The 57,671-nt window shown below is 35.3% G+C and carries 43 protein-coding genes and 1 tRNA gene (2 of these 44 running past the window's edge); 21 read left to right on the forward strand and 23 right to left on the reverse strand.

Features of this window, described 5'->3' with window-relative positions:
- From DF185_RS17715 to gltX, 3 genes are all read left to right on the forward strand, one after another.
- Window positions 1–484 carry the final stretch of an adenosylcobalamin-dependent ribonucleoside-diphosphate reductase gene (locus DF185_RS17715; protein WP_110362101.1) on the forward strand. Its footprint begins 2,069 nt before the window's first position, so 484 of the gene's 2,553 nt are visible here — the last part of the coding sequence; the start codon falls outside the window, past its left edge; its stop codon occupies window positions 482–484.
- A gap of 411 nt (window positions 485–895) precedes the next feature.
- Entirely contained in the window at window positions 896–1,282 is a 387-nt protein-coding gene (locus DF185_RS17720) for a response regulator (RefSeq protein ID WP_110362102.1), read from the forward strand.
- A gap of 81 nt (window positions 1,283–1,363) precedes the next feature.
- Complete coding sequence (gene gltX, locus DF185_RS17725; protein ID WP_110362103.1) at window positions 1,364–2,896, forward strand: glutamate--tRNA ligase; 1,533 nt, start codon at window positions 1,364–1,366, stop codon at window positions 2,894–2,896.
- Window positions 2,897–2,968: 72 nt separating this feature from the next.
- On the opposite strand, the gene DF185_RS17730 is transcribed toward gltX, so the two are convergent.
- Window positions 2,969–3,565: an LURP-one-related/scramblase family protein gene (locus DF185_RS17730; protein WP_110362104.1), complete on the reverse strand. Its 597-nt coding sequence runs from the start codon at window positions 3,563–3,565 to the stop codon at window positions 2,969–2,971.
- Window positions 3,566–3,832: 267 nt separating this feature from the next.
- A complete protein-coding gene (locus tag DF185_RS17735; RefSeq protein ID WP_110362305.1) occupies window positions 3,833–5,545 on the reverse strand; it encodes a glutamine--tRNA ligase/YqeY domain fusion protein in 1,713 nt (570 codons plus the stop codon).
- Between the two features lie 293 nt (window positions 5,546–5,838).
- Between DF185_RS17735 and folB the strand changes: the two genes are divergently transcribed.
- From folB to DF185_RS17750, 3 genes are all read left to right on the forward strand, one after another.
- A complete protein-coding gene (gene folB, locus DF185_RS17740) occupies window positions 5,839–6,189 on the forward strand; it encodes a dihydroneopterin aldolase (protein ID WP_110362105.1) in 351 nt (116 codons plus the stop codon).
- A 118-nt stretch (window positions 6,190–6,307) separates the two neighbouring features.
- A tRNA-Cys gene (locus DF185_RS17745) sits at window positions 6,308–6,378 on the forward strand.
- A 190-nt stretch (window positions 6,379–6,568) separates the two neighbouring features.
- A complete protein-coding gene (locus tag DF185_RS17750; protein WP_110362106.1) occupies window positions 6,569–7,063 on the forward strand; it encodes a PH domain-containing protein in 495 nt (164 codons plus the stop codon).
- Window positions 7,064–7,217: 154 nt separating this feature from the next.
- On the opposite strand, the gene DF185_RS17755 is transcribed toward DF185_RS17750, so the two are convergent.
- On the reverse strand, window positions 7,218–7,982 hold the full coding sequence (locus tag DF185_RS17755; RefSeq protein ID WP_110362107.1) for a DUF6261 family protein: 765 nt from the start codon (window positions 7,980–7,982) through the stop codon (window positions 7,218–7,220).
- A 513-nt stretch (window positions 7,983–8,495) separates the two neighbouring features.
- Here DF185_RS17755 and DF185_RS17765 point away from each other — a divergent pair.
- Entirely contained in the window at window positions 8,496–9,620 is a 1,125-nt protein-coding gene (locus tag DF185_RS17765; RefSeq protein WP_165836064.1) for a serine hydrolase domain-containing protein, read from the forward strand.
- Between the two features lie 394 nt (window positions 9,621–10,014).
- Window positions 10,015–10,368 (forward strand): rhodanese-like domain-containing protein, encoded by a 354-nt coding sequence (locus DF185_RS17775; protein WP_110362111.1) that lies wholly within the window; start codon window positions 10,015–10,017, stop codon window positions 10,366–10,368.
- Window positions 10,369–10,785: 417 nt separating this feature from the next.
- On the opposite strand, the gene DF185_RS17780 is transcribed toward DF185_RS17775, so the two are convergent.
- From DF185_RS17780 to DF185_RS17820, 9 genes are all read right to left on the reverse strand, one after another.
- Window positions 10,786–12,477 (reverse strand): M56 family metallopeptidase, encoded by a 1,692-nt coding sequence (locus DF185_RS17780; protein WP_165836065.1) that lies wholly within the window; start codon window positions 12,475–12,477, stop codon window positions 10,786–10,788.
- 23 nt (window positions 12,478–12,500) lie between these two features.
- On the reverse strand, window positions 12,501–12,866 hold the full coding sequence (locus tag DF185_RS17785; RefSeq protein ID WP_110362113.1) for a BlaI/MecI/CopY family transcriptional regulator: 366 nt from the start codon (window positions 12,864–12,866) through the stop codon (window positions 12,501–12,503).
- Window positions 12,867–13,206: 340 nt separating this feature from the next.
- On the reverse strand, window positions 13,207–13,914 hold the full coding sequence (locus DF185_RS17790; RefSeq protein WP_133250078.1) for a hypothetical protein: 708 nt from the start codon (window positions 13,912–13,914) through the stop codon (window positions 13,207–13,209).
- A gap of 312 nt (window positions 13,915–14,226) precedes the next feature.
- Window positions 14,227–18,969: an efflux RND transporter permease subunit gene (locus DF185_RS17795; protein ID WP_110362115.1), complete on the reverse strand. Its 4,743-nt coding sequence runs from the start codon at window positions 18,967–18,969 to the stop codon at window positions 14,227–14,229.
- Window positions 18,970–18,994: 25 nt separating this feature from the next.
- Window positions 18,995–22,135: an efflux RND transporter permease subunit gene (locus tag DF185_RS17800; protein ID WP_110362116.1), complete on the reverse strand. Its 3,141-nt coding sequence runs from the start codon at window positions 22,133–22,135 to the stop codon at window positions 18,995–18,997.
- A 6-nt stretch (window positions 22,136–22,141) separates the two neighbouring features.
- The gene (locus DF185_RS17805) at window positions 22,142–23,191 is read right to left on the reverse strand and encodes an efflux RND transporter periplasmic adaptor subunit (RefSeq protein ID WP_165836066.1); all 1,050 of its coding nucleotides are present in this window, start codon (window positions 23,189–23,191) and stop codon (window positions 22,142–22,144) included.
- A gap of 40 nt (window positions 23,192–23,231) precedes the next feature.
- Entirely contained in the window at window positions 23,232–24,725 is a 1,494-nt protein-coding gene (locus DF185_RS17810; protein ID WP_110362118.1) for a TolC family protein, read from the reverse strand.
- Between the two features lie 12 nt (window positions 24,726–24,737).
- A complete protein-coding gene (locus DF185_RS17815) occupies window positions 24,738–28,085 on the reverse strand; it encodes a golvesin C-terminal-like domain-containing protein (RefSeq protein ID WP_110362119.1) in 3,348 nt (1,115 codons plus the stop codon).
- Between the two features lie 7 nt (window positions 28,086–28,092).
- A complete protein-coding gene (locus DF185_RS17820; protein ID WP_243421793.1) occupies window positions 28,093–28,956 on the reverse strand; it encodes an ABC transporter ATP-binding protein in 864 nt (287 codons plus the stop codon).
- A gap of 222 nt (window positions 28,957–29,178) precedes the next feature.
- Here DF185_RS17820 and DF185_RS17825 point away from each other — a divergent pair, with 222 nt between their 5' ends.
- Window positions 29,179–29,574, forward strand: a complete 396-nt coding sequence (locus DF185_RS17825) for a rhodanese-like domain-containing protein (RefSeq protein ID WP_110362121.1) — start codon at window positions 29,179–29,181, stop codon at window positions 29,572–29,574.
- A gap of 20 nt (window positions 29,575–29,594) precedes the next feature.
- On the opposite strand, the gene DF185_RS17830 is transcribed toward DF185_RS17825, so the two are convergent.
- The 6 genes from DF185_RS17830 to DF185_RS17855 all read right to left on the reverse strand — a co-directional run bounded on the left by DF185_RS17830 (window position 29,595) and on the right by DF185_RS17855 (window position 38,547).
- Window positions 29,595–31,688, reverse strand: coding sequence for a hypothetical protein (locus DF185_RS17830; RefSeq protein ID WP_110362122.1), 2,094 nt, complete (start codon window positions 31,686–31,688; stop codon window positions 29,595–29,597).
- Window positions 31,689–31,692: 4 nt separating this feature from the next.
- The gene (locus DF185_RS17835) at window positions 31,693–34,413 is read right to left on the reverse strand and encodes a TonB-dependent receptor (protein WP_110362123.1); all 2,721 of its coding nucleotides are present in this window, start codon (window positions 34,411–34,413) and stop codon (window positions 31,693–31,695) included.
- An 11-nt stretch (window positions 34,414–34,424) separates the two neighbouring features.
- Entirely contained in the window at window positions 34,425–35,105 is a 681-nt protein-coding gene (locus DF185_RS17840) for a hypothetical protein (protein WP_110362124.1), read from the reverse strand.
- A 35-nt stretch (window positions 35,106–35,140) separates the two neighbouring features.
- A complete protein-coding gene (locus DF185_RS17845) occupies window positions 35,141–36,268 on the reverse strand; it encodes a DUF4249 domain-containing protein (protein WP_110362125.1) in 1,128 nt (375 codons plus the stop codon).
- 357 nt (window positions 36,269–36,625) lie between these two features.
- The gene (locus tag DF185_RS17850; protein ID WP_110362126.1) at window positions 36,626–37,756 is read right to left on the reverse strand and encodes a DUF4249 domain-containing protein; all 1,131 of its coding nucleotides are present in this window, start codon (window positions 37,754–37,756) and stop codon (window positions 36,626–36,628) included.
- Between the two features lie 350 nt (window positions 37,757–38,106).
- Entirely contained in the window at window positions 38,107–38,547 is a 441-nt protein-coding gene (locus tag DF185_RS17855) for an NfeD family protein (protein WP_110362127.1), read from the reverse strand.
- A gap of 295 nt (window positions 38,548–38,842) precedes the next feature.
- Here DF185_RS17855 and DF185_RS17860 point away from each other — a divergent pair, with 295 nt between their 5' ends.
- The 5 genes from DF185_RS17860 to DF185_RS17880 all read left to right on the forward strand — a co-directional run bounded on the left by DF185_RS17860 (window position 38,843) and on the right by DF185_RS17880 (window position 44,201).
- The gene (locus tag DF185_RS17860; RefSeq protein WP_110362128.1) at window positions 38,843–39,835 is read left to right on the forward strand and encodes a beta/alpha barrel domain-containing protein; all 993 of its coding nucleotides are present in this window, start codon (window positions 38,843–38,845) and stop codon (window positions 39,833–39,835) included.
- A 123-nt stretch (window positions 39,836–39,958) separates the two neighbouring features.
- Window positions 39,959–41,281 carry a hydroxymethylglutaryl-CoA reductase, degradative gene (locus tag DF185_RS17865; protein ID WP_110362129.1) on the forward strand — a complete coding sequence of 441 codons (1,323 nt, stop codon included), beginning with the start codon at window positions 39,959–39,961 and terminating at the stop codon, window positions 41,279–41,281.
- A gap of 1 nt (window position 41,282) precedes the next feature.
- The gene (locus tag DF185_RS17870) at window positions 41,283–42,203 is read left to right on the forward strand and encodes a GYDIA family GHMP kinase (protein WP_110362130.1); all 921 of its coding nucleotides are present in this window, start codon (window positions 41,283–41,285) and stop codon (window positions 42,201–42,203) included.
- A 14-nt stretch (window positions 42,204–42,217) separates the two neighbouring features.
- Window positions 42,218–43,267: a diphosphomevalonate decarboxylase gene (locus tag DF185_RS17875; RefSeq protein ID WP_110362131.1), complete on the forward strand. Its 1,050-nt coding sequence runs from the start codon at window positions 42,218–42,220 to the stop codon at window positions 43,265–43,267.
- On the forward strand, window positions 43,257–44,201 hold the full coding sequence (locus DF185_RS17880) for a mevalonate kinase family protein (protein WP_133250079.1): 945 nt from the start codon (window positions 43,257–43,259) through the stop codon (window positions 44,199–44,201). Before DF185_RS17875 ends, DF185_RS17880 begins: the two co-directional genes overlap by 11 nt.
- Here DF185_RS17880 and DF185_RS17885 read toward each other — a convergent pair.
- The 3 genes from DF185_RS17885 to DF185_RS17895 all read right to left on the reverse strand — a co-directional run bounded on the left by DF185_RS17885 (window position 44,179) and on the right by DF185_RS17895 (window position 49,433).
- Window positions 44,179–46,104, reverse strand: a complete 1,926-nt coding sequence (locus DF185_RS17885; protein ID WP_110362133.1) for a tetratricopeptide repeat-containing sensor histidine kinase — start codon at window positions 46,102–46,104, stop codon at window positions 44,179–44,181. The two genes, DF185_RS17880 and DF185_RS17885, sit on opposite strands and share 23 nt — an antisense overlap.
- 12 nt (window positions 46,105–46,116) lie before the next feature.
- On the reverse strand, window positions 46,117–48,015 hold the full coding sequence (locus tag DF185_RS17890; protein WP_110362134.1) for a tetratricopeptide repeat-containing sensor histidine kinase: 1,899 nt from the start codon (window positions 48,013–48,015) through the stop codon (window positions 46,117–46,119).
- A 140-nt stretch (window positions 48,016–48,155) separates the two neighbouring features.
- Window positions 48,156–49,433, reverse strand: coding sequence for an OmpP1/FadL family transporter (locus DF185_RS17895; protein WP_110362135.1), 1,278 nt, complete (start codon window positions 49,431–49,433; stop codon window positions 48,156–48,158).
- A gap of 192 nt (window positions 49,434–49,625) precedes the next feature.
- Between DF185_RS17895 and DF185_RS17900 the strand changes: the two genes are divergently transcribed.
- On the forward strand, window positions 49,626–50,807 hold the full coding sequence (locus tag DF185_RS17900; protein ID WP_133250080.1) for a Fic family protein: 1,182 nt from the start codon (window positions 49,626–49,628) through the stop codon (window positions 50,805–50,807).
- A gap of 48 nt (window positions 50,808–50,855) precedes the next feature.
- Here DF185_RS17900 and sucD read toward each other — a convergent pair whose 3' ends face one another.
- Together sucD and sucC are read right to left on the reverse strand one after the other, a co-directional pair.
- A complete protein-coding gene (gene sucD, locus DF185_RS17905) occupies window positions 50,856–51,731 on the reverse strand; it encodes a succinate--CoA ligase subunit alpha (RefSeq protein ID WP_110362137.1) in 876 nt (291 codons plus the stop codon).
- Complete coding sequence (gene sucC / locus DF185_RS17910; RefSeq protein ID WP_110362138.1) at window positions 51,731–52,900, reverse strand: ADP-forming succinate--CoA ligase subunit beta; 1,170 nt, start codon at window positions 52,898–52,900, stop codon at window positions 51,731–51,733. The genes sucD and sucC overlap by 1 nt, the downstream gene beginning before the upstream one ends.
- Window positions 52,901–53,461: 561 nt before the next feature.
- Here sucC and DF185_RS17915 point away from each other — a divergent pair.
- The 6 genes from DF185_RS17915 to DF185_RS17940 form a co-directional block, all read left to right on the forward strand.
- On the forward strand, window positions 53,462–53,857 hold the full coding sequence (locus DF185_RS17915) for a CesT family type III secretion system chaperone (RefSeq protein ID WP_110362139.1): 396 nt from the start codon (window positions 53,462–53,464) through the stop codon (window positions 53,855–53,857).
- A 21-nt stretch (window positions 53,858–53,878) separates the two neighbouring features.
- Window positions 53,879–54,583 (forward strand): PspA/IM30 family protein, encoded by a 705-nt coding sequence (locus DF185_RS17920; RefSeq protein WP_110362140.1) that lies wholly within the window; start codon window positions 53,879–53,881, stop codon window positions 54,581–54,583.
- A gap of 28 nt (window positions 54,584–54,611) precedes the next feature.
- Window positions 54,612–55,163 (forward strand): DUF4178 domain-containing protein, encoded by a 552-nt coding sequence (locus tag DF185_RS17925; protein WP_110362141.1) that lies wholly within the window; start codon window positions 54,612–54,614, stop codon window positions 55,161–55,163.
- Between the two features lie 74 nt (window positions 55,164–55,237).
- Window positions 55,238–56,080 carry a hypothetical protein gene (locus tag DF185_RS17930; RefSeq protein ID WP_110362142.1) on the forward strand — a complete coding sequence of 281 codons (843 nt, stop codon included), beginning with the start codon at window positions 55,238–55,240 and terminating at the stop codon, window positions 56,078–56,080.
- Window positions 56,081–56,110: 30 nt separating this feature from the next.
- Window positions 56,111–56,983 carry a DUF350 domain-containing protein gene (locus DF185_RS17935; protein WP_110362143.1) on the forward strand — a complete coding sequence of 291 codons (873 nt, stop codon included), beginning with the start codon at window positions 56,111–56,113 and terminating at the stop codon, window positions 56,981–56,983.
- A gap of 107 nt (window positions 56,984–57,090) precedes the next feature.
- Window positions 57,091–57,671, forward strand: partial view of a polyamine aminopropyltransferase gene (locus DF185_RS17940; protein ID WP_110362195.1) — the 5' end (the start) only. It continues 958 nt past the right edge of the window; 581 of the gene's 1,539 nt are visible here — the first part of the coding sequence; it begins with the start codon at window positions 57,091–57,093; its stop codon lies off the right edge, out of view.

Here is a 57,671-nt window from a genome sequence, read left to right on the forward strand (position 1 = left end):
ATGGATTGCCTTTATCGGTTTATATAAAGGACAGCCTTACGAAATTTTTACCGGTATTGCTGATGATGAAGAAGGTATCTTGTTGCCAAAATCAGTGAATAAAGGTATTATCATTAAGAGAAAGGATGATGAAGGGAATACTCGTTACGACTTCCAATTCTGTAACAAACGAGGATTCAAAACCACATTCGAAGGTTTATCATACAAATTTGACAAGGAATACTGGAACTATGCAAAACTGATTTCAGGTGTATTGCGTCATGGTATGCCAATTGAGCAAGTGGTAAATCTTGTTTCAGGTCTTCAGTTAGATAGTGAAAATATTAATACCTGGAAAAACGGTGTTGAGCGTGCACTTAAAAAGTACATTCCGAATGGAACCAAAGCCAAAGGTATGAAATGTACTGATTGTGGTTCAGATCATATCATTTATCAGGAAGGTTGTTTAATTTGCCAGTCTTGTGGAACATCAAAATGTGGATAACCACTTTATAAATAACAAACCACTTTTAAATAAAGGAGTCTTTTAAGGCTCCTTTTTTTTATTTCAAGTTTTCAAAATGGTTACTCTGTCTGTTTTGAACTGTAAGTAAAATTGTTTTAAAACACTTGTTTTGTAAGTAAAAAATCTTATTTTTGTTTCAATCAGTTTAGATTTCAGTTTTAAAACTTATAAATATAAAGTTGACTTCAATGTCAACAATACTGAGTTCAAGAAATTGACATACGACTGTTTAAATTTATTTCTGTTGTTAGGGCTTTTCATTGAGAAGCCCTTTTTTACTTTGTGTGTAAAAAAGTTCATATTAGATTCGGATTTTTTTTGTCTTATCATAAAATATTCTAACTTTGGTATAAGACAATGAATTAACAAATAAAAAAGACGAAATAGCATATGAATTTCTCCTCTGAATACAACTGGGAAGGTAAAGTGTTACTTGTGGCAGAAGATGAAGATTTTAATTATATCTTTCTGGAAGAAGTACTCACGGATACCAATGCTCGTTTAATTCGAGCTAAAGATGGAGAAGAAGCCATTCGTCTTTTTGAGTCCAATCCTGAAATTGATTTGGTGTTAATGGATATGCAAATGCCTGTAATGAATGGTTATGATGCTACCCGAAACATCAAGAAATTAAATCAGCAAATTCCTATTATTGCACAAACGGCTTATCATTATGGTGAAGCATACGAAGAGATTATGGCTGCAGGCTGTGATGATTTTGTAACAAAACCTATTGATATTAACGGCCTAAAGGATGTGATTGCCCGATTTATTTAATTTTAAGCAGTTTCTTAATTTTCTACATTAAATTTCTTTTTCCATTTTCTTATCTTTGCTGCGAAATTAACGGATATAAAAATGAGCGAAAAGAAAGTCAGAGTTCGATTTGCACCAAGTCCGACCGGACCGTTGCATATGGGTGGTGTAAGAACAGCCTTATTTAACTATTTATTTGCGAGAAAGCACAATGGTGAATTTTTGTTGCGTATCGAGGATACCGATCAAACAAGATATGTTCCAGGAGCTGAGGATTATATTGTAGAAGCATTAAAATGGTGTGGAATTACAATTGATGAGGGAGCTACCGTGGGAGGTGAATATGGTCCTTATCGTCAGTCGGAACGTAAGCCAATGTATCGTGAGTATGCCGATAAGCTGATTGCTTCGGGAGATGCTTATTATGCATTTGATACTCCAGAGGAATTGGATGCTATCCGTAAGAAGTGCGAAGAAGAAAAGAAGACTTTTATATACAATCACGAAACTCGTGAAAATTTGAATAACTCATTGGCGTTGCCTGCCGAAGAGGTTCAAAGAAAGATTGAAGCGGGTGAAGCATATGTAGTTCGTTTTAAAATGCCAGTTGGCGAGGAATTACACATGGATGATGAAATTCGTGGTCATGTAGTATTCAATACATCTACTTTGGATGATAAAGTATTGTTCAAATCAGATGGAATGCCAACTTACCATTTGGCAAATGTGGTAGATGACTATTTGATGAAGATTTCTCACGTAATTCGTGGTGAGGAATGGTTGCCATCAATGCCATTACACGTGTTGCTTTACAGACAATTAGGATGGGGTGAAGATATGCCTAAATTCGCACACTTGCCGTTAATTTTAAAGCCAGTTGGTAAAGGAAAATTAAGCAAGCGTGATGGCGATAAGTTAGGTTTCCCAGTGTTCCCATTGTTGTGGACTGATCCGAAAAGCAATGATATTTCTTCAGGATACCGTGAAGATGGATATTTCCCGGAAGCTTTCGTGAACATGTTGGCTTTCTTGGGTTGGAACCCGGGAACTGAGCAGGAAATCTTCTCAATGGAAGAGCTTTCACAAGCATTCTCATTGGAGAGAGTTAATAAATCAGGTGCGAAGTTCGATCCTGAGAAAACCAAATGGTACAATCGTCAATACCTGGTGAATAAATCAGATGAAGAGATTGGTAACCTATTTACTGAAGAGGTACTAAAAGCAAAAGAGATTGAAGCTGATCAAGCTGTTGTGAACCGTGTATGCGGAATGGTGAAAGATCGTGTAGATTTTATTGCTGAACTTTGGGATCAGGTGAATTTCTTCTTCGAAGCTCCAAAAGAGTACGATGCGAAGACCATGAAAAAAGGATGGAAAGCTGATACACCTGAATTAATGACCGAATTAAAAGGCATTTTGGAAGGCATTGAAGACTTCTCATCAGCAAATACAGAGGAAGTAGTTAAAGAATGGATCACTTCAAAGGAAATTGGCTTTGGAAAAGTGATGAACCCATTCCGTTTGGCTATGGTAGGTGCAGGTAAAGGCCCTCACATGTTCGATATCATCGAAATTCTTGGAAAAGAAGAAACCATTGCTCGTTTGGATTTTACAATGGAGAATATCAAAAAATAGATCATTATTTAAAGATATAAGAAGGGCTGTCAATTCATGATTGACAGCCCTTTTCTTTTAGTATAATGTGATTTAGCCTCTGCGTCTTTCCAAAAGAATCATCATCATAAGACTCAACATGATTCTGTCATCATCTTCCTCGTTCATTTCTCCCAATTTTGTCAATTCGAATCTACGACCAAAGAAGGAAGGCATCTTTTTCAAGCGAATAATTTCTTGTTCATCCTGATCTTTCACAATGTAAGATGGATTGAAAAGGTAACCAGTAAGAATTCCCAATACAGGAACTTGCGATAGAATTGAATCCAATACCTTGATCCAGCCATTCTCTTCGCGAATATTGTATTTCTCTTGTTCGCTACCGTTAAATATTTTGTATTCCGCTTTCCAAATGGATTTCCATCCCTTTCGAACCACCTTACCAAATTCTTTTTGATCTTCATCCAAGAACTTATAGGCAGTAGAAAAATCTAACCACTTATCGGCTTTAATGCTATAGTTTTGTTTTGTACGGCTTTCGTCACTATAAATTTGGATATCCTCTTTTAGCTTGAACATTTTCTGGCGAACGTAAGCTAATGTTTTACCATCGGCATCGGTAGCCGTAAAATCGTTGGCAATGGTAGAAACTTTGAATTCAAAGTTTACCGGGAATTGTATTTTTTGCATTTGATGTGATTATAATTAATGAGGACGGCAAAATTAGATAAAGAGTTTTACTGAACAAAACAAAAATATTATAAATACACAATAAGAATGAACTGTTTTAGCCATGGCAATTGAATAGGGTTTTATAAAATTGTCAATTCAAATTTCTACAAATATCAATTGCCCCATGAATTACTCCGGGTTTTAACCCAGGACAATGGATATAAAAAAACCTGTCAGGATTCTAAATCCTGACAGGTTTGTATTTTATCTAGCTACAGCTAAAAATTATTTCTTCTTCTGAGCTTTTGCCCAAGAATCTTTTAGCGATACAGTACGGTTAAAGATCAATTGATCAGCATTGGTATCCTTATCAACCGAGAAGTATCCCAAACGTGTAAACTGGAAGTGATCTTCAGCCTTAGCATCTTTCAAGCATGGTTCAACGTAGCAGTCTTTCAAAATCTCCAATGAATCAGGATTAATGAAATCCTTGAAATCTTTGTCCTTGTGTCCATCAGGAGCTTCGTCGTTAAACAAACGATCGTAAACGCGAACTTCAGCTTTAGCTGCATGTTTTGCAGATACCCAGTGAAGTGTACCTTTAACTTTACGCTTGCTCTCTTCGGTTCCGCTACCACTCTTCGATTTAGGATCGTAAGTACAGTGAATTTCGGTGATGTTTCCATCAGCATCATACACCGCTTTCTCGCACATTACAATGTAACCTGCCTTTAAACGAACCTCGCGACCCGGAGTCATTCTAAAGAATTTGCGTGGTGCATCTTCCATAAAGTCGTTGCGCTCGATATACAATTCACGCGAGAATGGAATTTCGCGAGTTCCTGCATTCTCATCTTCCGGATTGTTATCAATGGTCAACCACTCTTCTTCTCCTTCGGCATAGTTGGTGATTACCAATTTTACCGGATCCAATACACCCATTACACGAGTTGCAGTTTTGTTCAAGTCTTCGCGAACACAGAACTCCAGTAAAGAAACATCAATAACATTGTTACGTTTTGCTACACCAATGGTATCGGCAAAGTTGCGAATAGCTGCAGGAGTATAACCTCTACGACGCAAACCAGAAACGGTTGGCATTCGTGGATCGTCCCATCCATTTACATGACCATCGGTAACCAATTCCAATAACTTACGCTTACTCATTACTGTATAGCTTAAGTTTAAGCGAGCAAATTCGCGCTGCTTAGGTCTGTATTCAGTATCAGTAATGTTATCGATAAACCATTCGTAAAGCGGACGGTGAACTTCGAATTCCAATGTACAAATTGAGTGAGTAATTCCCTCGATATAATCCGACTCGCCATGAGCATAGTCGTACATTGGGTAAATACACCATTTGTCGCCAGTACGGTGATGATGCGCATGCATAATACGATACATCAACGGATCGCGCATGTGCATGTTTGGTGAAGCCATATCGATTTTAGCACGCAATACTTTTTCACCATCCTTGTATTCACCATTCTTCATTCTTGCGAACAAATCAAGGTTTTCCTCAACGCTGCGGTTACGGAAAGGACTTTCGGTTCCCGGAACTGTTGGACTTCCTTTTTGCTCTGCAATTTGCTCAGCAGTCTGATCATCAACATAGGCTTTGCCATCTTTGATTAACTGAACTGCCCAATCGTATAACTGATCGAAATAATCAGAAGTATAATGTGGTTCACCTTCCCATTCGAAACCCAACCATTTGATGTCTTCCATAATAGAATCAACATACTCTGTATCTTCCTTAACTGGGTTGGTATCGTCGAATCGTAAATTACATTTTCCCTGGTATTGTTGGGCAAGGCTAAAGTTTAGGCAAATTGCCTTTGCATGACCGATGTGAAGATACCCATTTGGTTCTGGTGGGAATCGGGTGTGTACTCTTCCATCATTTACATTGTTTTGCAGATCTTCCTCGATGATCTGTTGGATAAAATTCAGAGATTTTTCGTTAGCACTCTCTTCCTTTACAGTTTTGTTATCCATGTTTTTCAATTTAAAATGATACAATGATTTGCCTCGGATTCGATTGAATCCTGCCTTGCTTTTCGTTTCGAAATGCACAAACATAAATTTACAATAAATCTTTACATCTGTACCTGTTTGAAAACGAAAAAACAAAAGTAGATAAAATACGCTAAAATCAATTACGATTTAGTAATTACGAATGACGAATTTATTTAAAATTTGAGCTTGCTAAATTTTAATACTCGTAATTCCTCTTTCGTAATTCGTAATTTAATTTCTATTTTCGCCACAAAATATATAAGAACAGACAGATGGGAATTATCGAATTGGAAGGCATGGAGTTTTATGCCTATCACGGATGTTTTAAAGAGGAGCAGATTGTAGGGAACAAGTTCACCGTGTATGTACGCATGGAGTATGATGAAACAAAAGCTGCCAAAAGCGATTACATTGGCGATGCGTTGAACTACCAGCGTGCCTACGAAAAAATTAAGGAGCAACTGCAAATTAAGTCGCATTTGTTGGAGCATGTTTGCCAGCGAATTTTGGATATGTTGTACGAAAACTTCCCAGAATTGCAGCATGCAACGGTAAAAGTATCGAAAATGAACCCGCCAATGGGTGGACAAATAGAAAAAGTTAGCCTTACACTAAGTCGTTAAGCTATTGATAATGCTAAGCTTGCATTGTGGACGTAAAATTTTTGTTACAAAAGCTAGCAAAAAGTTTGCATAGGTAAAACAGAAATTTATATCTTTGCAACGCCTTTAAGGGAGATAGGGTCTCTTGGCCGAGTGGCTAGGCAGCGGTCTGCAAAACCGTCTACGGCGGTTCGAATCCGCCAGAGACCTCTGGAAAATTCGAATAAAACCTCATTTGCTTATGCAGATGAGGTTTTTTGTTTTTATATCATCTAGGCTTGTTAATTTCTTACCATTTATCACACGAAAGAGATAGTAAGAGCGACATTCTGTAACTAGTTTGAACCCATTGGATCAATAGAATGATGGATGATTCATCAAACAAGAGATTTTAAACACTATGGATAGAATAATTAAGATTTCATGGAGAAGTCATCTGAAACACCTAAAAGGCTTATTCTTTTTTTTAGCATTCTTCACACTATTTGCATTCTATCAGTATTCGAAAGGGATACAGCATAATATAGATGCTTTGGTTGTAGTCTTTGCCTTCATGATTGGTTATTCGATTTTAGTTCTATATCTGCATTTGGAGTACTACTTCACCAATAAAGGAGTTAGCTTAACTATTGAAAGGGATAAAATTATTTATTCCAAAAAAGGTGTAGATGAGGAAATAAATTTTCAGGACATTAAGAAAATTAAACGATTCATGACACGCAGGCTATACAATGGCAAACATATGATACTGCCTACAGATTTCTATCACTATACTAAAATCACATTAAGGAATGATGAAAGTTATGTAATAACAAGTTTGCTATTTCCTGATGCGAAGCAGAAGTGGCCTGGAAATGTGGAGCGTAAATTAAAAATTATAACTTTTGTCGACTAAGGCATCTTGTTTTTGTACCATCCAGGCTTGTGAATTTCTTACCATTTATCACAGGAAAGGATTGGTGCGATAGCGGGGTTGGTTTGGCAATATCCGACTCATAATGCTATAATAAAAAAGAGCCCCGAAGGGCTCAATTACTAAAATGTCTGAACTACTCAGCAGCCTCTTCGGCTGGAGTCTCTTGATTTTCCGTTTCCGGACTTGTTTCTTTTTTGCTTTTAATGCGAGGAGCAAGCATCTTGTTGTACTCGTCAACCAGTTGGTTTATCAACTTGGTAATTTTGTCGTATTCGCCGCCACTACTCAAAGTAGCGTAGGCTTGCAAATGGTCCATAAGCTTGCGGTAACTCACTATAATACCCGCTCGCATTTCATTCGATGATGCTTCTGGATGTTCAGCATTTTCTTCTACTCTGGCCAGATAGCGTTGGTTAAAGCTGGTATTAGTGTTCTTTAATTCCGTTGTCCAATCGCTTAGTTTCAAAGCAGCAATTGCATCGATATACTTTTGTTCGCCTTCCCACTTTTCTACCATGCTGCTAATGGTAGAGGTTTCGGCCTGATAATTTAATCGGTCTATATCCCAACCGTAATTATCGAAAAAATTTGCCATTAGAATGGCTGCAGCTCGAATCAAATCATCGTAATGATGGATGTAAGATTTCACTTGTAATTCGATTCCTTGAATGGCACTATCGCGCTTGGCATCCAATTCTTGCAGTTCAGTTGTAATTTCTGAACCCAACTCTTGCTTGTAAAAACTTGCCAGGGTAGCTACCAGTGCATGTAAATCGTCGTACTGCGATTTTACTTTTAATGCCTCTGGATCGTTGGCGCTTAATAGCTGTAAAAAGTTTTGAAAGAATTGAATGAATTCGCTTAGGCGTAGATACCTGTAATTGATTGATAAAAACATAAGTAAATGGTTTTGGTTAGTAAAACTGAATTCAAATTACAAATCTAAAATGAAGAAATAAAGGAAATTATGTATTTTCTACTGTTAAAAATTGTTAAGGAGTCGGCTATCCCTTATGATATGGGCTTTACAGCTTATTGTAAAATGAGTAAATTTGATTGTTTGGGTAGTGTATTATTCTATCTTGCTTAAAATGTGTGTATAAAGCTTACTGCAAACTGCAGGGCCGTTTCTACACCCTGTGTAAACCTTGCTGCAGTCTGCATGGGACTTTCTACACCCTGTAGAAACCTTGCTGCAATCTGCAGGGGACTTTCTACACCCTGTAGAAACCTTGCTGCAATCTGCAGGAGACTTTCTACACCCTGTAGAAACCTTCCTGCAACTTGCAGGAAACATTCTACACCCTGTAGATGACATCTTGCAGTTAACATTTACATTTCCACATCCCAGATTGGTAATTTTATGCTAAAATGCTTACATTACAGTCAGTTAACCCAACTCAACCGCGCTATGAAAAAAAAGTACATCTCTCTTCCCCTATTTTTTATTCTAGTATTCTCTTTTTATATCGACGGATTTTCTCAGTGTACCTATCAACATAAGCTCGATAGCATTGTGCAGTTGTTGGATATGCCTGGTGCAAAATTCTCCATCATTTACCAGGATGGACGACAGGAAAACTATGCAACAGGTTATTCGGATTCTATCCGTAAGGAAAGAATGAATTTGCAACACGTAATGTTTTCGGGAAGTATAGGGAAAACCTACGCTGCAGCAGTTTTGTACCAATTGGTTGAAGAGGGTAAAGTCGATTTAAAAGAGAAGTTTTTTAACTATTGCAAGGGGGAGTGTTGGTTGTCGAAATTGCCAAACATTGGGGACATTACCGTTGAGATGCTTTTGCAGCACACCAGCGGTTTGCCACGCTATATCGAGAATGAGCAGCTGTGGATCGATATCAAAAATAATCCTGATAAGGTGTGGAGCTATAAGGACCGATTGCAGTATGCTTTTGATATGGAAGCGGTGCACAAGGCAGGCGAGGGCTGGGCGTATTCCGATACCAATTATTTGCTGATAGGGATGCTAATTGAGAAGGTTACGGGCATGGATTACTACGAGGTGGTCAATGCGCGTATTTTGGCGCCGTTGGATTTTAAAGAAACCTACGGGGCAACCCGTCGCGATGTTCCGAGATTGCCAATTGGCTATTCGGGTTTAGAAGATTTCTTTCACATGCCAAAGCAGATGGTGGTTGAGGGCAGGTATGCTTTTAATCCGCAAATGGAGTGGACTGGCGGAGGATATGCTTCCACTACATCCGACCTGGCAAAATGGGCCAAGTTTTACTACGAGGCGCTGCCATTTTCCAATGAAACGCTGCAGAAAATTGTTACGCCTAATCCCCATGGGGTTTTAAGCGAGTACGATTCCTATGGTATGGGCAGCTTTATTTTTAAAAGTGCGCATGGCAAAGCCTATGGTCATACGGGTTTCGTTCCCGGATTTCGTTCCATATTCTTGTATTACCCGGAACAAAAAATTGCCGTGGCATTTCAAACCAATTGCGATACCTACAAAGGCAAAATGACCCTATTGCATTGTGTCGACGAAATTTTGAAGGCAGAGTTTTAATGGATCATTGATTCCTGCTCATTTTCGAAATGATTTTTTCCCTTTTAGGGAAAATCCTGATAAGGAAAAGGGTGTTTTTAAGAGAAATACAATCAAAAATACACCCTTCTGGCTGTCGCCATCTCCCCTGGAAGGGGAGAATTTAGAATTAAACGATTGTATATTTAATTCTCTGTCGAATTATTTTCAGGAAAATAAATGAGAATTAAGAGACACTGATTTCATTCTTACTCACATTTGCGTTTACTGATTAGTTCATTGATAATTGTTCACTGTTTATTGCTCATTGTTTACTGATAACTGATTTATTTTTTTTAATTTGGTAGTGGTTCAGAAAGGCCGTGAATAGAGCCTTTCAAGAGTTTTGTTCCCCTATATTATTAAACTATTGAATATGAATATTTTTACAAGCAATGATAATGGACCCAAAACAAGTTTTACTGCTTTGGAGTTGATGGAGGAGTTGGAAAAGGGTTCGGATATTTTACTGATCGACATTCGTGAACCGCATGAATTGGCGAAAGAAGGGATCGAGAATTCCATTCACATTCCGATGGGAGAGATTCAAAATAAGATTCCTACCCTGCCTAAGGATAAGGACATTATTATTTTCTGCCATTTGGGATTTAGAAGCAAGCAGGTGAGAAATTACTTGCGCAAAATAGGCTTCCATAAGGTAGCGCATCTAAAAGGTGGATTGTACAGTTGGAATCGCCAACTAAAGAAAATGAAAGCTGAGACTTATTAGTCGTACTCAGCTTATTAAAGCATAAAAGGAAAGCTCAATAATTTGGTTTATTGAGCTTTCTTTATCAACATTATTCAATAACTATTTGGCAGGAGTTTCTACAACACTCATTGTGCCGAAATAGTAAATTCGTTATATTAATTTTGATTTGCTCTAGCCGCATGGCTCATCCTTTTCCCATCGATGGAAAAGGATGCAAAAGATCTAGGGCGAGTAAGCTCAAACTACTTCTACTTGAAAACTTTAAGTGCGGCGGGGTGATCTTCGAACAAGTTCTCAGCTTCCCCGTCTTACTAAAAAGTTTTATGTGTATAAGTAGCTTGACCTTCCAATGCCCACTTTGGTCATTTGTAGATAATAGACCTTACGATGAGTAAGTTTAAAGGGCTACCCACTGAGTCTACAGCTCTAAAATAATTACTTGGCAGGAGTTTCTACTACACTCATTACGCCGGAATAGTTAATTCTTTTGATGCCCGCATTTCGGAGTTGTCTTTTGATTTCTTCAATCGTCTCCATTTTGGTTGCCGGGTCGAGAACTCTGATTTCGGCGAGTAATGTGTTCTTATTGTTTAGAGCTTTAACTCTTTCCTCAATAAGATTTAAGGGACATTTTTTATAGTCTATAAAGATTCCTTCAGTGGTAACTCTTAGATCGATGGCATTTACAGAAACCTTAATAGCTGTAAAAGGTGCAATACGAATCGGAACTCTTTCATCAATTTCCAATTGCTGTGCATCCGACAATCGAAAGTAATCCTTGTTGAACAGCTTTTGTGCTTTTTCTGATCGCACCTCCAGGTAAGCTTTCCCGAAGGATTGCATGCTCATGGCAACATCATCTTTTGGTGTGCCCCTGTCGATTTGATAGCTGATGGCAAGCTGGTTTACCTTTGCCGATTTGCCATTGCTCAATTGGTTTTCAGTAGTTTCAGGATTGGCATTGTTCCAATAGTTTTTACCGCTGATAAATGATTTCACAATGGTTTTGAGCTCTGTTTTTGATACCAATTTCCCATTTGCCAGTAGATCACCACGTTTGTTTTGTAGTACAGCCAAAACATTCCTTTTTTTAATAGGTCCTGTTTGCCAACTTAAGTCGGGTTTGTGGGTAGGCTGTTTGCCATAGAAAACGCCGGCATTTAAATTTGCGATATTGTTGTGTCGCCATTCTTTCAGCCAGGATTCGCTATCATTGACCTGAACCATGAGCGCAGGCAGAGTATTTACCTTTTCACTTACTTTCGGATTGGCAAATGCTTGTAAAAGCAGAAATCCTGCAGGTAAAAAGAGTAGGGTTTTTGCAACGCTCCATCGTAAAAATTGTTTCTTTTTCATCATTTTAATTCTTTTTGAAATTGAACCTTGTTTGAAATGATTTGCTGAAGCAAAACGTCTTTTGCCTACAGCTTTTTCTAAAATCAACAGTTGATATTGTGTTGCATCGATGCCAGATTTGAGTACGGCCTGATCGGCCTGAAATTCGTGAACCAGTTTTAACTCCTTTTTTAATAACCATGCAAATGGATTGAACCATTGCAGAAAACAAACCAGTTCCATTAAGATTACATCGTATGAATGATGCAGCCTTAAATGTGCTTCTTCGTGCAGAAGAATTGGAGTTTTATTGTTCTGGTAATCTTGTTTTGAGAGTACAATGTATTTCCAAAACGAGAATGCCTGTATGTTATCTTGTACAATAGCCAGTAATAAATTCTTATAGGCTTGTATGTTGGCTTGCTTTAGCCATTTAAATATGCTTTTGTAGGATAGCAAGAAACGCAGGAACAGCAGAATCAGAACCAGTTGGTAAATCAACACATACCAATTTACCTGATGTGTGTGGCTGATTAGGCCTGTGGTTTCAAGAGTTGTGCTGTCGATCATTTTGGTTTCTACTAATGGCAATTCAATAAACTCTCGAACTTTAACCAATGGGGTAGAATCTATCTCGCTAGCGGGAATCATATTGGCCAATAGCGGAATTGTAAAAGCAGCACCTACCGATAGCAAGAGTACCAACCTTTTGTAGGCATGTCTCCCATCTCTACTCAACAACAATTTGAACAGAAGGTAGAAAAATGCCAGGCCAATACCTGTTTTTATCATGTATGTAATAAAACTAAACAGCATTATTTGTCTTTATTGTCTTCAATGTCCTGAATTAACCTTTTCAGCTCGTCGATGGATAGTTTCTCTTCTTCAACGAACATGGATACTACTCTTTTGTATGAGTTGTCGAAGTATTTTTTAACCACATTCCCCATGGTTTTTTTGCGATATTCTTCTTCGGTAATGGCAGCATAGTAACGATGCGTTTTCCCGAAGGTCTCATGAGCTATGAATGACTTTTCCTCCAAAGCTCTCACCATGGTTGATAGGGTATTGTAGTGTAATTTCTGATCGGGAAAGATTTTCTGAAGTTCTTTTACAAACATGGGACCTTCGGCCCAAAATAACTTCATAATTTCCTCTTCTTTTTGTGTTAACTTCTTCATTTCGCAAAATATTTTAATCAAATATAACTATAAAATATAGTTTTACAACTATAAATACAGTTTAAAAACTATAAAATATAGTTGATAAACAATAAAAGCGAGCTGGAAGCTTCGAAAATACTAGGAAAAAGGCGATTGAGTTTTTTTTGATATTTCTATGGAAATATTTCTGAACTCAGGTTTCAAGATTGTCGCAAAGATTATTTTGGGTTAAATATCAGAGCTAAGTGCGACAATGAGTTGGGAGAATATTTAACCCGGGGCGAGATTTGTTTTTCTCATTTACCCCGGGTATTTAATGCTTTAAATTTGCAGCTATGAACTGCTAACTGTTCATTGTTTACACGAATTTCTCTCTTCGTTGCAGGTTGATTAAGCTCCACAGAATGGTAATCAGCGAACCAATAATTAGCATCATTCGATTTTGGTACAATACATTTTGCCAGATGGTGTAGCTCATATCGCCCGGAACATTAAAAGGGTTTAGAAAAATGTTCCATTTGCTGTATTGTAAAGGCTCGGCCAGTATCAGAAATACCAATCCTAAAACCACCATGACTACGGCTGCACCACTTGCATTTTTAATTAAAGTGGTGAACAGAAAGGCCAAACTTGCCAAAAACAGCAGACAATACATCAGCTCGTAAACCATATGGAATACATCAATTTTAATGACCAAAAACACCGTTAACCACGACATTAAAAACATAAGCGATACCAGCAAAAGAATGCTTAATGCAAAACGTACCAGGTAAACTTTGTATCGGTAATTGGGAATTCCGAATAGAATTTCGAGCATTCGGGTATCCTTATCACTTTGAATGATATAGATCACCGGATAAAAGAGGATCAGTATTCCCGGGAAAATTAAACTCGAAAAAATATCCGACTCATCGGGACTAGAATCTGTGAATAGCATGATGCCCATTACCATAAAGAAGAAGGCGAAGGCTGCTATCAGAAAATAGATGAATTTATTCGCAAATATGATTTTCACATTGTAGCGAACAAAGTCTGTTATGAGTTTTATTTGTTCTATTGTTTTCATGTTTTTTGTTTTTAACCACAAAGGATTCTCAAAGTATTTCACGAAGTCGCACAAAGTTTAAACTTGCTCTAAGCTATTCTAGTTGAGTTTTTCCCTTCTAGGGAAAATCCCGACAGGGAAAAGGGTGAAATAAGAACAATATAATCAAAAATACACCCTTCTGGCTGTCGCCATCTTCCCTGGAAGGGAAGAATTTCTAAATAATCGTTCTATTTTTTTTAAGCTATATTTCAATCCTTGATTCTCATAAATAGTTCATTTCTTCCTTTGTGATTCTTTGTTACATCCTTCGTTATTACTTCGTGGTTCAGTCTACACATTCATCATAGTAATTTTATTATCACTTGTATCATTCAGCAAGCACAAATACGCATCTTCGAGATTTGCTTTGGTGTTAACCGCACCGTATCCCGGATCTTCATCCGATAGGCATCTTACTCGAATATGATCGTTATCACGCATATGATGAATAATCACGTGTTCTTTCTTAAACTGTTCAAATTCTTCAGGCGAAACCTTCAACATCCAAACCTTTTCATTGGCAATACCTGCCATGTGAACGGGTTCACCTAGATATTTCAATTCTCCTTTTTTCATTACTGCCACTCGGTTACACGAACTTGCTACATCCTCGATAATATGTGTAGAGAAGATTACAATTCGCTTTTTACTCAACTCCACCAAAAGGTTTCTGAAGCGGATTCGTTCGCGAGGATCGAGACCAGCGGTAGGTTCATCTACCACAAGAATTCTTGGCAGGTGAAGCAAGATTTGAGCAATTCCAATTCTCTGTTTCATACCACCCGAGAAGGATCCAATTTTTTCATCTTTGTTCTTGAGCATGTGTACTGCATCCAGCACGTATCTAACACGCTCTGTTCGTACTTCAGTATTGTGAATCTTTTTCAGGATTGCCATGTAGTTCAGAAAATCCCAGGCAGTCATGTTCTCGTACATGCCAAATTCCTGCGGAAGGTAACCGATCAATCCTTGCAGTTCTTCGCGTTTTTCTCGTACATCAATTCCATTAATGGTGATTTGCCCGTAGCTCTGTTCAAGTATTCCACAAACAATACGCATTAGGGTTGATTTACCGGCACCGTTAGGTCCCAGCAATCCAAACATACCATTGCCAATGTCGAAAGAAACGCTCTTTACTGCTTTAAAAGGAACTTTCTGTTTCCCGATGATTGGGATAATCAACACAAATCGGTAGAAGAACTTGCGAATTCCTTTAAACCTTCCTGTTAATCGGTTGATGTTGATCTTTTCGCGATAAATTTTGTCTGACGTTTTCTTAATCAGCAATGCAAAATACCACAGTACTGCAACCGGAATGGTTAATCCAATTAATTCGTATTTGCTATTGAAATAAGCCAATACAGCCAATGGGAAAATCCAGTAAATGAATTTATGGAACAGGTTGATTACGATTCTGCCCAATTTGCTTTTGCCTTTTTCCACTAAGTGTTTTTTGTATTCCATAATAGGCGCCATGAAATACAAGAGCATAATTTGGAAGTTGATGGATAGCAGAATCAACCAAAATTTACTTTGCAAATGGAAATAGATGAAAAAGATCATGAAGGCGATAAGTGGCAACTGCCATATCAGGGTTAAGAAATCGCGCAAGCGTGTGTATGAGTGTTTTAATCCCAAACGTTCTCTTACTCTTAAACCAGATTTCCATTCACGCATAAATCTGCCATCCCAATCGTATATTTTTACAAGATTTCGGATCTGAATGTGAAGTTCGTCATCGGCAGCAATTAGTTCTTCGTTGGCTTTGCGCAAACTTGCCTGTATAAAATAAATGCAGGCAGGTACCGATAACAGAAGTACCAATAGATCGATAATTTGCCAGATTTTACTGTCTACCTCGGTGTATATGAAATAGGCTCCGGCTATCCAAATGCCAAATTGTATCACTTTAACCCATACTGGTTGATTGCGCATCCAGTTTAAGCTGGTTTGTAATCCGGTATAAAGCGTTGGGATGAATACCAAAGTTAAAATGGTACTTAAACTCAAACCTCCAATTACTGTAATGGCAAACGGAACACCAATTTGCGTTACATATTCAGCGCGTCCTAGTGCCAAAGGCATTAAGGCGATAATGGTGGTAATTGCTGTAATTAAAATCGGACGTATACGAGCCAATCCGGCCATCATTAAGGCTCTGGACTGTCGGTAGCCTCGTTTTCGAAGCACATTGGAATAATCGATCATGATGATTCCGTTGTTTACCACAATTCCCAGCAAAATAATCAGGCCTGTAAACACATTGGCATTCATCAATGAGGTTCCCGTAAGTATAAGGGCAACCAATGAACCAATGGCAGCCATTGGTATGGAGAACATCATTACGATTGGCATATTAAACGATTCGAAAACCGATGCCAAAATCATGAAAATAAGAATAAATGCCATTAGGAATAGGAAGCCGAATTCGCCCAAACTGTTTTCTTCGTGAACAATTTCAACAGCCAATCCCGAAGGTAAGGTCATCCCACCAATGATTTCGTCGATTTCTACTCGTGCAGCAGTAAGAAGGTCTTTATCATCATTTACTTCATCAATAAACTGATAAGAAACCACCAGCTGTTTTTCCTGGTTGGTTCGCTTAATGGTAGACAAGCCATCGGTAAAGTTGAATTTACTGATGTTTTCCAATTCGAATTCTGCTCCTTGAGTTCCGCGAACGCTTAGCTTGCGCAGATCTTGTGCATTTCGTGTGATTTCAGGATTTTCACCAAGGGTTTTAATAACGATATCATACTCTTCGTTTCCTTCCTTAAATACAACATTACTCGAGAATTCTTTTTGGAAAGAGTTCAGCTCCGATAGAACCGAGCTCACAGGAATATCATACAAGGCCATTACCTGCTTGTCCAATTCCAAAATCAGTTCAGGACGTTTGGAAGGAATGCGTATGTTCACATTTTTGATAGATGTAAGCTGGTTAAGGTAATAGTCCAAATCTTCCGAAAGGTCTAGCATCTTATCGAAGTTCTGCCCTTTAATAATCAGCTTTTCTTGTTGACTACCGATCCCCAGCATTTCCATAAATGGATCGTCGCCACCGAAGCCATCGCCTCCGCCGCCGCCAAATCTTCTTCCTCGTGCCGGAGGTTCCCAGCTAAAAGAGGAGCGAGGCAATCCATCAAGGCGTTCCATGATGTTTTTCTTGATGCCAGGAATGCTTAAGTTTTGCTTTTCGCGATAATCATCCACCAAGCTAATGGTAAGCATGGCTTCTTCTTCGTAAATCTGGCTGGTGATATCTTTCTTCTCCTCAAGTGAGGCCAACTTTTCTTCTACTTGCTGAACAAATAAATCGGTATTCTCAAGTGTGGTACCTCCCGGAAGGTTGACGTACAGATTCAGGTCTTTGGTTTCGGTTTCTTCGGTAGAAATAAAGCTTAAACCTAAACTGATTAGCAAGGTGATGAAGAACAAACCTAAAGCACCTAAAACTGTTCTTCCCGGGTGACGCATACAAGATTTTAGCAATACCAGGTATATTTGTACCAATCGGTTGTGATAGGAGATGTTTTCAAAGTTTATCTCCTGAAATTTTCCTTTACGCCTTAAAAAGCTGTGCGTAATCATTGGGATCAACAACAAAGCAACCACCAAGGATACCAATAGGGTAGAAATAATGGAAACTCCAATGTGTTTGCCCATTAATCCGATTAGGAAATTGGATGAAAATACAAATGGTAAGAATACGGTTATGGTGGTTAGGGTTGCTGCAAATATTGAGCGCCAAACCTCCTTGGTACCTTGAATTACTGCCGTGTTTGCATCTTTCTTTTGTGCAGCGAGTCGGTATATGTTCTCGAGGACGACAATACTGTTATCGAGGAGCATACCAATGGCCAAGGCCATTCCCAACAGCGTTAGTGTATTGATACTAATTCCGTAGGCATAAAAGAAGTTAAAGGCAGTGTAAACCGAGATTGGAATTGCCAAAGCAATTGCTGTTACCAATCGCAAGTTTTTTAAGAATATCCAAAGGATAAATATTGCCAGAACACCTCCTACCAAGGCCAATTCAATGATTAAATCGATATTGGTTTTCATGGTTTCAGCCATATTTAGCTGAACAACCATTTCTACATCTTTGTTCTTTAATTCCTTATTTAGATCATCAATTTTGGCAAGGGTAACCTCTGATAGTTCAATGATATTTGACTGAGCATCGCGGGTTAATTGCAGGGTTACTGCTTCCTTACCATTTACACGACTGTAGGAAGTTTGAGTTTTTACCCCGTAATGAATGTCAGCGATATCCTTTAAACGGATATCTCCCTTTTCCTGTACAACCAACTCGTGCAGCTCGTTGATATCGGAGAATTGGGAAACAACATTAACAAAATTCAGTTGATCTTTATCGATCACTTTCCCTGCAAAACGTCGAATGTTGCCATTGTTATTCAGTGCTGTTCGAACATCGGATGGACTAATGCCATAGCTTTTACAAACGTCATCGCGAAGCAAAATTTCTACTGATTTTTCCCGACCGCCAAATATTGCAGCATTGGCAATACCATCAATATTTTGAATTTTATCGAGGATTTCATTTTCTGTGATTTGTCGAACGCGGTCAACTCCACCACTACCACGAACCTGAATGTTCATGAACATGTTGTTGAGTTGTTCCATATCAAACTTTAAAACCTGAACCTGAAATTCCTCGGGAAAATCTTTTTTGATTTCCTCTACCTTTTCGGCAAGTTTTAAATAGGCGTACTTGATGTTTGTGCCCTGTTCAAAAGAAATTTCAATGCTTCCGCGCTGCTGTCCTGCAGTTGATTCGATTTTCTCAACTCCCTCAAGGCTTCCAGCAACTCCTTCTAAAGGGATTATTGCCTGATTTTCCATATATCTAGGATCAACCTCGATACCAGTACCAACCTGAACAAAGAGCATAGGAAGGTTTGCATTGGGAATCAACTCGACAGGAAGCTGCTTGTAGGAAAAATATCCCAGCATACTTAATCCTGCGAATAGCATCGCAATTAAAACCTTTCTTTTTATAATGAAGTTCATATATTAATCAGCTTTTAGCTTGTATTTACTCTTTCACATATTTAATTCTCTCTTCCCTTGAATTGGTGATAAAACTTTGAATTCTATCGAAGGCAAAGTATACACAAGGAATTACTACCAAACTAAGAAGGGTAGAAGTAATCAAACCTGCAATTACTGCAATAGCCATTGGAGCTCTAAGTGCAGCACTTTCGCCAAATCCAATTGTTAATGGAAGAAGAGCCAAAATGGTTGTTACACTGGTCATGATAATTGGTCGAATTCTATTCTCACCAGCCATGATAATGGAATCGCGTAATGAGTTTCCTTGCTCCTTGAACTGGTTGATGGCGTCTACCAGAATTATGGAGTCGTTTACCGCAATTCCTCCCAGCATGATAATTCCGATGTAAGCCATAATGTTCATAGGAATCCCTAGTAGGAAGAAAGCCCAAACAGCTCCAACTCCTGCCAAAGGAATGGTAAGTAAAATGGTAAATGGATGAATTAAAGATTCAAACTGAGATGCCATTACCATATACACAAGAATTACCGAAAGCATTAGAGCAAAGCTAAGGTTCGACATGGATTCCTGTCTTTTTTGTTCTTCACCAATTAATCCAATTTGGTAACCCGTTGGCAAGTCTACATTCGCTAATTTTTCATTGATCTTCCCAACAACCTGGTCAAATGCCATATCGCCATGAATATCTGCACTGATTTTTCCGATTCGGTTTTGGTTTCTGCGAAGCATTTGTTTCGGCGATGAGGACTTTTCGATATGAGCAACTTCGTATAGAGGAATTTCTGAATTGCCATTCTGAAGCATTACAGAATTCAGTTCACTGATACTGATCTCAGGAAGTTGGACAGTGATGTCGCTCATTTCGCCACCATGCTCGTATTTGCCTGCTTGTTTTCCCATAAGCATGTCCTGTAATTGTCCGGCAATACTTTCGGTACTCATGTTAAAAATACCTGCTTTATAGCGATCAACCACAACATTAACTTCAGGAGCACCTTCTTCAATATTGGTTTGCACATTGGCCAGTTCAGGAATTGAAATCAAACTCTCCTTAATCTCATTCGATAAGCGTTCTAAAACCGCCATATCTTTTCCTTTTACTTCAACTTCAATAGGAGCATCTTCTGTTCCAATAGTTGATTGTAATGCGGTTTCATCTCTTACAATAGATATTTCGGCATTAGGAACATTGCTGATTAATGTTCCAACATTGTTTAGAATTTCTTCTGAAAGAGAAATGTATTCTTTCTTCAATCGGATTTTGATATTGGCAGTATTCTCATTTTGGAAAACAGCTTTGTCGGTTGCACTTCCTGTATCAGGGCCAATTTTGCTGTAAACCGTTTCAATTTGATCGCCCATAGATTGCCAAAGCATCGATTCAATGGCATCAACCGTTTTTGAGGTTCTTTTCAATTGTGTGCCTTCTTGTAGCTCTATATCTAAGCTAAACTCACCAACACCACTTTTAGGTAAATATTCATTACCAACCATTGGAAGAATAAGTCCGGTTACAATCAGTAAAGCACAAGCACTAATAATTACAAGCCCTCTTTTATTTAAAAGCTTGCCTAACAATTCGCCATACCATCCAATCTTAACAGATTTAAATTTGACCTTTTTCTTACTTCCCTTGTAGGCATAGTTAAAAAGCATTGGAATAAAGAGAATGGCTACAAAAAGAGAAGCAATCAATGAGAATGCAACAGTCCAGGCCTGATCTTTGAACAAGGCGCCAGAAGCACCATGCAAATATACAATCGGAAGGAATACCACAATGGTAGTTAACGTAGAAGCTACAATGGCTCCACCTACTTCAGAAGTTCCTTCAATGGCTGCATCTTTCACCGATAAGCCAAGTTCCATTTTTCTAAAGATGTTCTCAATCACAACAATGGCATTGTCTACCAACATCCCTGCACCAAGAGCCAATCCACCCAAAGTCATAATGTTTAGACTAAGGCCATTAAAGTACATCAGGTTGAAAGTGGCAATAATAGAAACTGGAATTGCGAAACTTACGATAGCGGTAACTTTGAACCTGCGAAGGAAAATGAACAGTACAAAAATCGCTATCAAAACTCCGAGAAGAGCTGTTTCTTCTACTTCATCAATGGCTTTTTGTATAAACTGTCCCTGATTTTGAACAATGACGAATTGATATCCCGGCAAAGCTTTTTTAATGGATTCCATTGCGGTATCGAAATCTTCTACAGCTTTTACTGTATTCGATCCGGTTTCTTTGTAAATGGAAAGCCCTACACAGCGTTCACCATTTATTCGAACAATATTTTGAGCCTGTTTGGGAACAAACTTTACTTGTGCTACATCTTTTAGTAGAATTGGCACCTTATTTTTAACAGGAACTTGGTTGCCCTGATTTGCACCAGCTTGTGTTGGAAGGTTTGCTTGTAGGTTTTTAGTGCCAACAATTACATTTTCTATCTCCTCTATTTCTCGAATTAAACCAGCACCTTTGATGATGTACTTGGTACCCATTTCAACGATGCTTCCGCCGGATACATTTCGGTTCAGACTTTGAATTTTCTGAACAATTTGATCAACAGTCAGATCATGAGCATCTAGAAGATATTGGTTGGTTTCAATTCGAATTTCTTTCTCAAGTGCACCAGTTAATTCAACTTCAGCGATACCTTCCAATCTGATTAATTCATTTCGGATGTAATTCTCACCAATCTTCCGTAGCTCATCCATATCTTTTATTTCCGGATGAAGCATTCCCATGATTAGAATAGGAGATGCATTAGGATCGTGCTGAGTGATTGTGAAATCGTCTAGCTCAGAATTTTGAGAATATGTTGTTAAAGCCTTTTGCAGGTCAAGAAAAGCTTCATCCATATCGCTTCCCCAGGTATATTCGACGGTTACACGAGCCGAACCAACCATACAAACCGATGAAACTTGACTTACACCCTTTTGCCTGATGGCCTGAGATTCTATACTTTCAATGAATTGTTTTTCTATCTCTTCAGGAGGTCGTTCACCTGCCTTTATTTCCACAAAAATGCGCGGAGCATTCATTTCCGGAAATAGATCTACACTCAGTTTACCCAGCGAAACATAGCCTAATAGTAAAATGGCCAATACAATCATGGACACAGTTACTGGGTAATTAACTGAAAATTGAGTTATTTTCTTCATGTGGAATTACTTTACAATCTTAATTTTTGAACGATTTCGAAGCGTTTCAAAGCCCTTAACAACCAATCGATCTTTCTTTTCCAATCCTGAAACAATTTGCACTTCATCTGGGTTTTCTAAGCCAAATTCAATTATACGTTCTTCTGCTAATCCTTTGTGAACAACAAACACAACGTTTCCTTTTTGTTTGTTTAGAATTACATTTTTAGGAATTACAAGTGCAGAATCTGCCTTGGCAACCACAATTTCTCCTTTGGCAAACATTCCTGGACGTAACAATAGTTTTGAGTTGTTGATATTAATTACCGCTTTGAACGAACGAGTTTCGGCATCAATGGCTGGTGAAAGTTGAGCAAGCACTCCATTTAAAGTATCGCCAGGGATGGTATAGTTTACGATATTAACTGGCTGACCAGTCTTAATCATGGAAATGTTTTTCTCGGCAAGATTAATTTCCATGTGAAGATTGCTGTAATCCATCATACTTAGAACTGGAGAAGCAGCTTCAATTCTTGTGTTTTCGGTATAATAGTTTAGATTTGTAATCGTTCCTGAAAATGGAGCTTTTACTTTTAGTTTCTCCAATCGGAATATTGCATCCTCGTATGAATATTTGGCATTAATCAATTCAATTTCAGCATTCTTTAATTCAGAAAGGGTTACGCCTCCTTTTTTGTAAAGTGACTGCTGCTTTTCGAAAGTCTGCTTCGAAATTTCCAATCGTAGCTCTAAGGATTTGATTTTGATATTATTTTCGTATTCCTTGTCTTCAAGCTGAATTACAACAGTTCCTTCTTTTACGTAATCTCCCAATTGGAATTTTCTTCCTGTGTTTGGATTGATTTGAAGTTGGTATTTTCCGGCAACTTCTGATTTTAAATCTACCGTCTTAATTGGTTCTACTGTACCTGTTGTACTGATGTATTTTTCGATGCTTTTAGGTGCAATTTCCTTTACGGATACCTGAATTGCGATATCCTTATTTAAATCAGCTTTTTTATCATCGCAAGAAGCGAAAAGTGTAGCTCCCAAAAGTAAAATTGCAAGTCGTTTCATTGTTAAGGCCATTATATTTTGAATTAGTATTGATTTTAAATTAGTTCATTTTTATGTTCTCTTGTAACTCAAGTGGTACAAAAGATTGATCTTTTTCGAAATCCCAAAGTGATTGAATTTTAAGGTTTAATAGTTCAAGCTTGTATCTTATTAAAGAATTGGCAAGTTCCATTTTTTTCCCTGAAAGTTGATTTTGGAATCGCTCAAGGTCGATACTCGTTAAATCTCCGTTTCGGTACCTTTCCAGGTTGATATCGTAGGTTAACTGAGCATTTTTCTCATTTTGCTTGGCAATTTCTATTCGTTGGATGAGGTTTTGCAGGTTGCGATAAGTTTTTCGGATGTTGATGGTAATATCGTCTTTCAAACTGTTTTTATCGATCTGTCTGCTTTCCACTTCCAATTCTGCTGCTCTGATTCTTGCTCTTCTTTCACCCCAATCGAAAATCGGGATAGAGAAAGTAACACCAACTCGTGGGCTTTTAGTTGGTTTGTCGTAAACATCGGCCAGTTTTTTGTTATTTCCCATTATCCCCATTGAAAGACTGATATTTCCTTTAAATTCATTAATTGATGAGGTCTCAATCAAGTCGAATTTTGCATTATTCAAATCAATTTCTCTTTGGGTAAGTTCCAATCTTTGGCTTAATCCATTTTTAATGGCTTTTTCAAGATCCACAATTACAGGAACGTATTGAATATTGGTAGAAACTGAGATGTCCTCGTAAAGAGAAATTCCTAGTAGTAGTTTGAAGTCATCTTTTGCATTCTCAAGTTCAACTTGGTTGTTGTCCATATTAGATTTACTAGTTGCCAGGTTTAATTCTGCTTGGTATAATTCTTCCTTGGCCGAAAGTCCTCCTTCTACTTTACTTGCAATAATTTCTTTGCTGATTTTCTGATTTTCGTATTCTTCCTCAGAAATTTTTAAGGCCATTTGTTTTTGGTAAATGTTATAGAATGCCTGATTCACCTGACGCTCGATATTCAGCATCTGAATGGAATAGGAAAGAGTTGCATTTTCCAGATTCAACTCGTTTCGAGTTAGATCCATTTTGGTTTTGTTGAAGGTGAAAATTGGCTGATCGTACTGCATGTACAACGAATTGTTATAACCAGAATAAGAAGAACCACTTGCTTCTGATGAATTGTCCTGATATCCAAATTCATTTCGTAATGACAATTTACCATCTGTTAATTTAATAGGTTGAGAAACGGTAAAAGTTCCACTGGTACCTTTATTTTCTGAAGTATTCCAAGTAGAGAAATACTCGTTGTAGGATTCGGTTTTCTCGTATGAAATAGGTGTAACATCAAATGAGAATCGTGAACGTAATGATGCCAACTGAGCATTCAAACGTTCCTTATTCTGTTGCATATTTATCCTCGATTTTTTAATGTCAGGACTGTTGTCGAATGCTATTAAAAGGGCTTCTTCCAAAGTGAGTTCCTTTTGTGCTGAAGCATAAAAAGAACCAATGAATAAAAATCCTGTTAAAGCGAATGTTTTTAATGTAAGCTTGTTAAGAATCATGCTATTATAAGTCTATTTGTTTTCTACCCATTTAATTGCGTCGGCGAATAAGTATGCACCAACCGATTTGTTATTTAATTCAACTTTTGCGGTTTCGGGAGTGATATAGTAACTGCCCAAATAGTTCCATCCATTTTCCAGCTCCTGATCGGATTTATTCACCTCCTCAAATCCATCTTCATGATAGATCTTAAAGTTATAATCGGTTTTTGTTTTTTTTCTTCGGCCCCAATATTGCTCAATCTTATTCACGTGACAGAACACATCGTAGTACCCAGGTTTTTTTAATTCAGGTTTCCAACTGGCACTTCTGTCTCCAGTACCTGTTTTTGTAAAAAATGCTGAGCGTACATACTTACCAAAGAAGCCCGATCTTAGTACATTTTTCCACTCATTTGGTGGATTCCAGGTTCTTAATCTGGCATATTCTTCAATATCATCTCTTCGGCTATCAACCCATTGTTTTAATTGGCTCTTGTTAGAAATCTGAATGTATTCAAACCCTTTGTCTTCATTATCAACAACAAATTCATTGGCATCTAAAACACCTTCAAATAAGTCACACTCCTGGGTATCATTAAAGAATTTGCTTCTTTTGGTATCGGCAAATGAAATAAAATCATAAACCAGACTGTTCGGAAGATTCTCAGAAAGGTGAGTGAAGACATTCATTCTGCCTGGTTCTGATGGAAATACAAAGCCCACTTCCTTAGCAGAATGAGCAGGAATAAATATGGATTTTGAGAAATCAGGTTTTTTGTTTCCTCCGCCTCTTCTTCTGAATCGGTTATTTTGTCCACCAGTTTCAATAATAACGCTTACAATTCCATCAACCGATTCTGGATTGGAAATTTTAAATCGAATTTGATATTTGATATGATCACCATCTTTAACCTTGTAGGTTTGAAGATCTTTTAATAAAAAGCCAGGCAATTTGGTCGTGGTGTACCAATCTTCAATTTCCGATTTTACAGATGAATTAAAGTTGGCCAACAAAAGGCTATCGAATTGAGAGAAATAGAACTTTTGGTGACGATTTGATTCAATAAATTCTTTAAGCACCTTGTTGAATTTATCTTCGCCATATCTGGCTTTAAAAAGAGAGAACAAATGCTTGCCTTTTACTCTTAAAATATCGTTTAATATGATTTGATCATCTAAATCATCTGCCTTAGGAATTTTTATATCAGCAATATCTCTAAGCGAAGAGTTTTTAAGAAGTAGATTAATTCTTTCGGCTTTGCTGATTCCTTGCCAGCGCCAACGTGAGAAGTTTTGTGATACTTCGTTATTTTCCTTGATATAAACCCCTAATGCAGTATTTAATGCAGGTATTTCTTTGGAAGATATACCAGATGAATAAGAAAAGTAATTTGGGAAAATAGAGAATGTATTTCTATCGACATGGTCGAATTGATACCACTCATTTGATGGCGGCATAAAATTACCACGAATAAAGCGTTTAAAAATTCGTGCCTGCAGTTCTTCTTCTGAAACTTCTTCGTTATCTCTCTTCATTCGCTTTTCAAAGCGCTTTCTGCGATTTTTAAAATCAGTTTCTTCCATTACAACTCCTTTTTCAGGATAGAAAATAATTTCAGGTTGTATGGCATTACCGGCAACTGACCAATTGTGTTTGTCCAGCGAGAATTGAATTGGTACTTCGGCCATTGACAATCTTTTAAAAGGATAGGAGTAGCCATGTGAAGTTTCATACTCATTTTTAAGTTCTCGTATTAAAGATGGAAGGCTATCTTGAATGACATTAAAGTGTTTAAGGAAAAACTGATTTCCCGTGATTGAATAAATTGAATATTCAACCGAATCAACATCAATACTTTGTTTTTGATAATCTCCTATTAATAAACTGATTTGAGGTAAAGGGTACTCTGGTTCAAATGAAAATTCACCAGCATTTGTTTTGCTTCGCTTGCCTTGCGATACTGCTGTTAAGTTTTCCTGAGTCTTTACATGTAGTTTGAATTCTGCAAAATCAGGAGAATATAAACTTGGATAAAGAGAAGAATAACCCACTCCTGAAATTGGGTACCAAAGTGCTTCGCTTGTAAGGCAAACAAAATCGTCTTTTAGGTATGAATTTCTTTTTCTAATTCTGAACATCTCTGCGGTAAAGTTGTCCCTTATCAAGTTAGGATCAGAATCTAAAAAGTGTGTTCTTTCATCAATTTTACCTGCATAATCGAATTGAATGTTAAGGTCTTTGTTTAATGCAATTTTGTTCTTCGGAACAATTTTTATTAGTTGTTCGTTTCGAAGAAATTGAACAGGCTTGTTCTCGATTGATACAGAGTTGATTTTAAGTTGTGGGTTTAAACTAAATATTAGCGTATCGATACTTTGCTTAGAATTGTTTTTGGCTTGGATTTTTGCTGAAACTTGAATTTGATCATCAAGGTGTGTTAGGTGTAAGTCGCACTTGCTAACTTCAAGTTTTGCGTAATCAACATACTGGTTGTTTATTGAGATCAGCTTGTCTCTGTACTTTTCACTTCCTATTTTAATATCCAGATATTTATAGCTTAGGCCACCTGCTATGGCAAAACTTATTAATGCCAAATAAATTGGTAATGAAACCAACCTTTTCGATTGAGGAAGACGTGGTAGTTTCCAAATGGTAAATAGAATCAAGCCAATTCCTAAAAACAGATAGATTCCTCTGTGAATCGCCACTTCAAATATGTTTCCAAATCCGCCTATTGTTGAATTCATCATGGGAATTTGGTAGGCGATATAATCGAATATTTGGTAAACTTTTGTGTTTAAATAAAAGATGGTTAAAGCGATATAACCCAATAAAATAATAAAGGTAATGGCTTGATTCTTTAGTAGAATCATCATGAAGAAAGCCAATCCCAGTATATAAATTAAGGTGGGAATTGATATTAAGAGAGGATAATATAAAAGTACCCAAATGTTTTGCGATGATTCGTTACTCAGAAAGGAAAAACCGATCCCCATAAGTAGCATGATTACATTCAGAATTACAAATACCATGATGATGCCAAGGGATTTGCCTAAAATGTATTCGCTATTGGTCATTGAGCGGGCATAAATCACTTCAACAGTATCGTTTTTGCTGTCTTGTTTTAAGAATTCAGATGCCAAAAAGACTGCAACAATGGCTTGACCAAGATTGAGAATGATAAGGTTGGCATAAGGAATAGCTGCAGGTAAAGCTCTGTAAATCCATGGAGCATCGCTACCTTCAACAAAAGCCGCAATGTTAAAACCTCCTATAAATAGGATGGCCATTATGGCAAAAATTCTGAAAAACCATGAACGAAGCAATGTTTTGGTTTCGTATTTGGCTACGGATTGTATGGTGTGTAGAGAAAGCATGTAAATTCTAAATTAATGTTGCTGATTTTTCCATAAAATACACATAGGCATGTTCAAGGTTGGGTTCTAGTTCAATGGCATTTTTAAAATTACTCCCATCACCAATTAACTGAACCTCCCATCCATCTTTGGTAGGAATAGTTGACACCACAGCGTACTGTTCTTTGATTAGATCGTATTCATAACCTGAAGTATTTACTTGCCAAACATGTCCTTTTGCTTGTTCTATTAATTCCTGTGGAGAACCATTAAAGGCAAGTTTTCCGGTATTTAAAAGAGCCAAATTGTTACAAACACTTGAAATATCGCCTACGATATGTGTGGAGAGAATGATGATAACATCTTTCTGACTAATTTCTGATAAGATATTTCTGAAACGGATTCGTTCTTCTGGATCAAGGCCTGTTGTTGGTTCATCAACAATGATAATTTTAGGATCGCCAATTAAAGTTTGGGCGATTCCCAATCTTCTTTTCATCCCCCCTGAGAGTTTGTTTGCATCACGTTCTCTTACATCAAACAGACCAACTTTTTCGAGCCACTCATCAACCCTTTCCCGTCTAACTTTCTTGCTTCTAATTCCTGCTAATGATGCGGCATAGTCTAAAAATTCCCAGGTTTTTAATTTTGTAAAAAATCGAAAATCCTGTGGCAAGTATCCAAGCATGTTTCTAATTTCCTTTCGATCTTTTATTAGATCGAACCCATCGTAATACACATTGCCTTCAGAGGCTTGCATTAGCGTGACTAATATTCGCATTAAACTGGATTTACCTGCGCCATTTGGTCCTAATAGGCCAAACATGCCGTTGCCAATTTCTAAATTGATATTGTCAAGAGCTTTTTTGCCATTAGGATATACTTTACTCAAAGAGTCTATTTTAATTTGCATTGGTAGCCTTCAATTAGTGAATTTTATTGGTGGTGTAATCGATATGCATAATTAATTGAAACTGCCTATCAAATTTACAATTTATGCTAAATTTTTATATGCTTTATATTCATTATTCGATAAACTTACCTCTTTACTCGATTTATGTAGTTTATCAGACAAGAAATAAGGAAGAAAGGTTACAGAAAATGGAATTATTTTATGGATCTGCGTATCTTTACTGTAAACGCAAAATGTAAAGGTGTGATTTTTAGTATAAAAGATGATTCTTCTGATAGAAAAGAGTTTACTCCTCTTGAAATTCTTCAGGAAATAGAGAAACGAAGAGATATGGTAATGATTGATGTTCGTGAACCTGTCGAAGTTCAAATTTGCCATTTGGAAAATGCCAGACATATTCCGATGGGAGATATTCCTTCAAAAATGGAAGAACTACCAAAGGATAAAGATTTGGTAGTGTTTTGCCACATGGGAATACGTAGCAAACAAGTTATGAATTATCTTCGAAAAAATGGATTCTCCCGAGTTTATAATTTAAAAGGTGGAATCGACCGCTGGTCAGTTGAGGTCGATCCCAAAGTTCAGAGATATAGATAATATTTAGCCTTGTAAATCTTTTATTTAACTAATATATCTTGTGACAGTACAAATGGTTTTCCTGTATTGGATATTCCTTCTATAACCAATTCATAATCGCCAATTATATCGCTGGATGTAAATTCTAATTCAATATTCCTGTTTTTTGATAGCACCAATTTTGGTTGCCATAAAATATCTGTTCTAAAATCAGGATATCCATCAAGAATATTTGGTTTATTGATTTGTTTACATTCTTTAGTAAAAAGTGGAAGGTAATACCTTTCAGTATTAAAAGGGAGTTGCTGTATTTCGCAGTTTTTCTTTTTAGAAATGATGTGTGTAATTCCATAAAAATGAGAATCAGAGTATAAATATTCATAGGGAACTACTTCAATTCGATCTATATCTCTAGGATTCATAGAAAGTATTTCGTTAGGATTTGAAAATACTAATCCATCAAATAAGAATAATGCTTCATATGGCATTTGCTTGAGCTGATCATCATTATAAACGAATATGTTGGATTTTTTCTTATTGTATTTTATTCTAACATGTGAGATTAATTCATGGAAGTATTCTGGGAGAGAATCTAATCTTACATAATCATCAATAACAACTTTAATCTTTGGTTTTCCGAAAAAGTTAGATTGAGCACGGTATATTGTAGTGTCTTTATTAGGTGCAAAATCAATTTGATTGTAAATCTCTCGAACTTTGTAATTTTCCCATTGTTCTTTTACGAATTTAAGGTTTTCCGCATTGTTTATATTGAAAATTGGTTTGTTTAAATTTACACCTGATTTGTTGAATTTATCTTTTAATATAAAATTGTATTTTATAGTGTCTGTATTTATTAGTTGTAGTGCAATATCATGTAAACCTGATTGAAGCGGTAACCTAAAGTAGCATTTCCCTTGAGTATTTGTGTATTGGGATTGCAAATCAGCATACTCCCCAGTTTTAGTCATAAGGATTTCATGGTCCGATAAAGCATTCTTGGTATCAGGACTAATTATTTTACACTCTAGAATAAAATTGTCTTTCTCTATATATTTATCATTACTAACCTGGTGTTTATCAGTTAATATTTTTCTGTAGAGTGCAATTGAAGAACTGAAGCACACTCTATTTAAACTTTGAACTACTGATGGTTCGAATAAATTAGCATTATGGTCGAAATATTTATAAAAATTTAAAAAGTTAATGAAATCAACTCTACTTTTAACTGGTTCCTTTTTACGTAGACTCGCTGAAAGAAATAAGGTATCGCCAAAGTTAGAGTAGTCATTATAGTTCAGTTCTATTTTTGTATTTTTTCTTGGACCAAGAACTATTCGTGCTTTTTCTATAGGCGTTGTGTTCCATAACTTCCTAAGGAAAAGAGTATGTTCTGCTATTTTTTCTCCTTGTTTATTTAGTAAATGAAAGGAATATATCTCACCTTTAAGACTATTTATTTTGATTTTTTTAGTCCATTTTCCATCTGAAAATCTGAATTTTGAATGAATAGAATCTCTCTGTGACCTAAGAATAAGCTCGAATTCCGATTGACTTTGCTCATTGGCTTGTGGAATTGTAAATTGCAGGCTTAAAATTCTTTCTAGATCTTCAACTTGAGCTTCAATCTTGATATCTTGATTAGAAATGCTATCTAATGCAGTCCATGAATTGGATTTTAAAGGAGTGATAATGACTTCATGTTGGGAATTTTTAAGGGGTGGTTTTGAAGTCGTATTATTGTTAAAAATGTATATAGGAACTACAGTAATAAGTTCCTTTGAGAATGAATTTGACCAATGAGTATATGCATTAAGACTATAATTACCTGTTGGTAAATCTTTGTTGGTTACGAAACCTCCTTCACCCATTCCATTTTTTAAAATCACACTTTCTTTTGAAACTGGTATACCATCTTTATTAATGAGCTCAATGTAAGCGACATTGCTTTGTTTTGAAAGTAAGTTATTTCCAAGATTGATACAATAAGCTTTAAACCATAATGGCTCACCTGCAATGAAAATACTTTTGTTTGTATGCAAGTGTATCTTCTCCAAAAATAACCTATGGTTTTCTTTCGCGTGTAAACTAATTTGGATGGATAGTAATATGAATATTATAAATAACCTTTTCATAGTTCTAGAATTCAATATTATAGGTGATGGTAGGGACTGCTTGTCCAAAAATTGATAGTTTATAGCCAGTAACATTATTGTGAGCAGATCTGAAATAAACTGAGTGAGCATTTTTTCTACCAGTAACATTATATACACCAAAAATCAATGAAGAATGAAATGCCTTTTTCTTTTTTAAGTTTCCTTGCATTAACAGAGACAAATCGGCTCTAAAATAATCTGGAAGTCTGTAGGAGTTACGTTCGGAGTAATGCATTACAGGTATACCTTGAATATAGTACTTTGCTATAGGATAGGTAGCTGGTCGTCCGGTTTGATAAGTGAGGTTTGTTGATAAGATAAACCTTCGTGATAGTTTTAAGCTTAAAAATGATTTGATATTATGAGGCTTGTCAAATGGTGCTCTATAATATTCCCCATCATTTATAGCGAATTCTCCAGTTTTATCTGCGGATTTTAGATAGCTTCTAGAATAGGAATAGCTAAGCATAGCTTTAAATCTTCCTATATTTTTCCTGTATAAAAATTCTATTCCATAGTTTTTACCTCTTGCATTAATAACTTCCATCTCTGCAAATTCATTCAGATATAATTCAGCCCCGTCTTTGTAATCCTTTACATTTTTAATTTTTTTATAATAGGCTTCAACGGAAAATTCAGAAGCAGAATTTTTAAAGTTTTTATAAAATCCTAATGACAATTGATCACCAATTTGAGCTTTCATATATTTATCCGAAAGTTTCCAAGTGTCGGTAGGCGATATTGCTGTTGTATTGGATAATAAATGAATATATTGTCTGTTTCTGTTATAGCTTACTTTAACTGAACTTTGTGATGAAAGCCTATAACTTAGCCCTAATCTAACTTCGGGACCATGGCTGATATTATATATTCCAGAGGAATTTGTAGTGTCGATAATATTTAATTCACCGATAACATTATTTTCATAAATTAATTCATTTTTTGAACCTACATTGCCGAATAATGAATATCTGATACCTCCTTCAACCGTAATTGATGATGTAAGATCAAATGTTGATCCTAAAAATAATGCACCCTCAATGGCTTTTTCTTTGCCTATCTCCTTGGTTTTAACATATGAAGATTCTGAGGCTGCAGTCATTTTACCTGGTTCTATGTTGTAATATTTAACGTCTCCACCAAAATCGAAGCTTGTGTTGAGGTTTTTCTCGTAGTTCCAGGAAGATTTAAAACCGGTTTCTTTTACTTTATGTGTTAGGTTAAAAGCATTAGTAGTTACTTCATCGGAGCTCATATCATAGGAGAAATGTGTTGTATATGCTGTTTGTAATACCTTTAATTTCTCTGAAAATCGATGTCTCCAATTTATAGATCCTATAAAGTTTTTAAAGTTATATATTGTGTCTGAATGTAACTGAAATTCATCATTGCTATTATAATAACTAAGAGAAAGTTGATTGTTTTGATTTGGTTTATACAAAACTTTTCCATGTATATCATAGAAATCCGCTTTACTATTAATAAGCTCTTTGGAGTTAATTCTTTCCATTACCCAATCTGAGTAGGTAAATCTAAATGAATTGACGATTGATAATTTATCTTCGATTATTGGAATACTTGAGTAAACTTTTGATGTAACAGGACTAATTCCTAATTTTGTTTTAATTTTATTGTTAATGTTGTCATGAGCGTGAATGTCATAAGTTGATGAAATTCTTCCTCCAAATTTAACAGGTATACTTGCTTTATATAGACTTGCTTCATTAATAATATCACTATTGAAAGGAGAAAAGAAACCAAAAAAGTGAGCGGGATAGTAAATAGGTGCATTATCAATTAGGATTAAATTTTGATCCGCAGAACCACCACGAACACTAAACCCAATTGCTCCTTCTCCAGCACTTTCTACACCTGGTAGCATTGTAGTACTTTTTATGATATCAGGTTCCCCTAAAGCAGTTGGTAAACTATGAACTTCCTCCATTTTTATGTGTTCAATACCCATTGAAGAACGAGCTACTTTATCATTTTTGGCGGTAACTTTTACCTCTTTTATCTGCCTTATTTCATTGGTCATTTGAATATCCAAACGTCCTGTTCCCCTTAGGTTAACCTTTCGAGTTGTAGATTTCAACCCCATGTGTTTGAACTGTAAATTGTACCTGCCTGGTGGTAATTCAAATTCATAATATCCTTTTGAATCGGAAGTAACTCCTTGAGCAATATTGGGTAAATAGATTTCAACGGAATTAAGAGGAGTACGACTTTCGTGATGGGAAATATATCCGAATAATTTTACCTTTTTCTTTCCAATGGAATTTCCAATATAGTGAATTCTGTATTCTTGTTCCTGAAGTTTTGATAAGTCAGAATTACTTACAACACTATTTTCTGCTGAACCAGTATTGTCATTCTTAATTTCGTAAACACTAAAAGTAGAATTGAAATCCAGCTTATTTGTTATAACTATTATGTTTTGTCTAATGATAAATTTTAATTTTTTGTCTTTTAGAATATCCTCAAGTATATTTTCCAATTTTTCATCCTTATAGGTTTTAGTCAAATAAATATCATTTACCCAATCAATTTTATAAAAACATTGTATGTTATGCCTGTTTTTTAATTCTGTTGAGAATTCTATAAATGACATGCCATCCTTTCCAAGAGAAAAATACTGCTGTGCGTTAATACTACCATGGATTAGTACTAGCAAACCAATTAATAATAGGATTTTTCTTTTCATTTTATCAGGAATTAAGAGTCATAATTCGATACTATTGGAATGATATTCATAGGATACTTTGGTTTTATTTTAAGTTTATTCCGTTGTATGAATTTTTTTATTTCGCTGGAATTTTTAGTATAGATTTTTAATAGATCTTTGCGATTTCGAATCTGATGTAGCAACCCATTTTGTATTATATAAATAGTATTGTCGCTTTTAAAACTGTACTTAGATGTCTTTTGGCGAAGAATTTTAATCATTTTTCGATGAATTACATATACTAAACTATTATTAGTAGTTACTTGATAATATGTATCTTTATCAAGATTTTCATGGATGAGATCTCCACGTTTGAAATGAAAATCCTGACCTGCTTTTTTGAATTTAAACTCTTCTAATTCAGATTTATTTAATGCAATGATTCTTTTAGTATTATTTCGGGTTTCAATTGTAGTAAGTATTTCATCTTGTTCAAGATCATATCCGAGTATGACATTTTGATGTATAATTGATTGCATCTTTAGCTGTCCTTTTAAGCCTAAGCTATTTAAGAAAAGTTGTGAATTTTCAGAGTTCATTAATGAAGGAGTCCAGATTTTTCCATTTATTAAATTCTTGCTTGATTGTTTTGGAATTGGTTGTGCAATAAGGTTATTGCTAAAGCCAAGTATAATTAGAATTGCAATGAATATTCTTTTGTATAGTTTCATAGTGTTTGGATCTATTTGTTTTTTGTGTTAAAAGCTTAATCAATCCAGAATGAAGGTTTGGTTCTTGAATATTTTAGGCTACAATCATAACAATGGGTTGATTTAACATAGTAATCAGCGCTTTGAGGATAAGATTTGATCTCAATGATATGGTGTTTTTGAGGATTATATAATTTAGAGTCAATTATGTAAGTTCTACAATCTATAGGTTCTGGTGCAAATTCAATATTGAAATTATCAGAAGTGAAAGAATTAGCATTTTTGGTATGCGAAGAGACCTGAAAATATCCTAAAACTGGCTCATTACCATTACAACATTGAATATTGCCTTCGACATTAGATGGGATAACATCGAATAAACTTCCGTTTGATTGACTCATTTTATCAATATTGCTCCAAAATTTATAGCATTCTTTACTAATTGTATATGCTTGTATTTGAAGATAATATTCATAATTCAACTTAACTTCATCTTCTGCTATGGATGTAAGATCCAAATGGCTTACAGATTTAACTTCTAAATTCGATGCATCATAAATAAAAACTTTATTTGAGCGTTCTTTAGGATAACAGGTATATGCAGGATTTTCCGATTTGGGAATATTAACAATTGTATGCCATTCCCAACTTGCTTGATATTCCCACAATAAAAAGTTTGTATCGTTTAATGGGTTCTCTATATCGAAATAGAACTTAACTGCATTTTTACTCTCGTCCTTATCAATGATAATTTTATCAATTTCTCCATAAATTTTACTTATCGATATTGGAGAGTGCATTACCTCAGGATTTGATTCGAATACACTTCCATTTTTGGTAGTAATTTCAATCCAGTATGATTTATTAACCTCTCCTTTAAAAGAAGGATTGCTATTAATGTATTTTCCAGGTGAGATTTCAGACAATAATACAGATGTACCATCATCGCAATGAGTTATTATTTGTGCTCCTGTTTCGAACAATAAGGAATCATGTGAATTGATTTCGACACTTCTAAATAAATTAACTTCAAATTGAGTCTGATTGTTAGTTATTCGACCATCTACAACAAGAATTCCGGCTGTTGAGTCAATATTTGGAAAATATTTTTCAGTACAGGAATTGGCTAGAATCAAAAGAACCAAAATGATCTTAATTAGTTTTATTATGGTATTAAGGTGCATGTTGTTAGGGGTTAGTGGTTTAGAGTGCTTATAAATATATGATAATAATTTGAATGTTTTTGGTGTTTACGCGATAATTCAACATAACCCTATAATGGTTGAAACAATAAAAATTTGATATTTATATTTATTGTCTTATAAAATGCGGTTAAAATGTGTAGTATATACAATTTCGTTAATTATATTATCTTTTAATTTATATCAATTCTATATTTTAAAATAAGATTAATTTGTTTAATAATGAGTTTGTTAATGTATTTAATTGAAAGGGATGGTGTGAACTTTATAATTTTAACATAAAAGATATTCAGGAATGATTGTGAATTTTATGAATTCAGTATTTTTTAATATTAAATTTTAATCGACCCAGAATGAAGGTTTAGTTCTGGAGTATTTTAAACTGCAATCGTAGCAAAAGTTAGGTTTTACTTTGTACGCTATTTCGCCTTTTGGAAGTGTTATGACTTCTATGATATGATGTTTTTTAGGGTCATATTCCAATGAAGAGATTTGGGAAGTTCTACATTTGATAGTTTCTTGAGAAAATTTAATATTGTAATTATCAGCTTTGAAAGAATCAGCATTTTGAGTGTGTGAAGAGACCTGAAAATAACCTAAAATTTGATCATCACCATTACAACATTGAATATTTCCCTCTACATTAGCTGGGATAACATCGAATAAAGTCCCGTTTGATTGACTTACTTTTTTTATATTACTCCAAAACTTATAACATTCCTCACTAATTGTAAATGCATGCACTTGAAAATAATATTCATAATTCAGCTTCACCTCATGTTCTGTTATGAAAGCCGCTTGTAAATGTTTTAGAGATTTGACTTCTAAATTTGATGCATTATAAATATGAACTCTATTTGAACGTTCTTCAGGATAACAGATATAAGCTGGGTTTTCTGATTTGGGAATATTACTAATGGTATGCCACTCAAAACTTGCTTGATATTCCCATAAATAAAAGTCTGAATCGTTTGCAGGGTTCTGTAAATCGAAATAAAATTTTACGGCATTTGTGCTTTCATTTTTATCAATGATAATTTTATCAACCTCTCCATAAATATTGCTGATCGATATGGGAGAAAGCATTATCTCAGGATTTGATTCAAAGATTTTACCATTTTTGGTGGTGATTTCAATCCAGTATGTTTTACCAACTTCTCCTTTAAACGAAGGATTCATATTAATGTATTTTCCAGGTGACATCTCTGACATTAAGATAGATGTTCCATCATCACAATGGGTAATTATTTGTGCTCCTGTTTCGAACAGTAAGGAGTCATGTGATTCGATTTCAACACTTCTATATAAGTTAACTTCAAATTGAGTTTGGTCATTAGTTATTCGACCATCCACAACAAGGAGTCCTGCAGTTGAGTCTATGTTTGGAAAATATTTTTCAGTACAAGAATTTACCAAGACAAAAAGAACTAATATGATCTTTAATAGCTTTATTATGGTGTTGTAATACATGTTGTTAGGTGTTAGTAATTTAGCGCAAGTATAAATATATGATAATAATTCGGAGGGATTTTATTTTCTGAATTTACATAGATCATAATATTGTTGTGATTGAAACAATAAAATTGTAGATGTATATACTTATGGTGTTATAAGATTTAGATAAAATGGGAGGTAGAAACAATTTAGTTAATTTAGAGAGAAGAGAATTTTAGCTTGATAATGAATTTTTATCTAAAATAGCGTTGTTATAAATAAATTTCATCTCCCCTTAGTAAAAAAACAATTGTGAAAATTGAACCGACATGTATGATTGTTTTTTATGTATTTAAGCGGAGAGATGAATCTATTAGGATTAGATTTTATATTTCTTTTACAGTTAATTCTATTTCGCTTGAATCTAATATCTCAACAAAGGCACCTTCTGGAATTATTTTGCCAGTTGTAGTTGTTGCTTTTTTACCTGTTCCTGCAATAATAACTTTTCCCTTGTTTTTCTGTGGGTTGATCTCTTCCATTACATAAGCTTCTCTTCCAATATAATCTGCATCGATAGAAATATGCACTCCCTTTTTACTAATTAGCTTTTGCTTCAAAAAAGGTTTAAGAATCATTAGGCTAATTATAGAAAGGGTAATGAATACAATCAATTGAATTGAGATGGAAAAATTAGCGTAAGCCAATACTCCTGCACTAAGTGAACCAATGCCAAAGCACAGAGAAGAAAATGTAGAAGTCATAATTTCAACCACAAACAAACCTATTGACAATAGCATCCATAAATGCCAAATTTCTAGTTCCATAGCGATAAGTTTTTACATGGAAAGTAAAATTATGACAACTTTAAGTATGATCCTAGTGCCAAAACTGTCAAGTTTAACATTTAGGAGGTAATAATCACAAAATCAGCAAGTAATAGTTGTGATGGGCGACATATTATTAAGAATGATTCAAAATAGATTTATATTTGAGGTAATTTTGTGTAGATTTACCTTTAAATGTTGTATGAAATTATGTGTTAACTTAGTGCAACTAAGATTAGGTAGGATGAACAATACCGATAGGACTAGGATTGACCACTGTAATAATTGACAAATAATGACCGATAGAAAAAAGGATCATATAGAATTGGCTTTTCGTTCTCAAATTGAAAAAAGTTTTGTTGATGACAGGTTTTACTATGAACCATTTATAAATACTCATCTTCAAAAGGAATTGAAACCGTTTTCTTTTTTAGGAAAAGAAATTCGAACACCAATTTGGGTTTCGAGTATGACAGGAGGCACTAAACTTGCAGGAAAAATCAATGCAAATTTGGCTAGAGCTTGTGCAGAATTTGGTATGGGAATGGGTTTGGGTTCTTGTAGGTTGTTACTGGAGGATGACACATATCTGGAAGATTTTGATGTAAGACATGTGTTGGGATCAGATTTGCCATTGTATGCTAACCTAGGTATTTGTCAATTGGAGGAGTTGATAAAAAATAATGAACTATCTAAAATTTCTAATCTGGTTTCAAAACTTCAGGCAGATGGTATCATCATTCATGTAAACCCAATGCAAGAATGGCTTCAGCCTGAGGGTGATTTAATTGTAAGGCCACCTATAGAATCCATAAAAGATTTGCTAAAATATGCTGATTATCCTGTGATTGTAAAGGAAGTTGGACAAGGATTTGGACCTAATAGTTTAAATCAACTTTTACAATTGCCTTTGCAAGCTATTGAGTTTGGTGCGTTTGGAGGAACCAATTTCGCCAAGATTGAAATGATGAGAAATCCTGATAAGTTGATACAACTGTATGAACCTTTGGCAAAAATTGGTCATACTGCTGATCAAATGCTGGAATGGACCAATGCTATTGTTGAAAGCAATAAGCACATAAAATGCAAAGAACTCATTATCTCGGGTGGGATTCATAGTTTTATTGATGGTTATTATTTAACTGAGAAAAGTAAACTGCCTGCTATATATGGTCAAGCTTCAGAGTTATTAAAATATGCACAAGATTCATATTCTGATCTACAAAAATATCTTCAAACTCAAATTGAAGGTTTAAAAATAGCGAATACATATTTAAAGCTAAAGTAATTCCATTAACACATTTTTTTCTGAACTGGTTTTGCTTCGCTGAATAAAAAATGTAATTTAGGACCTGTAAGTATTTTATTATTTGCTGAATTTTCCTTTATTGCAGGAATTAAATATTAATTTATGAAGCGAAAATCGATAATATCAGGTTTTTCAAAGCTATCTCGGGAAGAAAAAGTTGCTGCTCTTACTGATAGTGCTGATAAGATTAAAGCAAAACTAGATAGTTTTCGACTACAGAATAAGGAACAACAAGATCTGTTGGATGAGATAAGCGAAAATACACTATCTAATTTTTATTTGCCTTTTGGTGTTGCGCCAAATTTTCTGATTAATAAGAGTTTGTATCATATTCCTATGGTTATTGAGGAGAGTTCTGTAATTGCTGCAGCTTCTCGATCTGCCAAGTTTTGGTCAAATCATGGAGGTTTTCATGCACGAGTTATTTCTGTGGTAAAATCTGGGCAAGTGCATTTCTTATGGAAAGGCGAAAAAGTAAGGTTGTTAGATTTATTGCCTGAGTTGAAATATGAACTCTATCGAACAACAAAGGAGTTGACACGAAATATGCGCCAACGTGGAGGTGGTATTCAGAATATACGATTGGTAGATTTATCGCATGAAATGGAAAATTATTACCAATTACATGTGGATTTTGATACCGTAGATTCGATGGGAGCGAATTTTATAAATTCATGTTTGGAGCAGATGGCGCAGACCATGAAGAAATTCTTTAAATATTATCAGGGTTTAAAAGATATAGAGCGCGAATGTGAAATTATCATGTCTATCTTATCCAATTATACTCCAGATTGTCTTGTTGAAAGTTGGGTGGAGTGCGATATCGAGGAGCTTGATAATATTGAGCCAGGAATGAGTGGTAGAGAGTTTGCAGAGAAATTTTCAAAAGCTTCAAAAATTGCAGAAGTGGATGTTTTTAGGGCTGCTACCCACAATAAAGGAATATTTAATGGGATTGATGCCGTTGCATTGGCAACAGGGAATGATTTCAGGGCAATAGAAGCTAACGGTCATGTTTGGGCAGCAAAATCAGGTAAATATAAAAGTCTTACTCATGCTTCCGTATCAAATAACCGATTTAAATACAAACTAACAATACCTCTTTCGCTAGGAACGGTTGGAGGACTAACCAGTTTACATCCATTGGCTAAATTTGGTTTGGAATTACTTGGAAAACCATCTGCTAAAGAGTTAATGATGATTACGGCTACTGCTGGGTTGGCGAATAATTTTGGCGCTTTAAGATCTTTGGTTACAACTGGAATACAGTATGGCCATATGAAAATGCATTTATCCAATCTTTTAAATGCATTAAAAGCCGATTATGAGGAAAAGAGACAAGCCTTGGAATATTTTGCACACAAAACAGTATCTTATAGCGAAGTAGAATCATTTATAAAATCAATTAGAACCAAGTTGCGATAGTTTGACACCATTAAAAAAATATTACTCAAATGCTAAATTTCTAATTACCGGAGAGTATTTGGTTTTGCATGGCGCTTTGTCATTGGCAATACCACTTCGATTTGGTCAATTGATGGAAATTTATGAATCAGATACGGATGTATTGGAGTGGACCGCATTGGATAGAGCTCAACCTTGGTTGCAATTTTCAATCTCTGAAAATGAGATTCTAAAGGCAGAAAACAAGGGGTTCTCTGAGAAGGATTTTGTGTGTTTTATTTTGAATCAGGCAAAGAGGTTAAATCCAGAATTTTTGCAAAATCATTCATTAAAGATTAAAACGGAAATTAATTTTGATAGAAATTGGGGATTAGGAAGCAGTTCAAGTCTGATTAATAATATTGCACAATGGGCCGATGTGAATCCATATGAATTGCATGCTTTAGTTTCAAATGGTTCTGGATATGATATTGCTTGTGCAAATTATTGTTTGCCCATTTTATTTCGTAGAAATGAATCTCATCCAATGATATATCCAATAAGGTTTGAACCTAATTTTTCGGATCAACTTTTCTTTGTATACCTGGGAAATAAGCAGAATAGTGAAGAAAGTGTAAAGAAATATCTGAATGGAAATCCTGTTAACAAAACTCAGGTTGAAAGCATATCATTACTGAGTAAGAGATTATTACAGAGTGAAAACTCTATGGAATTTGATGCTTTGATTTCTGAACATGAAAGATTTATTGGAGAAGTAATTTGTACAGATCCGGTAAAAACTGAAAAATTTCCTGATTTTGAAGGAAGTATGAAATCATTGGGAGCATGGGGTGGAGACTTTATTTTGGTTCGATCAGATATGGGAAAGAGAGAGGTGTATCGCTATTTTTATGAGAAAGGATTAACTACAATATTTGCTTGGGATGATATTATCTTGAGTTAACAATTGACAACTGAATGAAAAAAGGAACTGTGGCTTGGGAGAGCCCTTCAAATATTGCATTGATAAAATATTGGGGAAAAATAGGTAGACAGTACCCTTGTAATCCATCTGTAAGCATGACTTTGAAGAATGCGGTAAGCAGAACTCAATTGTCATTTTCAGAAAGGAAAGATAAGTGGATCAACTTTGAATTTGAGGGAAAGGAAAATCTTGATTTTGCCAAAAGAATTGAAAAACTTTTTGAAGGATTAAATGATGAATTACCATTTTTAAGCCAGTACTCGTATTCTATCACATCAGAAAATACCTTTCCTCATTCTACAGGAATTGCTAGCTCTGCTTCGGCTATGAGTGCTCTTGCATTGTGTCTTTGTAGTATGGAGGAATTGATCACAGGAAGTAAATTGGAACGTGATGAATTTTTACAAAAAGCAAGTTTTCTTGCTCGTTTAGGATCGGGTAGTGCATCTCGATCAATTTATGAATCCTATGCAACCTGGGGTGGGAGTGATGCATTTTCGAAAGCATCTGACGATTTTGCAACTCCTTTTTCAAAATACATTCATCCAATATTTAAAGATTATCAGGATTATATTTTATTGGTAAGTTCAAAAAAGAAAAAAGTTTCAAGTACAGCAGGACATGGATTGATGAACAATCACCCATTTGCAAAAACCAGATATGATCAGGCTAATTCAAACTTTGAGCAAATGCTTGGGATTTTGCGTAGTGGTGATTTGGAGAATTTTATAGAGGTTCTTGAAAATGAAGCATTAAGTTTGCATGGTTTGATGATGAATTCTACTCCTTCGTTTACCTTAATGAAACCTAATACTTTGGAAGCTATTGAATTAATTCGAGATTTTAGAAATACGACTAAAATTCCTGTAGGATTTACTTTAGATGCAGGTCCAAATATTCACTTGATGTTTCCTAAGAAAGACAGTAATAAAGTTGATGCTTTTGTAAATGAACAATTAACAGAATTGCTTGAAGATGGGAAATATCTTAAGGATGAGACAGGTTTAGGTCCCAAACAAATATATACTGCTGGTGGTGAATAAAGAGAGTGAATTGTTTCATGGGAAGCTTCTTCTATTTGGAGAATATTCGGTTTTGTTGGGTTCGATGGCATTAAGCATACCTTTCAAAATGTTTAAGGCCAATTTTGCTTTTATGCACGTGAATAAACCTGATGCAGAAAAAAAATCGAATTCAGAGTTAAAGAAGTATTTCAAATACCTGCTTTCAAATTCAAATGTGTTTGAGCCTATTTTGAACTTATCGAATTTGGAAAAAGATATCAATTCAGGCTTATTTTTCGATTCTTCAATTCCAATAAGTTATGGAGTAGGAAGTTCAGGTGCCTTATGTGCCGCAATCTACAAGCATTATGGGAAAAATAAAGAGAATAATGAACCTAACCTAAGAGGTTTAAAGCAAAGATTATCCTTGCTTGAATCTGGATTTCATGGTAAAAGTTCAGGCTTGGATCCATTGATTTCGTATGTCAATAAACCAGTATTGTTTTCAGGGGATGATCAACTTGAACTTGTAGATTTACAGCTGGATAAGTTTCTTGAGAATGCTGCAGTATTTTTAATTGATACCCAACAAAAGGGCGATACAGCTCCTTTGGTAAATGATTTTCTATTGCAATGTGAATCGATTGATTTTCGAAATAAAATTGTTGAAGAGTTGATACCAGTTACTCAACAATGTATCAATAGTTTTTGTAAGAATGATATTGACAATTTTTTTAAATCAATACAAAGTCTTTCAGCATTTCAATATCAAAACTTTATTAATAAAATTCCACATGCATATAGGGCATTGTGGAAAACAGGTCTCGATTCCAACAAATTCTGGTTGAAGTTATGTGGCTCAGGAGGAGGAGGTTACCTTCTTGGTTTTACCGGAAATATGAAAGAGACTGAAAGATTTCTATCGAAAATGAATTTTTCCTTTCATCGAATTACTTGTTCTTCGATGAAGTAAGTATTGGAATACTATAACTTACCTTGGTTCCCGATTTATTTGAGTTGATACTTTTCAAATCCACAATCTCAAAATTCATCTTTTTCGATGATTTAAAATTGTAAATTTTAACCCTATCCAAAGCAATAGAAGTAGCCAATGATTTATGATTTTTTTGTGTTGAATGTTTCTTAGCTTCATCTATTCCAATTCCATTGTCAATAATGTCAAATTTTAAGGACTGTTCATCCTCTGTTTTACTCACTTTAACATTTATACATGCTTCAGGATTATTGCGAAGTTTTCCATGAATAAGAGCATTTTCTATAAATGGTTGAGCTAGCATTGGAGGAATCATTACTTCATCTTGGTTTAGAGTGGCATCAATTTCAAAATTATAACAGATGTCATTTTCAAACCTTAGTTTTTGCAGTCCTATGTAATCTTCTAATGTTCGTAATTCTGTTCTTAGCGAAACGAATTCTTCTCTAGAATTCTCTAAAATACCGCGTACCAAACTAGCCAATCTTGAGAGGTAATTGTTGGCATCATCATTCTTTTCGTCTAAAATAAAACTTTGAATCGCTGTTAGGGAGTTGAATAGAAAGTGTGGGTTCATTTGTGTTAATAATACTTTCTGACGCAAGTCCATGATTTTATGATCTGCTCTCATGCGGTTAATTCTTAGCGAAACCAAAACTGCAACAACTCCAAGTATCATTACAACCAATAAGACAATAATCCAGGCATTTTTCTGCCCTAGTTCAAGATTTTGAATTTGGGTACGTTGTTGTAATAATTCAAATTCCTGCTTTTTCTTTTCATTTTCATAAGCAGCAGCCAATTCAGCAAATTTATTTTCATTGCTTATTGTATTTAAGGAATCTTTTAGCTGAACTCCCTTAGATTGATATTCATAAGCTTGCTTAAATTGCTTTTTGTCTTTATACAGCGATGATAGATGAAAAAGTATATCTGGTAATACGAGATGATGTTCCAATTTCTTTGCAAGATCAAGTGATTCCAGTAAATATTTCTCACTTAAGGTATATTCCTGTAATTCGAAATAGGTAGAACCAAGTTGTAACTTTACATTTATAAGCCCAGAAAAATTTTCAAGTTCAGTTCTAAGTTTTTCAGACTTTTTTAAATATACCAATGCAGAATCAAGTTGTTTATTGGATTGATACAAGTATCCGATGTTGAAATACAATTTAGAGTCAAGAAGTTTATTATTGATTTTTGCATTTTCCTTAAGTGCCATTTCATAATATTCAAGTCCTTTTGAATATTCCTCTAGTTTTTCGCAAACTGCACCCAGATTGCAATAAGCTTTAGCAACTTCTAAAGAATTATTATGCTTCTGAAAGCTTTTTAATGCCAACTTGTAGTAATCTTCAGCATATTCTAAATTCTTAATTAATTGATGCAGATTACCTAAATTATTGTAAACACTACCTAACCCTTTGTCATATTTTACTTCTTTGTATATCTGAAGATTTTCAAGGTAAAATTCAAGTGCTTTATCGTACTGTCCTTGACTTTTATATAGGAGCCCAATATTCCCAGTAACCTTTCCTACATCTACCTTAGAACCAAGAGCTTCGAATTGAGGGATAGCTTTATTGTAGTAATAAAAGGAAGAGTCTGTATTGCCTGAATAAAAATAATTTATGCCTTGACGTTTATAAGCTTTTGATAAGAAAACAGGATCTTCAGTTTCTTCAGCTAATAATATCGCTTCGTTACAGATTTCTATACTTTTGGTTAACGAATTATTTCTTAATAGAAAAGATGATGAATCGAGGTAAGTTGTTATTCGCTCCTGTAAGTTTTTGTTACTTGACTTATCATCATTATTAAAAGAACAAAATGATGAATAGGATATTAATAAAAGTGCAACTGTTGATATTGTTTTTAACATGATTAATTCAGGTTATGTGATTAATGGAATAGAGTAGGTCACCTTAGTTCCATTTTCACCATGATTACTTAAATCAACGATTTCAAAATTCATTTTTTTCGAAGATTTAAAATTGTAAATCTTCACACGATCTAGAGCAATTGAAGTAGCCAATGATTTATGATTTTTTTGTTCTGATTGTTTTTTGGCTTCTTCTATCCCAATTCCGTTATCAATAATACTAAATCTTATTGATTCTTCATCATCTGTTTTAGAGACTTTTACATTAATACAAGCTTCTGGATTATTTCTAAGCTTGCCATGAATTAAAGCATTTTCGATAAATGGTTGTGCCAGCATTGGTGGTACCATTACTTCATCTTGATCCAAGGTTGCATCGATCTCGAAATTATAGGCAATATCATTTTCAAATCTCAATTTCTGCAGTCCAATATAATCTTCAAGTGTTTTCAATTCTGTGTTTAATGAGACGAATTCCTCTCTTGAATTTTCCAAAATTCTGCGCACCAAACTGGCTAATCTTGAAAGGTAATTATTAGCATCATCATTTTTATCATCTAAAATAAAACTCTGAATTGCAGTTAATGAATTGAATAGAAAGTGAGGATTCATTTGTGATAGCAGAACTTTCTGGCGCAGATCCATGATTTTGTGGTCAGCACTTAAGCGATTAATTCTAAGCGAAACCAAAACAGCTACTACACCAAGAATCATTACAACCAATAGTACAATAATCCAAGCATTTTTCTGACTTAACTCAAGGTTTTGAATTTGGGTTCGTTGTTCTAGCAATTCAAATTCTTTCTTTTTCTGTTCAGATTCGAATTTTGCTGTTATTTCTGCCAATTGTTCATCTCTAACGATTGCTTGTAGTGAATCTTTAAGGGAGTAATACTTTTTTAAATAGGATATGACCATTTCTGGACGCTTCAATTTTTCAAGAAGGTCAGAATAGTATAGATATGCTACACTTAAATCTTCAGATAAATTCTGTTTCTTGCAAAATGTTTCTGCCTTTTTAAAGTAAGTTTCAGCATTTGTAAATTGCTCTAATTCTTGCAGTACAATGGCTTTTTTAATATATAATTTCCCAATTCCCCAAATGTCATTAAGTTGTAGTCTAATGTCTTCGCACTTATTAAAATACTCTAGCGCTTTAAGCGGTTTTCCCATTGCTTGATAGCACTCTCCAATATTTAATTGAATAATTGCCTTATGCTGTAACATACCATCCTTTTCATTCAATCTTAAAGCTTTAAGTTGATAGTCTAGGGATTCTTCAAATAAATCTTGTTGGAATTTAATAACACCAATATTTGTTAGAACTCTTGAATAACGTTGAGTTTCGTTAATTTTGGAATAAATCTCTTTTGCTTTAAGATAAAATTTAAGGGCTTTGTTGAGATTTCCAAGTGTTTGATATACTCCTCCAATATTTGTAATAGCTGCTGCAATTCCTTTGGAATAATTTATAGCTTCATATATTTCTAGTGCTTTTAAATATTGTTGTAGGGCTTTATCATATTTATTAGTTCTTCTATACAATATACCTTTGTTTGAAATCAAAGCGGCAACGTTTAAGCTGTCATTAATTGATTCAAATTTTTCTTTTGCTTTATCGTAATGGATAAATGCAGAGTCAAATAACCCCTGATATAAAAATGTTGTTCCTTGTGATTTATGAGCAAACCCTATAAGTTCTGGCTGTTTGGTAGACTTGGCTAATTTTATCGCTTTTCTACCAATGTAAGCACAGCTATCAAATGAGGAATTTCTTAAACTTTTAACTTGATTAAGAAGATTGTCTACCTCCTCTTCAATTTGAGATTGTGGAATGTCATTGAGAATGATTTCGGCCTGCAAATAAAATGATGATATTGTAAAAAGAAGTAGTAAAACTAAGGGTTTCATATTTAAGAGTGTTAATAGAAAATCATCGCAAAATATGAATATTCAATGAAAAAGAGATAACTGCTTAGCAAAAAATAGATTTATGGTAACAAAAAAGCCTGATCAACGATCAGGCTTTCAATATCCATGCTTAAGTGGATTTAAAAATTGTATGTAATACCAACGCCTGGTAACCAAGCTCTGTATTTGTATTCGCCAGCAAATCCAGAATTTGTATCAATTCTGTCAACCTTTTCTCCTTCATTGTAAAGAACGGTGGCATCAAGACTTAGCTTATTAGTAAGTTTGTATGAAAAACCTAATGATACACCAACTTTGTTTGCACCAGGAGTTTCTGGTGTATAATACTGGTCATTTGTTGGAGTTTGGTCGAAATATAAACCAGCATAAAGATCCAATTTCTCGTTTGCAGTATATCTTGTACCAAATCTCCAGGTCATAGTATTATCCCAATCTCTTGTACTTTCTGAATCAGTTAATACAGGAATTGTCATTGGTCCACCCGGAGTGTTAACTGTTGTTGTTGTATTTGTTTCGAAATCGAAATCCAATGATTTGTATTCACTCCACTTGATGAAATTTACATCGGCAGAAACCAACCATTTATCGTTAATTTGATAAGCAAAACCCAAGTTAAAGCTTGCAGGTAGTGGCAAAGAAGCTGCAACGCCACCATCAGGGAATAACGGAGATACTGGATCGATTACAGTGAAGTCTGCTGTAGCATCCGAATATGCAAGATCTACATCAACTTGTGATCTGTATGAGATCCCGATGTTTAATTTATCATTTGGTTGTATAAAAACACCAAGGTTATAACCATACTGAATGTTGTTACCAGAAATTTCTACTGAACCATCTACTGGTGTTGGAGATCCTACAAGAGGGCCTACATTTACTGCTCTGTTTAGTTCAACATCACCATAAACAATATTTAAGCCGGCACCAATACTTAACCAATCGTTAACTTTATAAGAAACTGTTGGTTGAATATAAATACTCTTCATGCTAATGTCCTGAATTAAATATCTTCCTGACCATGTTTCACCCCAATCCATAGTATTGCCAAATGGAGTGTATACCCCAAGACCAACAGCAAACTTGTCGCTTACTTTCATTGATCCATAAAAATAGAAGGGAGTATTTGTTGGGTTATCAGTTGACTCTTTACCATTTAAGCCTGTGTACTCTGCTTTTGTTAATGTTCCAAATCCACCTAAAGAGAAACTGTATTTGCTATCTAAAGTTGCAAGTGCACCTGGGTTCCATTGCATACTACTCGCATCAAAGTTTAAGGCAGTACCAACATGGCCCATACCAGTTTGCTTGACACCTTGTAGATTTACAGCAAAACCTTCCGCTTTTACATTGTATGCCATTGCAATTATAGCGATGGCTAAACAAATTCTTTTAATCATAAGTTGATGTTTTAAATTTTCGATTTGAATATAAATCAAAAACTTTGTCTTACAAGAGTAAAAGGATTAAGATCAGAATGTTACTGTGTGTAAATATCAGAAAATCAAAACCATGCAAATATTTAGATTTGTCGATAGGAAAAAGGACTGGTATTTTTGGATTGTCTTTTATTAAATTTTAATACTTTTATCTTGAATAAGATATCTTTATTCAATGATATGACTAGAAACTTGAATAAAAAAACAGCCGGAAATTATACTTACCAGAGTTTTAAAGAGGGATACCGAAGCGTAACTCCTTCTTTAATTAATCGTTCCTTCGAATGGAAGGATAAGCAGATTAATATTCTGTTAGAGAAAGCGATGTTGGAATTGGGTGAATTGAATGCTTTCTCTAAATTTTTTCCAAACATAAACCGATACATTCCTTTATTTGTAGCTCAAGAGGCGGTTGCTTCCAATATGATAGAAGGGAGTAAATGTAGTTTACCTCAAGCTTTTGTGCCAGAAAATTCTAAGAGTTTTAAACGCATATATGAGCAAAAGGAAATTACGAATCATATCGAAGCTATAAAATGGGGTGTTAAAGAGTTAAAACGCTTTCCTTTAAGTATTCGATTGGTAAAAGAATCTCATAGAATACTATGTTCTGATTTGCCTCAGTTGGAAGATTATGGTGGTAAAATCAGGCCATTCTTTCATTCAAATGACAATAAGTTTGAGGATGGATTTGAATATACTCCGCCCAACAAGCATGAACTGAAGATATTAATTAATGATGGAAAGAAGTTTTGGCGGAATGAATCTTTGGAATTACCGCAATTGATTAAAATGGCAATATCATTATATCAATTCGAAAATATCCTCCCTTTTCTCGATGGTAATGGAAGAACAGCTCGAACTCTTATTCTTTTCGAAATGATGGAGTTAAATTTTGTGCACAAACCTGTTTTTTGCTTATCGGTGTTTTTTGAGCGCAATAGATTGGAGTATTATCATCGATTAAATTTAATTCGATCGAAGAATGATATAGAACAATGGATTCGTTTTTTCTTGACTGGAATTAAAGAATCGGCTCGATATAGCAAAGAGATATTGGGCAAAATCAACGCAATGGTAGAAAAAAATGAGAAGTTGATTGAGGAAAAAATCGGTAAAAAACGACACCAATCTGCCAAACAATTGATTGTTGAGTTCTATTCCAAACCATTTTTATCGGTAAATGATATCAAAGAGAAATTGGGATTAAGCTTTCAATCGGCCAATGTACTTATAAAAGACCTTGAGAATATAGGATTGGTTAAAGAATTGGTTGGAGCAAGAAGGAATAGACTTTTTTATTTGTGGGAATATTTACAATTATTTGAATTATAAAAAAAAGCCGATTCTAAAATGAATCGGCTTTTCGTTATTCTTAAGGTTTTACCCTAATACTTCTTTCATCTTTTTGCCGATTTCAGCAGGTGATTTTACTACGTGAATTCCAGCAGCAGCCAATGCTTTCATTTTCTCCTCGGCTGTACCTTTACCACCAGCAATAATAGCTCCGGCATGTCCCATACGTTTTCCAGGAGGTGCCGTTTGACCTGCGATGAATGCAACAACTGGCTTGTCAACATTTTCGGCAATGTAAGCAGCAGCTGTTTCTTCATCCGATCCACCAATTTCACCAATTAAAACAATGGCTTCTGTTTTAGGATCTTCGTTTAGTAATTTAACTGCATCGATATGCTTGGTTCCAATAATTGGATCACCGCCAATACCAATTGCTGTTGATTGTCCAAAACCAGCTTCACCCAATTGGTGAACAGCTTCGTAGGTTAATGTACCCGAACGAGAAACAATACCAATGGTTCCTGGCTTATGAATAAATCCAGGCATGATACCAATTTTTGCTTCGCCAGGAGTAATTACACCTGGACAATTAGGTCCCACCAAAGTTGTTTTTGGATATTTTTTAAGGTATTCATGAACCTTTAGCATATCAAAAGTTGGAATTCCTTCAGTAATACAAATTACCAATTCAACACCAGCTTCTGCTGCTTCCATAATGGCATCGGCTGCGAATGGAGGTGGAACGAAAATAACAGAAGCATTGGCTCCGGTTTTTTCAACAGCACCTTTCATGGTATTGTAAATCGGAATTTTATCCATAAATAGCTGCCCTCCTTTACCTGGAGTAACACCAGCAACTACATTGGTTCCATAGTCAATCATTTGTTGGGTGTGGAACGCACCTTCGGAACCAGTGATTCCCTGAACCACTAGTTTTGTATTTTTATCTACTAATACACTCATTACGCTTCAATTGTTTTAAGGGTTCCTACTACTTTTTCAGCTGCATCTTTTAACTCAGTAGCAGCAATAATATTCATTCCTGATTCCTCCAAAAGTTTTTTACCTTCTTCGGCATTGGTTCCTTGTAGTCGAACCACAATTGGTACTTTGGTGTCGATATTCTTTATAGCTTCAATAACTCCTTTGGCAACACGGTCGCAACGAACAATACCACCAAAAATATTAATAAGCACTGCTTTTACATTTTTATCGGAAAGAATGATTCTAAAGCCTTTCTCTACAGTTTCGGCAGATGCTCCACCTCCAACATCAAGGAAATTGGCAGGTTCTCCACCAGTAAGTTTAATGATATCCATGGTTCCCATTGCTAAACCAGCACCGTTTACCATACAACCAATATTACCTTCTAGTTTAATATAGTTAAGGCCAGATCTTCCTGCTTCAATTTCAAGCGGTTCTTCTTCGTCTAAATCACGAAGAGCAACAATATCTTTATGACGATACAAAGCATTTTCGTCGAAATTTGCTTTGGCATCAAGGGCAATTACAGCGCCTTCTTTGGTAACAACCAATGGGTTGATTTCAAAAATAGATGCATCGGTTCCCATATAAGCTTTGTAAAGTGCCATTAAAAACTTCACGCCATTTTTAAAAGCATCACCAGTTAAATTTAGTGCAAATGCCATTTGTCTGGCTTGAAATGGCTGAAGACCAACAGCAGTATCAACCACTACTTTTACAATTTTTTCAGGAGTTTCTTCAGCTACTTTTTCAATTTCCATCCCACCTTCAGTGGATACCATGAAAGTAACTGCAGAAGTAGCACGGTCCATAACAATACCTGCATACAATTCTCTATCAATGTTTGAAGCAGCTTCAATAAGCACTTTCTTTACTAGTTTTCCTTCAGGACCAGTTTGATGTGTCACCAAAGTCATACCCAGGATGTCGTTGGCATATTGAGAAACATCTTGTGCAGTTGGAGCAAATTTAACTCCACCACCTTTTCCTCTACCACCGGCGTGAATTTGAGCTTTAACAACTACCGGCAAGCCAATTTCGGCTGCGGCCTCTTCAGCTTCCTTAACCGAGAATGCAATTTTGCTTTCTGGAACAGGAACACCAAACGAGCGTAAGATTTCTTTTGCTTGATATTCGTGAATCTTCATTCTATAAAAATTTTTTGTTAGGCTTGGAATGACCTGCAAAAGTTCTGCTGGTATTGTTTTACTTGATTTTGAACAGATTTAGGCAAGTCGGTTAATAATAATACAAATGTTTAATTTTTAGATGAACCTAAATATATAAATATCTGCATGGAATAAAAAGGTGATTTCTCATAAATTTAAAGATTTTCGCATCTTTAATTTATATTATCGTGTAAGTGGTTGTAATTCATCTGTAATGCGAAGTGTTATTCTTTTTCGATGAGTTTATAGATTGAAGTTATATCTCAAAAACAACCATCGTCAATTACCTATAATTAGGGAAAACATGTAAAAACTCCCATTTATCGATTTTTTTGAATATTCTCCCGATTAAATAGAGATTGAACGCATTCTATTTTGTAATTTCAAACTCAAACAGAAAAAACGAGAACCAATTTTATCATTTAGTGGCCATAGATGGTAAGTTTTAATTCAGAAGTTATTAAATACCATTCTGGATTTTTCTCAGAGCCAATAAATTGTTCTAATTTTAATTACATCAATTTTAAAAACGAATAAAAAATGAGCGCATACTTTAACAAGGTAAAAGATTACCTATTGAACTTAGAATACAACATTGTACAGGAAGATTTAGCAGAAGAACTATTCGTAGTTGAAAATCCTGAAGGAGGAATTGCAAACTTGGTTGTTGATTGTGAGGATCCAATTCTAATTATTGAAGGATTACTTTTCGAAATTAGTGGTGATAAGGATGATATTTTTAAATCATTACTAATGAAAAACAGAGAAATAGTACATGGTGCTTTTACTTTAGACGAAACTGGAACAAAGGTGTTGTTCCGCGATACTCTTCAGTTGGAAAATCTGGACCAAAATGAATTGGAAGCAACTTTAAATTCATTGGAACTATTGCTGAGTGAATACTCAGAAGAGATTATTTCATTTTCAAAATTGTAAACGATAAAAGATTAAAATAAAATGGGAATTTTTAGCAGACTATTTAATGTGGGTAAAGCAGAAGCTCACGCCGCTATAGATAAATTAGAGGATCCTATTAAGATGACTGAGCAAGGAATCAGAGATCTTAAAAAGGATTTGGATAAAAGCTTACAAGCTTTGGCTGAAGTAAAGGCTTTGGCAATTAGAAGCAAAAGAGAATTGAATGAACAAAAGTCGATGGGACAGAATTACGAACAAAAAGCGATTCTTCTGTTGCAAAAGGCTGAAAAGGGTGATTTAGATGTTGCAGAAGCAGAACGTTTGGCAACGGAAGCATTGGCAAGAAAGGAAGAAGCAGTTGCAAATGCAGCTCGCGCTCAGGAAGAGGTGACTCGATTCGATCAGAACATTAGTCAGCTTGATGCGAATGTGAAAAAGTTGAAATCAACAATCACTCGTTACGAGAATGAATTGCGTACTTTAAAGGCTCGTGCTCGTGTAAGTTCAGCAACTCAAAAAATCAACAAGCAACTTTCTGGAATTGACAGTTCGGGGACGGTTTCTATGTTGGAAAAAATGAAAGACAAAGTTGCTCAGCAAGAAGCAATGGCTGAAGCTTATGGAGAAATTTCTGTTGAGAACAGAAGTTTGGATGATGAGATTGATGCAACTTTAAATGAAACTAACGTTAAAGCTTCGAATGCCTTGGAAGAGTTAAAGGCTAAGATGAAGAATAAGGAATAGCTGTTTTACAAATTGAACGAAATTAAAAATGGGATTAGCCGATTTTTTTAAAAGAAAAAAACAGCCCTCGTACGACAGCACCAACATCCGGGTAACCGACCTGGATGTTGGTTTTGTTTTTGAATACGATCTTGAAAGTTGGGAAGTACAGGCTTGTTTTGAATACGATTGGGGAGATAATTTCTTCACCCAGGAGTTTAAGATTTTTAACGGAACAAAAACCAGGTTTTTATCCGTTGAAGATGATGATGAGCTGTATTTATCTGTTTCCGAAAAAATAAAAACTCGTCAATTAGGAGCTGATGTTCATGAGTCCTTGCTTGGCAATCAGAAAGCTCCTGCATCATTTGAATACGATGGTAGAAAGTATTTCATGGAGAAAGAATCACCTGGTTTCTATAATGATGTAGCCAAAGGTGACGAATGGGTTGAGTTTATCTCATGGGATTACGAAGATGAAACGGGTGAATACATTGTTTGCATAGAACAATGGGATGAACAGGAATTCGAAGCATCTGCCGGAAAACGAATCAAAGAATTCGAAATCTCTAATATCTTACCAAAAGAAATTACGAATTAATAATTAGAAATTACGAAGAAGAGATTCAATTTGTAATTGATCTTTCGTAATTCGTAATTTAAAACGAAGTTATAATGAATAGCACAGCAAAAGTTGTACTTGGGATCATCGTATTGTTTTTTATTGTGAAAACATGTGGAAGTTGCGATTCGTCCACATCTCGTCAGGGAACATCAAGCTCTCAAGTATCAAAAACATGGCAAAAATCACCGGTTGATGAGTTGATTAAAGAATTGAATGGAGAGCAAAACTTTTCCATCATTCTTTTCGATATGGATGCAAGTGAATCGGGAAAGGATTACAGACATCAGTATCAGGTATTGATAGAAAAACCAGATACTATTCTTGAGAAGAAAACCGGATGGAGAGAAGTTAGTGAGCCATTTTTCTCGCAGCACATTAATGATATGGGAATGGAAATTGCCTCAAAAAAGGATGGCAAGCTAACTAAGCAAGCTGTTCCAGCAGGTTATAATCATTATGTGGGAAATGAGAAGTACGGACGATGGGAAAATCGTGGTGGATCTTCTTTCTGGGCATTCTATGGACAATATGCTTTTATGTCTTCGATGTTTAATATGATGACTTACCGTAGATCATATTGGGACGATTACAACCGAGGTGGTTATTATGGTGGATCAAGAGGATATTATGGACCAAGAGGAGGAAGTCCGGTTTATGGTACCAAAAGTTATACATCTTCAACATCAGGAAAGAGTAGCACTTGGGCTAGCAAACCTAATACTTTTAAAGATCGCGTAAGAAGTAAAGTAAGTCGCTCGTCTAGTCAGTCAAGCAGATTTAGCTCTACACGCTCAAAATCTTCAAGTACTGTAAATAAGAAAACAAGCAGAAGTTCTTCTAGATACAAGTCAAGTCGTTCTACACGCTCACGCAGTGGTGGATTTGGTAAATAATATTGGTGTATAACTCATAGATTTAAAAATATGATTTCATTATCAGAAATTTCTTATATCATTTACGATGCTGTGGTTTATATCGCCGTAGCATTTGCTATTTTCCTGATTGGAAAATTTGTTTATCAGCTGCTTCACCCATCCTTTAAGGTAAAAGAAGAGTTGGTTAAGAAAGACAACTTTGCTTTTGCCATTGCACATGTTGGTTACTATATTGGTTTGCTTTTGGCTATTGGTAGTGCCATTGTTGGTCCTTCAAATGGATTGGTCAACGACATAATTGATATAGCAGTTTACGGATTGTTGGCAATCGTTCTTTTAAATTGCTCTATCTTCCTTTCGGATTATTTAATGCTTCGAAACTTCTCTATCCGCAAGGAGATTATAGAAGATCAAAATGCAGGAACAGGTATTATTGAGGCTGCGGTTTCAATAGCTTCTGGATTAATTATTTTTGGTGCTGTTTCGGGTGAGAGTGGCGATATGCTATTCGGAATCCTAACGGCAGTGGTTTTTTGGGCATTTGGGCAGTTGGCCTTAATTCTGACAACACGCTTCTACAATTGGATTACCCCATACAATATTCATGATCATATCGAAAAAGACAATGTTGCTGTAGGGATTGGTTTTGCAGGAGCAATTATTGCCATAGGTAACCTAATTCGTTTCGGATTGGTAGGCGACTTTGAAGGATGGCTTCCTTCCTTTACCGAAACTGGTTTCGAATTAGTAGTAGGTTTAATTCTTCTTCCGGTAATGCGTTTAATAACTGATAAAATTTTGCTTCCGGGAGAGAAGTTAACCGATGAGATTATTAATCAGGAACACCCAAATGTAGGAGCTGCTTTGGTAGAAGCATTTGCTTATATTGGTGGATCGGTGTTAATTACATGGTGTCTGTAAATTATGAATTATAAATGTTGAATTATGAATTAAAGATTGTGAACGTAGACTTATTATAAGGTTTAAGAATTCATAATTTATAATTCCTAATTCATAATTAGCGTAGCGTGTTAAGGAGTAAATCAACATTATTAAAGGCAGCAATTTTTGCTACCGGATTTTCTGGTGTAGTAGCAGAGTATATTCTATCTACACTGGCAACCTATTTCCTTGGGGATTCAACAATGCAGTGGGTGATGACCATTTCATTGATGTTGTTTTCCATGGGACTTGGAGCTCGTTTCAGTAAGGTTTTCGAACAAAACTTATTGAAAGTGTTTTTGTTGCTTGAGTTTTCATTATCAATTCTGGTTTCATTTGCGCCTTTACTGGTTTATACAGCATCGGCCTATACGCAAGCCATTGGAATCATGATTTACTCACTGGCAGTATTGGTTGGTTTACTAATCGGAATGGAAATTCCTTTGGTAATTCGAATCAATGATGAGTACGAGAAGTTACGATTCAACATCTCAAACATTCTTGAGAATGACTATTACGGCAGTTTGCTAGGCGGAATATTTTTTGCTTTTATTGGTCTGCCATTCTTTGGTTTAATTTATACGCCATTCATTCTTGGTTTTGTAAATTTCACGGTTTCCATTGTTGTGATGATCTTCTTGTGGGATCTTTTTAAAACCAATGAACG

Source organism: Marinifilum breve (assembly GCF_003202155.1).
GTDB lineage: Bacteria > Bacteroidota > Bacteroidia > Bacteroidales > Marinifilaceae > Marinifilum > Marinifilum breve.

Coding starts and splice junctions, on each gene's coding strand:
- DF185_RS17750 (WP_110362106.1), top strand. CDS start 6,569: ATGGATAGAATAATTAAGATTTCATGGAGAAGTCATCTGAAACACCTA.
- DF185_RS17855 (WP_110362127.1), bottom strand. CDS start 38,547: ATGGAACTAGAAATTTGGCATTTATGGATGCTATTGTCAATAGGTTTG.
- DF185_RS17895 (WP_110362135.1), bottom strand. CDS start 49,433: ATGATTAAAAGAATTTGTTTAGCCATCGCTATAATTGCAATGGCATAC.
- DF185_RS17930 (WP_110362142.1), top strand. CDS start 55,238: ATGAATAGCACAGCAAAAGTTGTACTTGGGATCATCGTATTGTTTTTT.
- gltX (WP_110362103.1), top strand. CDS start 1,364: ATGAGCGAAAAGAAAGTCAGAGTTCGATTTGCACCAAGTCCGACCGGA.
- DF185_RS17755 (WP_110362107.1), bottom strand. CDS start 7,982: ATGTTTTTATCAATCAATTACAGGTATCTACGCCTAAGCGAATTCATT.
- DF185_RS17795 (WP_110362115.1), bottom strand. CDS start 18,969: ATGAACTTCATTATAAAAAGAAAGGTTTTAATTGCGATGCTATTCGCA.
- DF185_RS17915 (WP_110362139.1), top strand. CDS start 53,462: ATGAGCGCATACTTTAACAAGGTAAAAGATTACCTATTGAACTTAGAA.
- DF185_RS17765 (WP_165836064.1), top strand. CDS start 8,496: ATGAAAAAAAAGTACATCTCTCTTCCCCTATTTTTTATTCTAGTATTC.
- DF185_RS17775 (WP_110362111.1), top strand. CDS start 10,015: ATGAATATTTTTACAAGCAATGATAATGGACCCAAAACAAGTTTTACT.
- sucC (WP_110362138.1), bottom strand. CDS start 52,900: ATGAAGATTCACGAATATCAAGCAAAAGAAATCTTACGCTCGTTTGGT.
- DF185_RS17735 (WP_110362305.1), bottom strand. CDS start 5,545: ATGGATAACAAAACTGTAAAGGAAGAGAGTGCTAACGAAAAATCTCTG.
- DF185_RS17805 (WP_165836066.1), bottom strand. CDS start 23,191: ATGAAACGACTTGCAATTTTACTTTTGGGAGCTACACTTTTCGCTTCT.
- DF185_RS17840 (WP_110362124.1), bottom strand. CDS start 35,105: ATGAAACTATACAAAAGAATATTCATTGCAATTCTAATTATACTTGGC.
- DF185_RS17810 (WP_110362118.1), bottom strand. CDS start 24,725: ATGATTCTTAACAAGCTTACATTAAAAACATTCGCTTTAACAGGATTT.
- DF185_RS17825 (WP_110362121.1), top strand. CDS start 29,179: ATGGATCTGCGTATCTTTACTGTAAACGCAAAATGTAAAGGTGTGATT.
- DF185_RS17890 (WP_110362134.1), bottom strand. CDS start 48,015: ATGAAACCCTTAGTTTTACTACTTCTTTTTACAATATCATCATTTTAT.
- DF185_RS17780 (WP_165836065.1), bottom strand. CDS start 12,477: ATGATAAAAACAGGTATTGGCCTGGCATTTTTCTACCTTCTGTTCAAA.
- DF185_RS17875 (WP_110362131.1), top strand. CDS start 42,218: ATGAAAAAAGGAACTGTGGCTTGGGAGAGCCCTTCAAATATTGCATTG.
- DF185_RS17730 (WP_110362104.1), bottom strand. CDS start 3,565: ATGCAAAAAATACAATTCCCGGTAAACTTTGAATTCAAAGTTTCTACC.
- DF185_RS17815 (WP_110362119.1), bottom strand. CDS start 28,085: ATGCTTTCTCTACACACCATACAATCCGTAGCCAAATACGAAACCAAA.
- DF185_RS17790 (WP_133250078.1), bottom strand. CDS start 13,914: ATGAAAACAATAGAACAAATAAAACTCATAACAGACTTTGTTCGCTAC.
- sucD (WP_110362137.1), bottom strand. CDS start 51,731: ATGAGTGTATTAGTAGATAAAAATACAAAACTAGTGGTTCAGGGAATC.
- DF185_RS17920 (WP_110362140.1), top strand. CDS start 53,879: ATGGGAATTTTTAGCAGACTATTTAATGTGGGTAAAGCAGAAGCTCAC.
- DF185_RS17800 (WP_110362116.1), bottom strand. CDS start 22,135: ATGAAGAAAATAACTCAATTTTCAGTTAATTACCCAGTAACTGTGTCC.
- DF185_RS17935 (WP_110362143.1), top strand. CDS start 56,111: ATGATTTCATTATCAGAAATTTCTTATATCATTTACGATGCTGTGGTT.
- DF185_RS17850 (WP_110362126.1), bottom strand. CDS start 37,756: ATGTATTACAACACCATAATAAAGCTATTAAAGATCATATTAGTTCTT.
- DF185_RS17925 (WP_110362141.1), top strand. CDS start 54,612: ATGGGATTAGCCGATTTTTTTAAAAGAAAAAAACAGCCCTCGTACGAC.
- DF185_RS17865 (WP_110362129.1), top strand. CDS start 39,959: ATGAAGCGAAAATCGATAATATCAGGTTTTTCAAAGCTATCTCGGGAA.
- DF185_RS17835 (WP_110362123.1), bottom strand. CDS start 34,413: ATGAAAAGAAAAATCCTATTATTAATTGGTTTGCTAGTACTAATCCAT.
- DF185_RS17860 (WP_110362128.1), top strand. CDS start 38,843: ATGACCGATAGAAAAAAGGATCATATAGAATTGGCTTTTCGTTCTCAA.
- DF185_RS17845 (WP_110362125.1), bottom strand. CDS start 36,268: ATGCACCTTAATACCATAATAAAACTAATTAAGATCATTTTGGTTCTT.
- DF185_RS17830 (WP_110362122.1), bottom strand. CDS start 31,688: ATGAAAAGGTTATTTATAATATTCATATTACTATCCATCCAAATTAGT.
- DF185_RS17785 (WP_110362113.1), bottom strand. CDS start 12,866: ATGAAGAAGTTAACACAAAAAGAAGAGGAAATTATGAAGTTATTTTGG.
- DF185_RS17885 (WP_110362133.1), bottom strand. CDS start 46,104: ATGTTAAAAACAATATCAACAGTTGCACTTTTATTAATATCCTATTCA.
- folB (WP_110362105.1), top strand. CDS start 5,839: ATGGGAATTATCGAATTGGAAGGCATGGAGTTTTATGCCTATCACGGA.
- DF185_RS17720 (WP_110362102.1), top strand. CDS start 896: ATGAATTTCTCCTCTGAATACAACTGGGAAGGTAAAGTGTTACTTGTG.